At 37.9% G+C, this 57,671-nt stretch carries 43 protein-coding genes (2 of these 43 running past the window's edge); 31 read left to right on the plus strand and 12 right to left on the minus strand.

The genetic code is table 11. The annotated features are described in order from the left end of the window. The 5 genes in view from H7U17_RS05140 to H7U17_RS05160 are tightly spaced (each overlapping or abutting the next) and all read right to left on the minus strand, a layout consistent with a single transcriptional unit that may run on beyond the window. Positions 1-317: the 5' end (the start) of a M16 family metallopeptidase gene (locus tag H7U17_RS05140; protein WP_186755576.1), read on the minus strand. 958 nt of this gene lie to the left of the window's left edge; 317 of the gene's 1,275 nt are visible here — the first part of the coding sequence; its start codon is at positions 315-317; its stop codon lies beyond the left edge, outside the window. Then, on the minus strand, positions 317-1,531 hold the full coding sequence (porV, locus tag H7U17_RS05145) for a type IX secretion system outer membrane channel protein PorV (RefSeq protein WP_186755577.1): 1,215 nt from the start codon (positions 1,529-1,531) through the stop codon (positions 317-319). Before porV ends, H7U17_RS05140 begins: the two co-directional genes overlap by 1 nt. After that, positions 1,528-4,800: a type IX secretion system sortase PorU gene (gene porU, locus H7U17_RS05150; protein ID WP_186755578.1), complete on the minus strand. Its 3,273-nt coding sequence runs from the start codon at positions 4,798-4,800 to the stop codon at positions 1,528-1,530. Before porU ends, porV begins: the two co-directional genes overlap by 4 nt. Continuing rightward, positions 4,790-5,488 (minus strand): CDP-diacylglycerol--serine O-phosphatidyltransferase, encoded by a 699-nt coding sequence (pssA, locus tag H7U17_RS05155; protein ID WP_186755579.1) that lies wholly within the window; start codon positions 5,486-5,488, stop codon positions 4,790-4,792. The genes porU and pssA overlap by 11 nt, the downstream gene beginning before the upstream one ends. Beyond that, complete coding sequence (locus tag H7U17_RS05160; protein WP_186755580.1) at positions 5,485-6,138, minus strand: MBL fold metallo-hydrolase; 654 nt, start codon at positions 6,136-6,138, stop codon at positions 5,485-5,487. Before H7U17_RS05160 ends, pssA begins: the two co-directional genes overlap by 4 nt. Before the next feature lie 57 nt (positions 6,139-6,195). On the opposite strand from H7U17_RS05160, the gene H7U17_RS05165 reads away from it, so the two are divergent. From H7U17_RS05165 to H7U17_RS05180, 4 genes are all read left to right on the plus strand, one after another. Beyond that, a complete protein-coding gene (locus H7U17_RS05165; RefSeq protein WP_186755581.1) occupies positions 6,196-7,248 on the plus strand; it encodes an NAD(P)/FAD-dependent oxidoreductase in 1,053 nt (350 codons plus the stop codon). A 23-nt stretch (positions 7,249-7,271) separates the two neighbouring features. Beyond that, complete coding sequence (locus tag H7U17_RS05170; protein ID WP_186755582.1) at positions 7,272-10,559, plus strand: biopolymer transporter Tol; 3,288 nt, start codon at positions 7,272-7,274, stop codon at positions 10,557-10,559. A 34-nt stretch (positions 10,560-10,593) separates the two neighbouring features. Further along, positions 10,594-11,475, plus strand: coding sequence for a YicC/YloC family endoribonuclease (locus H7U17_RS05175; RefSeq protein WP_186755583.1), 882 nt, complete (start codon positions 10,594-10,596; stop codon positions 11,473-11,475). Between the two features lie 63 nt (positions 11,476-11,538). Further along, positions 11,539-12,333: a thymidylate synthase gene (locus H7U17_RS05180; protein WP_186755584.1), complete on the plus strand. Its 795-nt coding sequence runs from the start codon at positions 11,539-11,541 to the stop codon at positions 12,331-12,333. Positions 12,334-12,345: 12 nt separating this feature from the next. Here the strand turns inward: H7U17_RS05180 and H7U17_RS05185 are convergent, their stop codons facing one another. After that, positions 12,346-13,161: an aminotransferase class IV gene (locus tag H7U17_RS05185; RefSeq protein WP_186755585.1), complete on the minus strand. Its 816-nt coding sequence runs from the start codon at positions 13,159-13,161 to the stop codon at positions 12,346-12,348. Between the two features lie 166 nt (positions 13,162-13,327). Here H7U17_RS05185 and sdaAB point away from each other — a divergent pair, with 166 nt between their 5' ends. Genes sdaAB through H7U17_RS05200 form a run of 3 tightly spaced genes read left to right on the plus strand, consistent with a single transcriptional unit; the run spans position 13,328 to position 16,654 of the window. After that, the gene (gene sdaAB, locus H7U17_RS05190) at positions 13,328-14,005 is read left to right on the plus strand and encodes an L-serine ammonia-lyase, iron-sulfur-dependent subunit beta (RefSeq protein ID WP_186755586.1); all 678 of its coding nucleotides are present in this window, start codon (positions 13,328-13,330) and stop codon (positions 14,003-14,005) included. A gap of 7 nt (positions 14,006-14,012) precedes the next feature. Further along, complete coding sequence (locus H7U17_RS05195; RefSeq protein WP_186755587.1) at positions 14,013-15,350, plus strand: TolC family protein; 1,338 nt, start codon at positions 14,013-14,015, stop codon at positions 15,348-15,350. A gap of 11 nt (positions 15,351-15,361) precedes the next feature. Beyond that, a complete protein-coding gene (locus tag H7U17_RS05200; protein ID WP_186755588.1) occupies positions 15,362-16,654 on the plus strand; it encodes an efflux RND transporter periplasmic adaptor subunit in 1,293 nt (430 codons plus the stop codon). Between the two features lie 56 nt (positions 16,655-16,710). On the opposite strand, the gene H7U17_RS05205 is transcribed toward H7U17_RS05200, so the two are convergent. The 3 genes from H7U17_RS05205 to H7U17_RS05215 all read right to left on the minus strand — a co-directional run bounded on the left by H7U17_RS05205 (position 16,711) and on the right by H7U17_RS05215 (position 19,019). Further along, positions 16,711-17,580 (minus strand): type 2 periplasmic-binding domain-containing protein, encoded by an 870-nt coding sequence (locus H7U17_RS05205; RefSeq protein WP_186755589.1) that lies wholly within the window; start codon positions 17,578-17,580, stop codon positions 16,711-16,713. Positions 17,581-17,653: 73 nt separating this feature from the next. Next, complete coding sequence (locus tag H7U17_RS05210) at positions 17,654-18,442, minus strand: hypothetical protein (protein ID WP_230981275.1); 789 nt, start codon at positions 18,440-18,442, stop codon at positions 17,654-17,656. Positions 18,443-18,581: 139 nt separating this feature from the next. After that, positions 18,582-19,019 carry a nucleoside deaminase gene (locus H7U17_RS05215; protein ID WP_186755590.1) on the minus strand — a complete coding sequence of 146 codons (438 nt, stop codon included), beginning with the start codon at positions 19,017-19,019 and terminating at the stop codon, positions 18,582-18,584. Between the two features lie 548 nt (positions 19,020-19,567). Between H7U17_RS05215 and H7U17_RS05220 the strand changes: the two genes are divergently transcribed. The 19 genes from H7U17_RS05220 to H7U17_RS05310 all read left to right on the plus strand — a co-directional run bounded on the left by H7U17_RS05220 (position 19,568) and on the right by H7U17_RS05310 (position 46,628). Beyond that, positions 19,568-21,349, plus strand: a complete 1,782-nt coding sequence (locus H7U17_RS05220) for a sensor histidine kinase (RefSeq protein WP_186755591.1) — start codon at positions 19,568-19,570, stop codon at positions 21,347-21,349. Between the two features lie 227 nt (positions 21,350-21,576). Next, a complete protein-coding gene (fbaA, locus tag H7U17_RS05225; RefSeq protein ID WP_186755592.1) occupies positions 21,577-22,638 on the plus strand; it encodes a class II fructose-bisphosphate aldolase in 1,062 nt (353 codons plus the stop codon). A gap of 323 nt (positions 22,639-22,961) precedes the next feature. Next, positions 22,962-23,471: a helix-turn-helix domain-containing protein gene (locus H7U17_RS05230; RefSeq protein WP_186755593.1), complete on the plus strand. Its 510-nt coding sequence runs from the start codon at positions 22,962-22,964 to the stop codon at positions 23,469-23,471. A 322-nt stretch (positions 23,472-23,793) separates the two neighbouring features. After that, on the plus strand, positions 23,794-24,378 hold the full coding sequence (locus H7U17_RS05235; protein ID WP_186755594.1) for an RNA polymerase sigma-70 factor: 585 nt from the start codon (positions 23,794-23,796) through the stop codon (positions 24,376-24,378). Positions 24,379-24,537: 159 nt separating this feature from the next. After that, positions 24,538-25,503, plus strand: a complete 966-nt coding sequence (locus H7U17_RS05240; RefSeq protein ID WP_186755595.1) for a FecR family protein — start codon at positions 24,538-24,540, stop codon at positions 25,501-25,503. 256 nt (positions 25,504-25,759) lie between these two features. Continuing rightward, on the plus strand, positions 25,760-29,215 hold the full coding sequence (locus H7U17_RS05245; RefSeq protein WP_186755596.1) for a SusC/RagA family TonB-linked outer membrane protein: 3,456 nt from the start codon (positions 25,760-25,762) through the stop codon (positions 29,213-29,215). A 31-nt stretch (positions 29,216-29,246) separates the two neighbouring features. After that, a complete protein-coding gene (locus H7U17_RS05250) occupies positions 29,247-30,713 on the plus strand; it encodes a SusD/RagB family nutrient-binding outer membrane lipoprotein (protein ID WP_186755597.1) in 1,467 nt (488 codons plus the stop codon). A 44-nt stretch (positions 30,714-30,757) separates the two neighbouring features. After that, positions 30,758-31,201, plus strand: coding sequence for a hypothetical protein (locus H7U17_RS05255; protein WP_186755598.1), 444 nt, complete (start codon positions 30,758-30,760; stop codon positions 31,199-31,201). 430 nt (positions 31,202-31,631) lie between these two features. Further along, positions 31,632-32,813, plus strand: a complete 1,182-nt coding sequence (locus H7U17_RS05260) for a pyridoxal phosphate-dependent aminotransferase (RefSeq protein ID WP_186755599.1) — start codon at positions 31,632-31,634, stop codon at positions 32,811-32,813. Positions 32,814-32,829: 16 nt separating this feature from the next. After that, positions 32,830-33,948 (plus strand): AEC family transporter, encoded by a 1,119-nt coding sequence (locus tag H7U17_RS05265; RefSeq protein ID WP_186755600.1) that lies wholly within the window; start codon positions 32,830-32,832, stop codon positions 33,946-33,948. 674 nt (positions 33,949-34,622) lie between these two features. Then, positions 34,623-34,844, plus strand: a complete 222-nt coding sequence (locus H7U17_RS05270) for a bacteriocin (RefSeq protein ID WP_186755601.1) — start codon at positions 34,623-34,625, stop codon at positions 34,842-34,844. A gap of 69 nt (positions 34,845-34,913) precedes the next feature. Continuing rightward, entirely contained in the window at positions 34,914-36,077 is a 1,164-nt protein-coding gene (locus H7U17_RS05275; RefSeq protein ID WP_186755602.1) for an HlyD family secretion protein, read from the plus strand. Positions 36,078-36,122: 45 nt separating this feature from the next. Then, the gene (locus H7U17_RS05280) at positions 36,123-38,318 is read left to right on the plus strand and encodes a peptidase domain-containing ABC transporter (RefSeq protein WP_186755603.1); all 2,196 of its coding nucleotides are present in this window, start codon (positions 36,123-36,125) and stop codon (positions 38,316-38,318) included. 399 nt (positions 38,319-38,717) lie between these two features. After that, positions 38,718-39,200, plus strand: coding sequence for an RpiB/LacA/LacB family sugar-phosphate isomerase (locus H7U17_RS05285; protein ID WP_186755604.1), 483 nt, complete (start codon positions 38,718-38,720; stop codon positions 39,198-39,200). A 17-nt stretch (positions 39,201-39,217) separates the two neighbouring features. Next, a complete protein-coding gene (gndA, locus tag H7U17_RS05290; RefSeq protein ID WP_186755605.1) occupies positions 39,218-40,615 on the plus strand; it encodes an NADP-dependent phosphogluconate dehydrogenase in 1,398 nt (465 codons plus the stop codon). Positions 40,616-40,653: 38 nt separating this feature from the next. Next, on the plus strand, positions 40,654-42,159 hold the full coding sequence (gene zwf / locus H7U17_RS05295; RefSeq protein ID WP_186755606.1) for a glucose-6-phosphate dehydrogenase: 1,506 nt from the start codon (positions 40,654-40,656) through the stop codon (positions 42,157-42,159). A gap of 14 nt (positions 42,160-42,173) precedes the next feature. Then, positions 42,174-42,899, plus strand: coding sequence for a 6-phosphogluconolactonase (gene pgl / locus H7U17_RS05300; RefSeq protein WP_186755607.1), 726 nt, complete (start codon positions 42,174-42,176; stop codon positions 42,897-42,899). A 356-nt stretch (positions 42,900-43,255) separates the two neighbouring features. After that, positions 43,256-44,740 (plus strand): Gfo/Idh/MocA family oxidoreductase, encoded by a 1,485-nt coding sequence (locus H7U17_RS05305; protein ID WP_230981276.1) that lies wholly within the window; start codon positions 43,256-43,258, stop codon positions 44,738-44,740. Positions 44,741-44,897: 157 nt separating this feature from the next. Further along, positions 44,898-46,628 carry a DUF6044 family protein gene (locus H7U17_RS05310; protein WP_186755608.1) on the plus strand — a complete coding sequence of 577 codons (1,731 nt, stop codon included), beginning with the start codon at positions 44,898-44,900 and terminating at the stop codon, positions 46,626-46,628. Between the two features lie 66 nt (positions 46,629-46,694). Here the strand turns inward: H7U17_RS05310 and H7U17_RS05315 are convergent, their stop codons facing one another. After that, positions 46,695-47,459 carry an SDR family NAD(P)-dependent oxidoreductase gene (locus tag H7U17_RS05315; RefSeq protein WP_186755609.1) on the minus strand — a complete coding sequence of 255 codons (765 nt, stop codon included), beginning with the start codon at positions 47,457-47,459 and terminating at the stop codon, positions 46,695-46,697. Positions 47,460-47,553: 94 nt separating this feature from the next. After that, positions 47,554-47,748 (minus strand): hypothetical protein, encoded by a 195-nt coding sequence (locus H7U17_RS05320; RefSeq protein ID WP_186755610.1) that lies wholly within the window; start codon positions 47,746-47,748, stop codon positions 47,554-47,556. A gap of 702 nt (positions 47,749-48,450) precedes the next feature. Here H7U17_RS05320 and H7U17_RS05325 point away from each other — a divergent pair. Genes H7U17_RS05325 through H7U17_RS05335 form a run of 3 tightly spaced genes read left to right on the plus strand, consistent with a single transcriptional unit; the run spans position 48,451 to position 54,178 of the window. Next, complete coding sequence (locus tag H7U17_RS05325) at positions 48,451-49,602, plus strand: efflux RND transporter periplasmic adaptor subunit (RefSeq protein WP_186755611.1); 1,152 nt, start codon at positions 48,451-48,453, stop codon at positions 49,600-49,602. A 2-nt stretch (positions 49,603-49,604) separates the two neighbouring features. Continuing rightward, positions 49,605-52,757 (plus strand): efflux RND transporter permease subunit, encoded by a 3,153-nt coding sequence (locus H7U17_RS05330; RefSeq protein WP_186755612.1) that lies wholly within the window; start codon positions 49,605-49,607, stop codon positions 52,755-52,757. After that, entirely contained in the window at positions 52,757-54,178 is a 1,422-nt protein-coding gene (locus H7U17_RS05335; protein ID WP_186755613.1) for an efflux transporter outer membrane subunit, read from the plus strand. Before H7U17_RS05330 ends, H7U17_RS05335 begins: the two co-directional genes overlap by 1 nt. Positions 54,179-54,199: 21 nt before the next feature. Here H7U17_RS05335 and H7U17_RS05340 read toward each other — a convergent pair whose 3' ends face one another. Next, a complete protein-coding gene (locus H7U17_RS05340) occupies positions 54,200-54,583 on the minus strand; it encodes a VOC family protein (protein ID WP_186755614.1) in 384 nt (127 codons plus the stop codon). A gap of 568 nt (positions 54,584-55,151) precedes the next feature. Here H7U17_RS05340 and H7U17_RS05345 point away from each other — a divergent pair. Continuing rightward, on the plus strand, positions 55,152-56,201 hold the full coding sequence (locus H7U17_RS05345; protein ID WP_186755615.1) for a hypothetical protein: 1,050 nt from the start codon (positions 55,152-55,154) through the stop codon (positions 56,199-56,201). A 377-nt stretch (positions 56,202-56,578) separates the two neighbouring features. After that, positions 56,579-57,671, plus strand: partial view of an NAD(P)/FAD-dependent oxidoreductase gene (locus H7U17_RS05350; protein ID WP_186755616.1) — the 5' portion only. 128 nt of this gene lie beyond the right edge of the window; 1,093 of the gene's 1,221 nt are visible here — the first part of the coding sequence; the start codon lies at positions 56,579-56,581; its stop codon lies beyond the right edge, outside the window.

The following is a 57,671-nucleotide window of genomic DNA, read 5'->3' on the forward strand; positions in this document are numbered from 1 at the left end:
CCTTGCTGTTCGAAGGAATAGATGATGTCTACCTCAGAGGCATAATGGTCAAAGAAATGATCCAGTTCGGGCGAGCTCATTTCTTTGGTCCCTTCCAATAGCATGTGTAAGGCAAAAAACGGCACCAATGAATCTTCCTCTTTCATTTGAGAGTTATTTGAAAGCGTAATTACTTCCAATTTGATGGCATCGATTTCTGGGGTAGGAATAAAATACAAAGGGACTCCATTTTTTAGAGTCCGCTTTTCGGGTTTTATCAATTCTATATGCTCCGGAATTTTGAATTGTGGAGCTTTGGACCTATCGAGAGTTATCATTACTGCGGTATATTATAGGCTAGGGAGAAACGTAATGTTTCTGCCAAAGGGTGATTTTGTTTCTGTGGTACGAGGTAGGAAAAGTCAAAGCCAAAGCGTTTGATGTCAAAACCTACACCCATGGTGAAATACTGTCTTCCACCTTTGTTTTTGTTTTCATGGAAATAACCTGTCCTAACGGCAAATTTTTCAGCGTATTCATATTCCACACCAAAGGATATCATCAATTCCTGCATTTCCTCGCTGAAACCATTAGGTGCGTCAGTAAATGATCCGAACATCCCACCTAGTAAAGGCCTGTTAGGGTCTTTTCCTTTAAGGATGATTGGATTCCCATTAGCATCTGTTTTAAGAGAACCGTCCTCATTTCTGTCATAAATGGGTGGTGTTGGTATTAATAGCTTGTTGATATCAAAAGCAAATGTTAAATCATTATTGTCATCCAATGCTATTTCCAAGGCAGTACCTAAGCGTAAGTTGGTGGGGATATAATCTAAATCATCAGCACTGTTATAAGTGATTTTTGGACCAATATTGCTAATGTTGGCACCAAGGGACCAATTGGCTTCTTTTCCTCCAAACAATACTTCTTTGTTGTAATAAACACCTACGTCAACGCCGACACTGATTCCGGGTTTGCTGTCACTGCCTCCTCCTGAACTGATGTTTCCTGAGAGATTGGAGTGAATAAACCTTGCAGATATACCTAAAGAAAGGTTTTGGGATAATTTTCTGGCATAAGTACTTCCTATGGCAATATCCCTTGGATTAAACTGTCCAATATCTTGTCCGGATCCATTGGTAAGTTGAATATCACCCATGTTAAAATACCTGAGATCTAATCCAAAAGTGGACATTTCATCGATTCTCAGATAACCCGTTAGGTAATTTAAGGACATGTCAGGTACTAATTTTCCTAACCAGGGAGAATAGGACAAGGAAAAACCCATTTTGTCTTTTACAAAAGCCAGTTTTGCTGCATTCCAATGTGCTGAGTTGGCATCTGGTGAAGTGGCTACACCAGCATCACCCATTGCAGAGTGTCTGCTGTCTGGAGCAAAATTCAAGAAGGGAACAGCTGTAATGAGTACTCTTCGACCTTCATCTTGACCAGAAAGGACAACAGAATTGTTCTGAGCTTTAGCCGTTATAACAGTTAAGCAGAGTCCAATTAAAAAAATATAGCCTTTTAAATAACCACTTGATATCTTCATTGAATATTTATTTTTCCAATAGCCTGATCAGAAGATCCATCCTCTTCACTGAATAGCTGTAATTTGTAAATATAAGTTCCTTTTGCGGGAATTTTGGTGATGTCACGCAAAAATATCCATTCTAAATCTATGATTTCGGGATCAGCTTTTACTAAACGTTTACTTGTTGAATATATTTTGCTTCCCGTCATATTATATATGTTAAGCTGCAAATTTATGTTTTCATCTGGGCGATTATGTTTGATATAAAAGTGACTGATATTACTGGTTGGGTTAGGGTAGGTTAAATGTTCGAGTATCCTTAACCTGTTACTCCCCTCAACGCTTATTTCCAAGCTTTCAGTATTATGGTTACCAAGGTTGTCAAAAGCGGTCAGTTGTAAAATGTTTATACCTTCCTCGAGACCATTGATTTTGGTATCAATAAAGCCTTCCTTATAGGAACCATTTAGAGATCGATAAAACATACTGATATCTATTGGCGCATTATTGTTTACCTTCAATGAAATGTTTTGACCTTCTGGAATACTGGAAATCTGGATGCCGTTTTCGTCGTTAATTTTGGCCAGTAAACGGACTTGCTTAGATGATATGGTACGAATATTATTTAGGCTATCCTCTGCAAATAACCGAATGAGTGGACCTGTTTTGTCTTCAGGGATTTCTTCCGGTTTTCCCCCGATAAGTACTGATTGGGAGCCAAAAGCTTCCTGCTTACTTTGGGTGTCAATAGCGAAAACCCTGATTTTTCCTTTTTCAAAGCTTTCGTGAATTTGAGGGCTGATGAATATTTCTACTTCAAATTTACCTGCAATCACTTGACCTGTTCCTCGGAATAGGCTGTTTTCCTCTTTTGCGTATTTAATTGCTGGTCCCTCATCTCCCAAGGTTTCTACTTCAATAGCTTTATCCTGAAGATTTAACTTGAAATCTCCCTCGAAGTTTTGAATTTGCCCCCCCGTTAGAGGATCAATAATCCGTCCTTTGATAAGGAACTTTTTGCCTGCTTTGAGGGTGTCTACTTTGAGGTCTATTTCTGCCGTTTCAATTTCTGTCTGAATCCCCAAGTCTGGTAAAGCCAATCTCAGGCTTGGATCCCCTAAGAGTGAGAAGTTTCTATTATATGGGCCATTGAGGCTATTGTTTTTAGTCGCTTTGAATATATCACCAAGGCTTAAGTATTGCCCCTTGTTTTGGCTAAAAAGTGCCGCAATAAAAGCCTTGTTTAATTCAAAGTTGATACTGCTGAACACAGGTCTTCCAGTCGTCAATAAGGCTATCGCACCTTTTTTTTGTCCCATTAAAAGTTCCTCTGCACCTGAACGGATAAATGGGCTGTCATGTCTGCCAAATTCACAAGTAGCAGTGACAAAAATTGGATAATGATCGCTTTCAGGCCAGTTTTTTAAATCACTGATTTGAAAAATGCGCTCGGCCATTAATGTGTTTTCATTACCATGGCCAATATAATTTAGCAGAAATATACCTTCATCTAACTTATTATTTAATGCTGATTTAGCAGCCGGAGAGGATTGATAATCTCCTTCCTGAACTTGTTCATAATTGTCAAGATACAGTTGTTCTGTAAAAAATTCTGGATGATTATCTCTAATGGACTGTATATGTGTTTCGCTATGTTTTAAATGAATATTATTATCACCATCATCAGCCATAAAAAGTAATTTGGATTTCCAATCCCCCAATTGTTTCGCTGAGTTTTCATAATGGATGATTTTGTCCACTACATTTTTTGCTTCTTGAGAATTGATTACGGGTATCCTTCCTATACCAATATTTAACAGAAGGTCTCCTGATTTATTCTCTAGCCAATCTCCTTGGCCAAATTCAAGAAATCCAAAGTAGTCATCAGAGCTATATGAGGTCAATGGATTAAGGCTGTTTCTGGAACTGTAGGTAGGAACTAAATTAGGACGGCCATCAATGATGTATTTATAGTCAAAGGTGCCCTTACCCATAAAAAGGACGTTTTTTAAAAGACCGGATGAATGATATTGATCAGCCAAAAAGTTCCTGATAGCCGTAAGGTCTTTAGTGCCGTAATTATATGCGTCATATATTTCTTGAGGTGTAATGGTTTGGCACGTGATTCCCCTTTGCCTTTTATGATCAGCCAATCGGTTGGATTGATATAATAATGAAGGGGCGGAAATGATGATCAATTCCGCCTTTCCATTATTGTTTCTTGGACTTAAATCAATATTTTCTGGTGCTGGGATGTTCTTGACGATTTCAGGATTGAATACGACCAGGGCTTTTTCTTTAGGTAGGTCGAAATAGTCTCTATCACTTTGAATGATTAAGGGCTGGTCGAAATTAGTGATATCCCAATATTTTAGATTTTCCCTATGCCTAATAGATAGGGGAGAGTTTCTTAAAGTGTAGTATATTCCAGATTCAAGCTGCTGAACGTTATAAGGCAGTCCCAGTAGAAAATAATCCAGAAACCCAATTCCATTGCCATTTCCTTGCATTTCAAGATTAAAGCTAGATATAGCTCCCAGTTCGGTATGATTAATGAATCCATGATCGAAGCCTTCTCGCCCTTTAAGCCCATAGGTGGAATTAGGGACTGCTGAGATATCAATTTGTGAAAAAGTATTGGAGCCGGTTCTGATGCTTAAGGTGCTATTCGAAAAGGACTGGGCCATGACTTGGGTCTGGAAATAGATTTGTCCCTCGTCATAGGAGGGGATAGGGATATTAAAACTAGAAATTCCACCAGGGAATAGTCTATTACTGTACCATTTCCTTCCAGAAGACAATAAGTTTTGAGCTTCTTTCTTATAGGTATATACTTGATATAAAAAACCTTGATTGGATGCTGAACTTGAATAGTCAATTTTATCTATCCTTTTGGGCTGTTTTTCATTGATCTTTATCAAGTAATAGGCGGTGTCAGTATAGATATGGTGTTGATAGTGGATAGAATCTGCACTGATGGCTATAGAATGGGGGCCTTCCAAGAATACAAAAAGCTGGTTATTAAATACCTCTCCCGGGATTTCTTGAAGTTGCAGTTCTTGACTGTCCAGTTTTTGGGGAAGCATTCCTTTTCTACCATAAATACTTATTTGGTCTATGCTGGAAGCACCAATTTTTTGCAAATCTGCTTGGTCAATTTTATAAATTCCGGATTGGATTACAGGGAATTTAAAATAGTTGGATTGGGCATATAGGCTTATGGACTGACAAAAAATTATCAGACCAGTCAGAAGAGATAAAAATGTTATGTTAAGGCTAAATTTCATGCGGTTTTATCCAACTCTCTACCAAAGAAAGCAAAATATAACCTATAATAACAAATGGGACACCGGCAATGCCTAAAGAAATGATACTAATAAGACCTATTAGAATGGTCAAGTATCGAAATATATTATCTTTCAAGGCAAAGTTTTTAAATTTTAAAGCGATCAATGGCAATTCAATGGTTAACATCAATGCCATTATTATCGAGAATGTAAGCAGGATATAGCCATTGGATATGAGTTGGTCAGCCCATTCAAATTTATTGGACAGAAAAGGTAAAGTGCATAAAAGAAGTGCATTGGCAGGGGTAGGTACTCCTATAAAGCGATCTGATTGCCTAGTGTCAATATTGAATTTGGCCAGTCTCATTGCTGACTGAACTCCAATAAAAAAGGATAGAAACGGGGTGTGGCTGTCCGGAAAGGCTTCCGATAGCATTTTGAAGATGACAAATGAAGGTAAAACGCCGAAGGTTACCAGGTCTGCCAAAGAATCCAATTGTTTTCCGATCTCACTATGTACTTGAAGTAATCTGGCCACCATGCCATCCAAGAAATCAAAAATGGCAGCAGCTATGATAAAATAGGTGGCATAAAATAACTTTCCGTCCAATACAAAGAAGATGCCTGCCATACCGCTGACCAAGTTCAGACTAGTGATGGCATTAGGGATATGCTTTTTGATGTTCAAAATTGTGCGTTTTTACCTACGAATGGATTATGCGTTTTCTCAATGCCAATGGTAGTGGCAGGTCCATGCCCTGGATAAACCTTTACATCATCAGGTAAGGTGAATAACTTGTTTTTAATGGCATTGAGTAATGTTTGGTGGTCACCACCGGGAAGATCAGTTCTTCCTATACTGCCTTGGAATAATGTGTCTCCTCCTATGCAAGTTTTAGATGCTGGATGATAAAATACTACATGCCCAGGAGCATGCCCCGGTACCCATATGATTTCCAGTTCAGTATTACCGAAAGTGATTTTTTCACCCTCATCAAAGAAAATTTCAGGCTCACATTCCGCAAAGGCCGGAAAACCATAGTTAGCAGCATAACTACTTACAGACCTTAATACGACCTCTTCTTTTGGGTGGATTTCCAGTGGTAATTTGTAGCTGTAATTAATAAAATCATTCCCCAGAACATGGTCAATATGGCAATGCGTGTTGAGCAACCTTACTGGTTGAAGCTCATTCGATTCTATAAATTTTTTAAGTTGTTCCTTTTCATCTTTTTCATAGCAACCAGGATCTATGATGACCGCTTTTTTCGTATCATCATATAAAATATAGGTGTTTTCTTGGAAAGGATTAAAGGTAAAAGCTTTAATGTGGAGCATGTCCTAAACATTTTTGAATTCATGCCAAAATAACGAAGAAAGAATTTAATTTTGGGTATGGAAGTGGATTTTTTACTCATTGGTCAAGGTATTGCAGGGACGGTATTGTCCTATAAATTGCATCAGGCAGGGAAGTCTGTTTGTATTTTGGATAAGGCTACAGAAAATAAAAGTAGCCGGGTGGCTGCAGGCTTGTTTAATCCCATTACAGGGAGAAAAATGGTTAAGACTTGGAACGCAGATAATTTGTTTCCGGAAATAATTCCCTTATATTCTGAATTGGAGCGATTATTAGGCAAAAAGGTAATTTATTCTAAGCCCATTTACAGGCCTTTTAATTCTATTGAGGAGCAGAATGAATGGATGGGGAAAAGTATAGAAGCAGGCTTGCAAGCTTATTTATCCGATGTGCGGGTTAACTCCCTTTACCCGGAAGTTAATGATCCTTATGGTGGGATTATGCTTAAGAACTCGGGGTATGTGGATATAAATACTTTATTGGATGGGTATATGGAATGGTTCCAAGAATTTGGTGTCATCAAAAATGAGGTTTTTGATGAAAGTCTTTTGGTAGAAAAGGGCGGGGGATGGAAATATAAGGATATCGAAGCCAAGAAAATTGTCTATTGTAATGGACTAGGAGCGATGAAGAGTCGGTTTTTTGATTGGTTGCCTTTTGCCCCGGTGAAAGGAGAAATATTGGAAATGAAGGATGATTTTGTCCCAAATGAAATAATTAATCGTGGTGTGTTTCGAATTACCATGCCGGATAATACCATTAGAGTTGGGTCTACCTACAGTTGGCATGATTTGGACATTGGTCCGACTGAACGTGCGAAGAAGGAGATTTTTGAGCGGTTAAATAAAATTGTACCGACGGAGGAAAAAGGATTGATTAGTCACAGAACAGGGATTAGACCAGCCACAAAAGACAGAAAGCCGTTTTTGGGAAAACATCCTGAAAGCGAAAGCGTTTATATATTTAATGGCTTTGGAGCCAAAGGAGTTTCTTTAGTACCTTATTACAGTGATATAATGTTCGACTTATTGGAAGGGGGAGCCGAACCTGAAAAAGATGTTAACATAAGTCGATTTTTTAAGTATATTTAGAACAAAGACAACAAAAAAGTTAAATGAAAGTAAAATTAGTTGTTATTTATTTTACAATATTATGGCTTGGTTCTTTCAGTGTTTCAAAGGCCCAGTTTGATCAGGAAAGATTTGGGAAAAACCGCATCCAGCACCAAGAGTTTGATTGGTATTTTTTTACTTCCAATAATTTTGAGGTTTATTATTATGGTGGTGGTAGAGACAATGCTAGAATGGCCATAGACTATCTGGAAAATGAATTTGAAAGAATCACCCAATTAATAGGTTATGTAGCCTATACCAAACCAAAAATTTACATCTATAATAGCCATGAAGAATGGTTGCAAAGTAATGAAGATCTTTTTGAGAATAATTATACAGTAAACGGCCAGACTTATTTTTCAAAGCTATTGGCTGAAGTGCCTTACACTGGTGATATGGCATCGTTTAAGGAAGAGCTGTTATATCGTACGACAAAAGTGATTTTGGAAGAAATGCTGTTTGGCAGTACAATCGCAGATGCTTTTCAGTCTAATTTGATCACTAGTTTTCCAAATTGGTTCATCGATGGGGCAGCTCTTTATTTGGCGAAGGGATGGAGCTTGGAAATGGACGATTATGTGCGACATTATATAAATAACAATAAGCAGCCTAAATTATTCAAGTTGGATCATAAAGAAGCGGCCTTGGTAGGGCAGTCTATATGGAATTTTGTGGTACAACAATATGGTAAAAGGTATATTTCAAGCATTTTAAATCTTAGTAGGATTAATAGAAATGAAGAGAATAGTATATCCAATACTTTAGGGATAGGCTTTAAAAACTTTGTAGAGCAGTGGAAACAGTATTATGGTCGAATAAACGAACCTGTATTTTCTACTTTTAAAGATGTCAATGAAAAAAATACCATTGCAAGTACCAAAAAGAATGATGAAGGTTCTATTAATGATATTAAATTCAGTCCAGATGCAAAACACTTGGCTTATGTAATTAATAATGATGGGAAGTTTAAGGTCATCGTGAGAGAAATCAGTACAGATAATGAGGTTACAATCTATAAAGGTGGCTATGTGACCGATGATCAAGAACCCAATTTTACTACCCCGGTAATTGCTTGGAGAGATACTTTAAACCTAACCATTGCCACTTTTAAGAAGGGACTGACCACTCTTAGAATGCGAAGCATTGACGGAAGTAACCAGGATAAGATTTTTCTTAGGAATATCACCCAAATCAATAGCTTGGACTTTTCTCCCAATGGGAAAAATATGGTGCTTTCTGCCATGGCAGGTGGGCGAACAAATATTTATACGCTCAATTTAAGAGGTCAGGGAAGAAGATTAACGAATGACGTGTTCGATGATATCACTCCGGTATTTCTCAACGACTCAACTATAATTTATTCCTCAAATAAGACAGACCTTCCAGATAGCGTGATGAGTAAGGCGCCAGATGTGAGGAAACTGCCTGAATATTTTAACCTGTTTAAAATCGATTTGGGGGACAGTATGGTGGTGTCAAAGTTGACTAATATGAATTCCAAAAACTATATGCCAAGGGTGATGAATCAAAATTTTGTTTTGCACCTGAGCGACCAGAGTGGAATAAGAAATGTGATGAGGCTAGGTATTGGAAGTGATATATCCAGCCAAGTATCCGCTTTTAATACCAGTGTAGAAAGCTTTGATTATTCTCCTTCTACCAATAAATGGGCTTATGCGGTAAATGATGGAATCGGCAGCAGGATCGTTTTGGAATCCTATCCCAACTTGGATCAATTTACTCCAGGAACCCCAAGGGTACAGCTATCCCAGGCCAAGGCACTCAATGAAAGATTAGCTGCTAGGAGATTGGAGAATCAACAAGAGAACAATCAAGTAGCGGCAGAAGAGCCAGTGATAGAAAAACTTAAAGAGGCAGTACAGGATACAATTACATTACCCAATAGAGCGACTGGTGCGATCAATATTGATAGGCTACGCTTTGAAAGTAGAGGGGGAATCAATACTGATAATTATGTTTTTGATACTGTACCAAGTCCAGATCAAGAAGAGCCAAATACTACCAGAACTGGTAGAAGTAGTATTTTGGAGGCATTCAGAAAACAAAGCCTTAAAAATACGGTTAGGGGACCAAGGTCATATACTCCGCAGTTCATGGCGCACAGTTTGAGAACTACTTTTGTGGTAGATCCTTTACGGGGGTTTGGGATTAATATTGATGGTCAAATGACGGATCTATTGGACAACCATATTTTTAAAGGAGGGATAATGACTACCCTGGATTTTAGGTCCGGTAGTGATATTTTCTTTGAATATCAGTATTTGAAAAGTAGGATAGATTTTAGAGGTAGGTTTGACCGCAAGGCATTGGTGATTGCTGAGGGAGATGTTACCTACCAAAGATATGTATTGACCAAAACAGAATTAGGCTTTTCTTATCCATTTACCGTTCATAGTAGGTTTACGGCAGCTCCTTTCTTTGCAAAGACCCAATATTATAACCTCAATCCGGATTCTTTAATTAGAGGCGGGGATGGCCCTCAGAATAGATTTGATGTCAATTATATTGGAGGTAAGGCTGAATTTGTGGTGGATAAGACCAGACAGTTGGGTTTATATATGGAGCAAGGCTTTAAAGCTAAGGCTGGGTTTCAACATTATCAAGGAATTGGAAAGGCAGATCGGTCATTTAGTAATTTCTATTTTGATTTAAGGAACTATCAAAAGGTTCATAAGAATATTACTTTTGCCACCAGATTATATGCTGGGTCTTTTATGGGCAATAACCCACAGAGTTATTTGGTCGGCGGTATGAAAAACTGGTTATTTAATGAGTTTTATGAGCCACCTTCCAATAGGCCTGAATCTTCACCCATCAGGAACAGTGACGGTAGGGAAAACTCTAATATTCTTTTCGCAGAATTTGTGGATTTACGGGGGTATGATTATGATGAGATTAGGGGAAGAAATGTGATTACCTTTTCAGCAGAATTGAGGATTCCATTGTTTTCTTATCTCTCCAGAGGTAATATAGCCTCTAATTTTATCAAAAATTTCCAGTTAGTTGGTTTTTATGATGCTGGATCCTCTTGGGATAAATCTGCGCCTTGGGAGCGGGTAAATGACCAGAACACTGAGGTTATCAATACAGATGGTTCTCCATTTGAGATCACCCTTAATAACTTTAACAATCCTTGGTTGCAGAGTTTTGGAGGAGGTTTGAGAACGGTATTATTGAACTATTATGTGAAGTTTGATATAGCTAGGCCAATCAGGAATTATGATGTGGAGAAGACCAAGTTTTACGTGACCCTAGGCTATAATTTCTAGAATGATTGTTATTTTATTTGTTTAAGTTTGTGGCATGATTAAATCCATGACGGGCTATGGTATAGCCAATTTTGAAAATGAACACTATATTATTAGTGCAGAGATCAAAACACTCAACTCCAAGTTTCTGGACTTAAACCTCAGAAGTCCGCGTCAATTTTCCGATAGAGAAATTGAACTTAGGGCCTTGGTAGGAGATATTCTAGGAAGAGGGAAGGTGAGTTTGAATATAGAGTTTACAGCCAAATCAAGCAGTGATCTGCCTGTAAGTATCAATCAAGATCTATTTGAAAATTATTTCAATACTTATAAAAGTATGGCCGACAAAGTGGGTTTGGATGGAGGCATGGATTTGTTCAGAATGGCTGCACAAGCACCCAACGTGGTTACTTCATTAAGTGAGAAATCTGATGATCCAGAAGAATGGGAGGCAGTGAAAAAAGTGGTCATAGAAGCGGCTGAAAAATGCGATGAATTCAGAAAGGATGAGGGAGAAACTTTGTTCGGCAAATTCAAGGAAAATCTTGAAGTAATCACTTCAGGTCTGAACCAAATCCAAGAGGAAGAACCTAAGCGTAAAGACAGAATTAAATCGCGTATCCGAAACAATTTCAAAGATTGGATGGAAGAAAATAGTTTTGATGAAAACCGTTTTGAGCAGGAGTTGATCTACTATTTTGAAAAATTGGATATTACAGAGGAAATTGTCAGATTGGGAACGCATCTGAAATATTTCGATAAAACCATGTCCAATGGTGCCAATCAAGGCAAAAAACTTGGGTTTATTGGCCAGGAAATTGGTAGAGAAATCAATACTATAGGTTCCAAAGCCAATGATGCCAATATTCAAAGGCATGTAATTATCATGAAGGATGAATTAGAAAAAATAAAAGAGCAGGCACTGAATATCATCTAGTCAATGATAGCTTATATCCTTGACGAGAATACCCTCTAATAGATTTATTGAATACCCATAGAAATGAAACAATACCATCAATTATTACAGCATATTCTAGATAATGGAACCCAAAAAGGAGATCGAACAGGGACGGGAACATTAAGCGTTTTTGGCTATCAAATGAGGTTCGACTTACAGGATGGTTTCCCATTGGTAACAACCAAAAAATGCCACCTAAAGTCTATTATTCATGAGTTGTTGTGGTTTTTGAAAGGGGAAAGCAATATCAAGTATCTTAAAGATAATAAGGTGTCAATATGGGATGAATGGGCTGATGAAAATGGAGACTTAGGACCGGTATATGGGTATCAATGGAGACACTGGCCCGATGGAAAAGGTGGTGAAATAGATCAGATCAAAAATCTTATCCATCAGATAAAGACCAATCCCAATTCCAGAAGGTTATTGGTCAGTGCCTGGAATGTGGCGGACATTGATAATATGGCTTTGCCACCTTGTCATACTATGTTCCAGTTTTATGTAGCGGATGGTAAGCTTTCCTGTCAATTATATCAAAGAAGTGCAGACGTTTTTTTGGGTGTGCCTTTTAATATCGCATCCTATGCTTTGTTTACCATGATGATAGCACAGGTTTGCGGTTTGGAGCCTGGTGAATTTATTCACACTTTTGGAGATACTCATTTGTATTCCAACCATCTTGAGCAGGCCAAATTGCAACTTACAAGAGATTGCAGGCGACTGCCAAGTATGAAAATCAACCCTGAGGTAAATGACATCTTCGAATTCAAATATGATGATTTTGAACTATTGAATTATGATCCTCATCCGCATATTAAAGCACCTGTAGCGGTATAGTTTGGGGATAAATTAATCGAAAATCTTCTCAATAAAGGAAATAGGTTTGGTGTCAAATTCTATTTCCTTTATTTGTTTTATATAGGCAATGCCTGTAACGTTACTGGTAAAAACTTGCTCGGCGTCTAATAGGATTTCTGCTTTATATTCACCGATGTTTATTTTTTTTCCAGTTTTTTGAATGGCCTCAATAATTTGCTTTCTGCCCACTCCGGCGATACAGTTGCAATGAAGTGAAGGGGTGTAAAATTCCTGATCTTTTGTCCAAAAAATATTTGCAGCACCTGCTTCTGATACATTGCTTTTATTATCCAGAAGAATGACCTCATCCATTTTCTTTTCTATGCGTTCAATATTTGCCATAACATAATTGAGTGCATTTAAGGTTTTGCAATTGGCCCAAGGTGAAGAAGGGATGTTAATGGAGGAGCTTATATAAGCTTGGTTTTTTATAGTTATTGCCTCGGAATAGGCTTGTATCATGATCATTTCTTCAGCTGTAGACTTTGTGGGAGAGTATTTTCCTAATCCTGCTCTAAAAATGTTCCACCTGATTCTGAGCTTGCAGGTTTTTCCATATTTTTCAACTAGGAATTCTTCCAGCTGATTGATGGAAGAGCAGCCTGCAGCATTAATTTTCAATTTTTCCAAACCTAAATGTAATCTTTCTTTATGAGCGTTGGCAAACCTGATTTTTCCATCTACGAAAATCATTGTCTCAAATAGGCCATCTCCAAAAAAAGAAGCCCTATTTGCCAGCTGTTTGTCAATTTCTTTAAATTGTTTATCCTGATTTGGTGAAAGAAAAACGGTTTCAAATATGGACATTGTTGGTTAAGAATTGGCTGGGTATTTCCGATTTTTTATCAATATTGTTAAAATTAAGTTAAAATATTTCAAATTGAAGCCGATATTTTGATTTAAAATGGAGAATGAAAGATAATTGAATCTTTAATAGTAGATTAGCATATTAAAAATAGAATTTGGCTTAAACATGGCTAGAAAAAGTAGTGTATTTGATATGATCGGACCAGTAATGATAGGTCCTTCTTCTTCCCATACCGCAGGAGTGGTAAGGATTGCCCGGGCAGCAATTAAGGTTTTAGGTGGGGTTCCTGATGAGGCTTTAGTAACATTTTATAACTCTTTTGCCAGTACCTATGAGGGGCATGGTAGTGATAAAGCAGTCATTGGAGGATTACTGGATTTCAAAACGGATGATGTAAGGATCAAGCAGTCTTTGGATTTAGCTGAAGAAATGGGATTGGCCTATACTTTTAAATCCATCGGTAATGCTTCAGTCTACCATCCTAATACCATAAAGTTGAATCTGGTAAAAGGAGAAAGAAAAGTAGAAGTGATTGGAGAAAGTTTGGGAGGAGGCTTGATTAATATCAGTGGTGTTGATGGGTTTCATGCAGATTTTTCGGCGCAAGAACATACTTTGATCATCAAGGCTGATGATGTTTCTGGTGCCATAGCTTTTATTACAAGTATTTTGGCACAAGAAAAGGCCAATATAGCCACCATGTCTGTCTCCAGAAAAGGTAAGCGGGAGATTGCTTGCCATGTTATAGAAATGGACTCAGGATTGAATCCAATTACCATACAATATTTAGAAAGTATTGGATGGATACATGAATTAATTTATATTCCAAAAATAGACCTTTAGTTTTGCTATGAACAAAAGATTTTTTGTAACCTTATTTTTAATTGCTTTTAATGTTTCAAGAGGTTGGACCCAAGAAAATGTTTCTAATTTATCTTTGGAGGAATGTGTTCAAATTGGTCTTGAAAACAATCTTGAACTACAAAGGAGTATTCTTAACCAGGAAAATAATCATACCAATTTGATGGAATCAAAGGGGCAGCGCTATCCTTCCCTTTCAATGACCTCATCATATAATTATAGTTGGGGACGTGCACTTGATAATGTGACGAATGATTATTTACCTAGTAGTAGTTTTGGGAGTGCAGGCTTCAGTGTAAGGACCAATGTAAGTTTGTTCTCAGGAGGTAGAATTAATAATAGTATTAATCAAGCTATTGTTGATATTAAAGCGGGTGAGAAAAACTTAGAAGCAACCAAAAATTCGATTGTCCTTAATATTATAAACTTATTTGTCAATGTTGTTTTTGCCAAAGAACAGGTAAATGTGGCAGCTTCTCAATTGGAAGTGACAAGTAATCAGTTGGAAAGGACTAAAAAGTTGGTCGAGGCTGGGGCCCTTCCTATTTCGGATCAATATGATTTGGAGGCGCAAAATGCCACCAGTAATATGGAGTTGACCAATGCCGATAATAATCTGAGGTTGGCAAAACTTAACTTGATGCAGGCCATTCAAATTCCTTATGAGGAAGAATTTGATGTGTCTGTCCCTGATTTAGATGCCGAAAACTTTTTGATAGGAGGGGAAAGTGTAAATGAAGTTTATGCCATTGCTTTAGCCCTAATGCCAGAAGTAAAGGCAGCAAAGCTGGGTATTGAAAGTGCTGAGTACGGTGTGAAAATAGCTAAGGGAGCTTATTATCCTACTATTGGATTTGGAGCGAATGCAAGTACAAATTATAATGAACTTTATAAAGATGTGGTGCCTTTTTGGGAGCAGTTTGATGGGAATTTAAGTGAAGTGATTGGGGTGAACCTGAATATTCCAATATTTTCTAATCTAAGCAATAAGGCTAATTTACAAAGGGCCAGAGTCCAAAAGGAATTGAGTAAGATTAATGTTAAAGAAGTTCAAAACAGGCTAAGGCAAGATATTGAAACGGCCTATACCAATGCTATTGCGGCCAAACAGTCTTATGAATCCTCTAAGGTGAGGGTTTCTTCTTTGGAAGAGGCTTTTAGGATGGCCCAAAAAAGATTTGAGGTAGGCATGATCAATGCGGTGGACTTTCAGGTGGCACAAAATAACTTGTTTAATGCACAGGCAGATTTGCTTCAGGCAAAATACCAATACATTTTTAGTGTAAAAGTATTGGATTTTTATGTGGGCAATCCCTTAACACTTTAATTATATAAACCATGGCTAAAAAGAAATCAAACAAGCTTATTTACTGGCTTTCTGGGGTATTGGTGCTGTTGGTGGTAGTCATACTGATAGGGAAGTCTATGGGCTGGGTAGGAGGTCCATCTGAAACAGAGGTGGAAATCATTAAAGCATCTAAGAAAACCATTGTAGAAAAAGTAAGTTCTTCAGGCGTGATTCAGCCTGAAACAGAAATTAAGCTTAGTCCGGATGTAGCAGGGGAAATCATTGAATTAAATATAAAAGAGGGTGATTCTGTCAAGCAAAATGATCTTCTGGTAAAAATAAGACCTGATAACTTTATCTCTGTTCTTGATAGAAACAAAGCCAACCTCAGTCAACAGAAGGCTAATTTAGCTCAGTCTGAAGCAGCTTTGAATCGTTCAGAAGCACAATTTGAAAGAGCCCAACTGGAATATGATAGGAACAAGGAGCTTTATGAGAGTAAGGTGATTTCTGATTCGGAATTTGAACAGGCGAAGGCCAATTATATTTCAGCACAAAATGACCTTGCGGCAGCCAAGCAATCTGTAGAAGCCTCTAAATATGTTGTACAAAGTGCTCAGGCTAGCGTAAATGAAGCCTCTGAAAATTTAAGTTTGACCAATGTTTTTGCTCCAGTTAATGGAGTAGTTTCTAAACTGTTGGTGGAAAAGGGAGAGCGTGTCGTTGGGACCCAGCAGATGGCCGGTACGGAGATGTTACGGATAGCTGATATGAGCAAAATGGAGGTGAGAGTAGATGTGAATGAGAATGACATTGTTAGACTTTCATTGGGTGATACCACGATTATTGATGTAGATGCCTATTCTAGCACAGGGGATAAATTTAAGGGCGTTGTAACTTCCATTGCTAATTCTGCCAATGAAAAAGCCAGTCAAGATGCTGTCACAGAGTTTGAAGTGCGTATTAGAGTGATTAATGATTCCTATAAGCATTTGATAAATGAAGAGAACCGCTTCCCGTTCAGACCTGGTATGACAGCTAGCGTTGAAATAATTACTGACAAGAAGGAAAATGTACTTTCTGTTCCCCTCGCATCTGTAACTACAAGGGAAAATATGAGGCAGGACAGCACGGATCAATCTAGTGATTTAAAGGAATTAGTATTTAAAGCTCAAGGAGGTAAGGCCATTCTATCAGAAGTTAAGACTGGCATATCCGACTTTGAAAATATAGAAATATTAGATGGCTTGGAAGAAGGGGTTGAGATCGTAGCTGGACCTTACCATGTTGTAAGTAAAAAACTGAAAGATGGAGATTTGATTAAAAATACCAATGAAAAGTGAGCGTATAATGAATTCAATTTTAAAGAATAAAAAGCCCCAATTTTGGGGCTTTTTATTTATACAAGCTGGACAAGGCCTTCTGCAATTAGATTCTCTATTGCTGTTTTTTCTTTGATAAGTCCCAATTCAAATAGGATGTCCATGGTTTCATTTAAGCTTTTTGCGCTTACCTGATTATTGATTGCCCAAGTCGTTTGTTCCAACCAGGCCTTTATATCCATTTGCTGGATACCATAAGCTTCAGACAGTATTTGGGACAAGTTGTTCTTTTTTCGTATTTCAGCAGACTTTTGATAGATTAGGTCTTGAATGAGTTTTAATTCATTTTGGTGCTGCTCTATAAGCGTTTCTTGGGCTACTATGACAAAGCATGGCCAGGGTGTAGGGATTTCATCAACCCTATCAAATACACCTTCATCAACCAAGGGCTTGGTGGTATATTTTTCCCATAGGAATCCTTTTGCTTTTTGGTCTTCAAAAGAAGATTTAGCACCATCCATATTGCCCACCACCTCAAACTGCAATTCTTCAGCATTCCAACCTTTTTCTTTGGCTAAAAGGTAGGTCATTAGGTGGGAGCCTGAACCATATCGACTGATTAGAAACGGGGAGTTTTGAAGCTCACTTACTGATTTAACTCCTGATTTTGCTGGAACATGAATACCCCAAGTAAGTGGAGAAAGGACATGGTAACCTATTATTTTTCCAGGATTTCCTTCGATTTTATCTTTGATAAAGCTTTCAGTGAGAATGATGGCAATATCAGCTGTGTTTTCTCGGATGGCTTTGTTCATGGCACCCGAGCCTTTGGATTCATTATTCCAAGTCAATTTTATGCCTTGGTTTTCAAGAGGTTGCTCAGCGACCAATTGGGTCCAGGGATAATTAAAGTGTTCAGGGACCCCTATGATTTGGATTGTTTTCATGTTCAAAGATATGCACCCAAATGGGATTCTTAAAGCACTTAGGGGCATTTTAATGATAAAGCAAACAGGTGTTTCATGGTGTCATTTCTTCAAGAAACCAGTAAAGGGCATGTAAATGGTCTATATGGTCAGGTGCTGAATTCCCAGCGTAGGCTTTGATTCTAAGTGCTCCTTTATGATTTTCAGCAACTTGCTGCAAGCCAAGCGGCCCCTGTTTTAAAATGGGGTTTCTTTTAAGATCGAGTTGCTGAAGAAGGTAATCGGCACATTCGGTGGTGCTTGCAAAGGTGCCTGGAAAAATACTGCTATGGGTAAAAGTGAAGGATATCTCTTCTTTCATGGCATCTTGGGCTAATTTTAGAAATACTTCCAAATCCTCTTCATTGATTTTGCCCCCAGAGGCTAGGGGCTGTCCTTTTGGGATATACCCAGCATGCATACCATCTAGTAGGATTATTCCTTTTATGGGATGGTAATGATCAGATTTCATGATAGACCTGATTGCCCCATAACCAGCACTCCACCCAGAGAGGTAAATGGCTTTTATAGGTTGTTTGAGAGCGTTCTCTGTAGCTTTTAATAGATGTTCAAAAGCATTGGGCTGATCTAAGGGGCGTGAATAGGCAGAAGAACCACTGCCCAAGTTAATTGTAAGTGCCGCCCAGCCATTTTTTTCTTTTATGGCATGGTCTGCTACTTCATGTGTCCCATGAAAATGGATCAAGAGTGAAATAGGGTCATGCCCAATATTTTCGGGGATAAATAAATGAGCTGGAGAGTCGAATACATCTGTTATCTCTAGGTGTTTACCTGGAGCAATAGTTTTTGGTATACGTTCATGAGGCCGTATAAAATCACTCATTGGTGAGGGATTTTGGGGAGCCATTTGATTTTTTTGCTGTGCATTAAGGCTGTTTTCTGACAAAATGAAACAGCTAAAGAATAGGAGTAGGAAGTGTAGTTCCCTGTTAGGTGTTAAAGTGGGCATGCCAATGATTATGTTATTCGCCTATATCTTCATTCCATAATTCTGGATTCGTGGAGATAAAGGTGTTCATTAAATTTTTACAGGTTTCATTATTGCTTACAATCACTTCCACTCCCCTTGATTTTAATAATTCTTCTTCCCCCATAAAGGTCTCATTTTCTCCGATTACCACTTTGGGAATACCATAGAGGAGAATGGTTCCTGAACACATTGGGCAAGGAGATAGGGTGGTATATAGCACACTGTTTTGATATACTTTTGCCGCCTGTCTGCCTGCATTCTCAATGGCATCCATTTCTCCATGGAGAATGGAGCTGCCCTTTTGGACTCGTCGGTTATGCCCTCTACCAATGATTTTACCATTATGTACTAAGACGGCGCCAATGGGGATTCCCCCTTCATTTAGTCCCTTTTTTGCTTCTTCGATTGCTGCCTCAAGAAAATTATCCATAATTAATTTTTAATAATTGTATGCTGTAAACTACCAATGTATCTGTAAAAGAATACGTAATGGATGTACTATGAATATTTAATTTTAAAAAAAAATCCTTATGGTAAAGATAAAGCAAGAACTGATTATTCATTTACTTGATACAATAGACTTGTGATGAAGTGATTAGTGATTTTTTATGTTTTTAAATTTTATCATCCCTAAAAATTGGGATCAATATAAAATATTGGGTACTTTTTATGGTTGGTTTTTTTAGAATGTTATTACAATTTAAACAATGAAAAGTAAATAAAGTTATGTTGCATAGTTGTTGATAAAAACAATATGTCGCTATATTTGCATTTTAAATATTATATAATGTAATATGTTTTTGTTTGTCTCGAATTATTAAGTATTAGATGAAATGAGAAATAATTTTGGTGTTGATGATCACTTTTTTAGGTTGAAATCCTTTGAGATTATGTTAAGAAATGAATTGTGAAATACATACGAATTATAGGGGATTTATTTTATTTTAGAATTGTTTTTAAACACCAAGTAATTTTATAATGGAATTCACACTTAGTACATACTCACTTACTTTATTGATTTTTTCCGTTTTAACACTGTTTTTGTCTGTTGTGGTGTTTATTGGACTCAATAAAAATGTAAGATGGTTTGGGGCAATGATGGTTGCTGTGAGTGTTTGGGCGGCATCGGATGGGATTATGGTAGTAACAAATGATCTCGACCTTATGTTGTATATAGTTAATTTTGAGTATATAGGGATTGCTCTGGTGCCAGTTTTTTGGTTGCTTTTTGTGTTTCGATTTGCGGGAAAAGAACAATGGCTAAAGCCTCAAATGGTAGCTGCACAATTCATTTTTCCTTTTTTGACATTGTTTATGGTTTGGACCAATAATTATCATCATCTTCATTATCAGTCTGCAGAGATTAAGGAAGTGAATGGCTTATATGGACTGGTAACTTCTAAAGGGCCTTGGTATATAATCCATACTACCTATTTCTATTGCTGGATGATTTTTGGATTGTTCCTATTATTGCTTCAATACAAAAGGTCTGAAGGAATTTATCGCAAGCAAACACTGATAATCATTTTGGGCAGCCTAGTGCCATGGGTTGCGAATATTTTGGTTGTTTTCCAAGTGGGGCCATTTAATGGTTTTGACCCTACACCTTATGGTTTTGTGATTACGAGTTTTATAGTTGTCTTTGGTTTTTGGGAATTGAGCTTGTTTGATCTAAGGCCAATAGCCCGTAACAAAGTGGTGGATTCTATGAGAGAGGGAATGTTAGTGCTGGATGTAGAGAATAGAATCGTGGACTTCAATGATCAAATGTTAAGGATCATAGAAAAGGGAAAAGGAGAACTTACGGGAGTAAGTTTTGCTAATCTAGGATTTCAAGATAAGCGTTGGATGGATCTGTTGGAGCAAGATACTGAACAGGTTGTTTATTTGGATTTTCCGCACCAAGGGGAAAAGCGATATTATGAAATAAATTGTAAAATTATCAGCGGGGGCAAAAGAGATTTTCGGGGCAGGTTGTTGATGTTTAGAGATATAACTCAGTTCAGACTTGATCAAAGACGATTAGAGGAACAAGCTAGGGAGTTGAGTGAGTTGAATATGACAAAGGACAGGTTGCTGTCTATCATTTCCCATGATATGAGAAGCCCACTAAATTCCCTTACTCAGTTTTTGGAGATGAGTGAATCGGATTTTATTAGTGATGAGGAATTTAAGTCCTTGCTTCCAAGAATTTCAGAGAACCTAAGACAGGTTTCTGGCTTTATGGAAAACTTACTTGTTTGGGCAAAAAGCCAATTAATGGGAGAGAATATAGAGAAAGAGGTGTTTGATATAGATAAAGAGTTAAGCTCAGTAGTAAATCTGTTTAAGGCTTCTATAGAAAATAAGGGAATACAAGTTGATCATTTAAGTAAGGGAGAGGCACTGGTGTTTGCTGATCCAAACATGACTCGTCTTGTGCTGAGAAACTTACTAAGCAATGCCCTTAAATTTTCTGATAAAGGAGATAAGATCAGTGTCTACCTAGAGTTTGTTGGAAATCAAACAAAAGTTTTAGTGGAAGATACAGGAGTAGGTATTCCTGAGAAAAATTTGGATAGGATTTTTTCAGCAGAAGCATTTACTACTTTTGGAACCCAGAAAGAACAAGGTACAGGATTAGGCTTAATGTTGAGCAAGGATTTTGTGGAAAAAAATGAGGGTGAAATAGGTGTGGAAAGTGAGTTGGGAAAAGGTACAAGATTCTTTTTTACTTTGCCTAGAAAGGAAGAGAAGAGAGAAAAAGGTCTCCTAAAATAAGGTTGGAAAATAAAATTAACTGAGAAATCAGAATAAATTAGCTGATGAATTGCAGATATAGGGAGGAAATAGCGGTTTGAGGGGGTAAATTGCCAAAATGATAAGATTTTAGCCTTTCAATTAAAGGATATTAGAGCAGGTCTTTATATCTTTGAACTTTAAGACAATTGTCAGATGCTAATTAAGCAATTTATCAAAAAGTAATCAAACCATTAAACCATTCAATTATGAAGTTCAAACCAGGGATTAAGTTCGGTGAAGAATTGAAAGATTTGTTGGACTATGCCAAGGAGAGCGAATTTGCTTTACCAGCTGTAAATGTGATCAACACCAGTACTGCCAATGCGGTTTTGGAAACAGCTAAGAAGGTTAACTCACCAGTTATCGTTCAGTTCTCAAACGGTGGAGCACAATTCTTTGCCGGAAAAGGTCTGGCTAATGATAAGCAACAAGCTTCTATCGCAGGTGCTGTTTCAGGTGCTATGCACGTACATAAAATGGCTGAAGCATACGGAGTACCGGTAATATTACATACTGACCACGCTGCCAAGAAGTTGATCCCATGGGTAGACGGTATGCTAGCAGCGGGTAAAGAGCACTATGAGGCTTTCAAAAAGCCGTTGTTCAGTTCTCATATGTTAGATCTTTCAGAAGAAAGTATTGAGGAAAATATCGAGACTTCTGTAAAGTACCTTGCGGAATTCAAGAAATATGAAATGGCTCTTGAAATCGAATTAGGTGTTACAGGTGGTGAGGAAGATGGTGTTGATAACACTGATATTGACAGCTCTAAGCTTTATACTCAGCCTGAAGAAGTGGCCTATGCTTACGAAAAACTAAAAGAGCAAAGTGAATTGTTTACTATTGCTGCTGCCTTTGGTAATGTTCATGGTGTTTACAAGCCAGGTAATGTGAGCTTGCAGCCTAAGATTTTGAAAAACTCTCAGGATTTTATCTGTGAGAAATTCGGATTGAGCGGTAAGCCAGTAAGCTTCGTGTTCCACGGTGGTTCTGGGTCTTCAGTTGAAGAAATCAGAGAAGCCAATAGCTATGGTTCTATCAAAATGAATATCGATACAGATATGCAGTGGGCATTCTGGGAAGGTGTTCTTAATTATTATAAAGATAATGAAGGTTATCTTCAAACCCAGTTAGGTAACCCTGAAGGTGCAGACGTGCCTAATAAGAAAAAATATGACCCTAGAGTATGGTTGAGAAAAGGTGAAGAGAATTTCGTAAAACGTCTTGAAGTTGCCTTTGACATGCTTAATGCAGTGAATAGAAACTAGTTTTTCTATTGTCCGGAATAGGAGCCGTCTTAGTAGTCTATTATGATCTGGTTAATACTGAAATTTCAATTAGTTGAAGTTTATTTATAGTAGGTTGACCAACATAGTTATGAGGCTGCTTAGACGGCTTTGTTTTTTTTTGATTTATATGGTTTAATATAGGTAATAGTGTTGATGTCGTTACTTAACGGTTAGCCAATTTTTTATGCTTGACTTAGCGCTTTGTCTTTTCTTTCCTATAAATTGCTTTTTAGGGTAAAAAACTTAATTTTGTTTACGTGAGTAATATTTTTACTCATATTCCTTAGCCAGATCTTGATAGCATGTTAGATATATTAATTACTTCTAAAACCAGGGTTAAGCTTTTGATTAAGTTTTTTACTCAGGATTCCAATAAGGGGTATCTCCGTGGTTTGGCCGAAGAATTCCATGAATCTACCAATTCTGTTAGGGTTGAGTTGAACAGGTTGTCTGATGCAGGTATTCTTGTTTCGGAAAAGGAAGGTAATACCAAGTCCTATTCAGCTAACAAAAAACACCCACTTTTTAAGGAAATGAAGAATATGGTGGCCAAATATTTGGGCTTTGACCGTTTGGTGGAGGTTGTTATTCGAAATTTGGGCAATGTTACCAAGGCAGTGGTCGTAGGAGATTATGCACAGGGAATTGATTCAGGCCAAATCGATTTGGTTTTGGTGGCTAAGGATATTAATCAAGAATATCTAAATTTTTTAATTGAGAAGGCTGAAGAAAAAATCAAAAGAAAAGTGAATGTGCAAGTTTTTGATGAAGAGCCTGATTTTTTAGAAGGAATGGTGGTCTTCGACCTTTGAAATTACACTTTTTTGCCCCAAGTTTTACCAGAATAATTACATAGTCCTCAAAATTTTATTTTTGAATTGATAAATTATTGATTTTTAATTTTAAACCATTTTTTATGTTTAAAATGCAAAAATATTATATAGTAGTTATTTTTTAAACCTATGTAGTTTAAAAATGTTGAAAAAATATCAAAACAAGTTTTTAATTAAACCTAAAATTTATAATTTGACATAAAGTTGGCTTAATTAGGGTTTATTTTAAACCCTTATAGATAATTAATAATATTTTGTTCCAGCTTCTATTCGTTTGTACCGAAAACCGTACCACTAACCCATGAAAGAAATCGAACTAAGATTGCTTAAACAAATCAGAAAAGGAAATGAATTGGCTTTTGTTGAAGTGTATGATAAATATTGGAAATTACTTTTCAATAGTGGATACAAACGACTTCAAAAAAAAGAAATAGTTGAAGGATTGGTTCAAGAAGTCTTTGTAGAAATGTGGATGAAGAGAGAGAGCTTGGAAATTCATACCTCTTTCAATTCATATCTTTATACTGCCATGAAGTATAAGGTGATCAATCAAATGAAGTCACAGATGGTAAAGGAAAAATATGTGGCATTTGTTAATTCAAGGCGACCTTCTTTTGGAAGTGAAATAGAGGAACAGCTATTTTATAAGGAACTGGATGAAGCTTACAGAAAGGAGGTTTCTGAACTTCCCGAAAAAGCAAAAACAGTTTACACACTGAAGAACAATGAAGGAAAAAGCTATGCCGAAATAGCCCGAGAAATGGAGATTTCTATCAGTACAGTAGAAAAACATATGATAAAAGCCCTTAAAATTCTTAGGGCTAATTTAAAGAATTACTCATTTTCTGCATTTATCGTAGGGATATTGGGACAATTAAATTTCTAAGTAGTTATATACTTTGCCAACTTAAAGTTTGCTAAATTATTTGAGTACAGTACATTTTTTTATTTATTTATAATAGATGCTTAAGTTTTATTGATTTTTTTTGAATAGGAATGGAGGTGGTGGGCTATTAAGTTGACATAAGTATAGAAAGCAGTTAAAATGAACCTAGAGGAGATTAATAGTTTGTTAGATAAGTTTTTGTCTGGTAATATCAGTAAAGAAGAGAAAGAGGTGCTCGATAGATGGTATCAAGATTTCGATTCTCGAGATGATGTTACTGATGGGATGAGGCATGAGGAGCAGTTTGAGATGCGCAATAAGATGTTAAAGGCCATAAAAGAGCAAACCTTTGAAAGTGAGCTTGCTGAAAATGGTTCTCGTAACTCAAAAGGGCAATCATTTATTAAAATCATGGCTTTCGCGGCTTCTTTGGTACTTGTTGTGGTATTTGCTTATTCAGTGTATTATCCAAGTCAGGAGACTGTGGTATATCAAACTGATCTTGGGGAGGTGTTGATTTTGAAGCTGCCGGATAGTACACAGGTAACTCTTAATGGAAATTCACAGTTGAGCTATAAGCCAAATTGGTTGGGTAAGTTTGATAGGAAAGTGGATTTAAAAGGTGAGGCCTTTTTTGAAGTGTTTCATACCGTTGACAACGATAGATTTACTATAAATGAAGATTCGGGTATGGGGATTGAAGTTTATGGAACAGAATTCAATTATAATGTCAGAGAGGGCGTGAATGCTGTAGCATTGAAATCTGGAAGCGTAAAAGTAATGTTGCCTGAAGATAGTAAGGAGATCAAGAAGGAGCATTTTCTTAAGCCTGGAGAAATGGCAAAGTTTAATTCCCAAGCGAGAACTGTGAAAATTGGATCTCCCGGAAATTTGGAGAGTTATTATGCCTGGAAGGATGGAAAACTAATTATGGATTATTCCACTTTGCCAGAAATCATTGATAGGCTGAAAGGAACTTATGGGATTACAATAAGTTTGGACACTACTAGTTGGAGAGAAAGGAAAGTTTCAGGGACACTACCATTAACTAGGGATCCTGAGTCTTTGATACAGAATCTGGAGCAGCTGTTTGATGTCGATATTGAAATAACCGAACAGAAATAAAATAATTCTTAATCAGGTCAAACGAAAAGATCTGTAGAAGGGAGTTCGCCCTTCATTCTTAATTATTAATTCTTACAATCAGTACTGATTTGATATTGGTACTTTCCGGAAAATTGTGTTTTGATTTTCCCTGGAATGATATTGTCAAAAAAAACTGATAACCATATGAGGGGATAGGAAGGCTTGTTTAGCGCAATGGTCAATTGATACCTAAGCCCAAAATACGAGAGTATTTTAACCACTTAACCAAATACCTATGCTAAACAAATTTACTAAACGCGTGTTAGTGTTATTGGCGGCATTTGTTCTCTCAGAAGAAGCAAAGTCCCAGCTACTCGCAGAGTTTGCCCAGGTTCCTGATCGATTTACGATCTCCCGGGAACCATCTCTGCCAGATGTTTTTCGCAAGCTTGAGACCATTTATAATGTGTCTATTGCTTATCCTTCAGACCTCGCCGATCAAAAATGGTCCAAGGATTTTACCCCGAACCGTAATCTTAGTATTGAGGAAAACTTGAATAATTTGCTAAAGGATTCCCAGTTGATATATCGTCAGGGAGTGGGCGAATTTTACGTTGTCATGAAAAAAGATGCGGGAGAGACTGTTAAAGAATCACTTTCAGCCACCGTTGTTAAGCCAAAGAAAGTGGCTTTTGATGAAATCAAAGGAGTTGTTTTAGATGAGGAAGGAATGCCCATTCCTGGAGCCAGTGTTTTGGTAAAAGGTACCATGAAGGGGAGTGTGACGGATTTTGATGGGAATTTCACCTTAGATATTGAAGATGGGGCGGAGGAACAATTTTTGGTGGTTTCATTTATTGGTTTCGAGACCAAAGAAGTACCTGTAGGGTCAAAGTCTGAGTTTACTATAGTACTTACTTCAAGCACGATGGCTTTGAACGAGGTAGTAGTGACTGCTTTTGGTCTTGAAAGAGATAAGAAGGCACTCGGTTATACTGTGCAAAGTGTCAAAGGCGATGATTTGACAGAGGCCCAAACTCCCAATGTTGTAAACAGTCTTTCAGGCAGGGTAGCTGGGGTGCAGATCAACGGTAATTCAATGCCCGGAAGTGGAGCACACGTCGTTATTCGTGGTTCTTCCTCAGTAGCAGGTGGTAATCAACCTCTGGTGGTTGTAGATGGCGTTCCCTTGGAGCAAACATCATCCAGAAGATATGGTAATGGCCTTTCAGAAATTAACCCAGATAATATTAAAGAGATAAATGTTTTAAAAGGGGCTACAGCAGCTGCTTTATATGGTTCTAGGGCTGCCAATGGTGTTATTATGGTAACTACCAAAGATGGCTCCGGTACAAAAGGAATTGGTGTTGCCATCAATTCAAATATGACTTTCGATAATCCATTAGTTAAACCAAATTTCCAGAATACTTATGGTGGTGGTGCTGGTTATAGAACATGGTATGTGGATGGTAGAAATGGCTTTGATGCAGATGGTGTCCGGGGGACAGCGGGTGTGGATGAAAGCTGGGGAGCTCCTATGGATGGTAGAATGGTTCCTCTTTGGTTTTCAGCTCCAGAAACAGCAGCTTTGACTCCTCAGCCAAATAACTGGGAGGATTTCTGGGAAACCGGTAAAACCTTTAGTAATAATGTTGCTGTATCAGGAGGAAATGAAAAAGGTAATTTCAGGCTTTCCATTGGCCGACTGGATCAAAAAAGTATCATGTATAACAATGATTACTACAGGAATAATTTTAAGCTAAATACTGGATATAATTTTACTGATAAGCTCAAAGTTACGATCAGTGCCGAGTATGTAAAGTCAGGATCTGATAACAGAAGATATTCTGGTAGTTCGGATTTTATTTGGTCACACCGACATACTGATTTTACAAAATTAAAAAACTGGAGAGATTATTATGATATCCAGAAAGAGACCTTCCGAGAGGGAGATGATTATCCCTATGCTAACTGGCAGCATGAGTATTTTTCCAACCCTTATTTCCTACAGGAATTCTATACCAATGCCAATACCAAGGATAGATTGTTGGGGAATATAGCTGTCAACTATGACTTTACTGATGAGTTGAGTTTAATGGTAAGAACAGGAACTGATTTCTGGACAGATACCAGAATTAATGTAACTGGAGTGGAACGAACCAAGAACTTTGTAACTACAAAAGGATCTTATGAGGAGACAGTCTTGAGAAGCCAAGAGACCAACAGCGACTTTATCTTTACTTTCGATAAAGATTTTTCAAATACTTTCTCCTTAAAGGCCCAGGCCGGAGGAATCAACAGAACCAATTACTACAAAAGAAATAATGTAGATGTTAATGAGTTGACGATTGATGGCCTATATAATTTGGGTAACTATGCTAGCCCTGTTACTCCAGAAAGTACTATCAGAAAGCAAGAGGTGAATAGCTTGTTTGCTTCTGCTCAATTTGGGTTGAACAACTACTTGTTCTTGGATGTGACGGGTCGTAATGATTGGTCCAGTACTTTGCCAATTAAAAACAATTCGTTTTTCTATCCATCATTGGCCTTGAGTGCAGTATTGACCGATATGTTCAATTTCCAAAGTAATGTTTTGTCTTTTGCAAAACTTAGGGCGAGTTGGGCGCAAGTAGGTAGTGATGCCAATCCTTATATGCTTAACCAGGTTTATAATTCTCAAGGACTTTGGGCTGGTACTACACCTACATATGCAGAGTCAGATGAGATTGCTAATATCAATTTAAAGCCTGAGATCACAACAGGTCAAGAAATAGGTTTGGACTTGAGATTCCTAGAAGGAAGAATTGGTCTGGATTTTACCTATTATGCCCAGTCGACTACTAACCAAATTCTCGCTGTATCCATTTCCAGATCTTCAGGTTATGCTAGCCAAATCCTTAATGCCGGTGAAATAACTAACAAAGGAGTAGAATTAATGGTCTATGGTACTCCGATTAAATCCGACTTAGGGTTTGTTTGGGATATGTCCTTTAATTTCTCAAGAAACAGAAACCTGGTAGTTGAATTGGCGGAAGGTTTGGAGAACTATACGTTGGCAAGCCAAAACAGTTTGACTTCAGAAGCAAGGGTAGGAGAACCATACGGAACCCTATATGGTAGAAGGTACTTACGTTCTCCAGAAGGAGAAATTGTATATAGGGACGGTTTGCCTCAATTGGAGGAAGGTACCTACGCTTTAGGGAATATCCAGCCCGATTGGATGGGAGGATTCTCCAATAATTTCACCTATAAAAACTGGTCTTTAAGTTCTTTGATAGATATCAGAATGGGAGGAGACTTATTTGATGTGGGCACTGGCCTTGCACGTAAAACTGGCCAATATGCCGAGACTGCTATTGGACGTGAAGAAGGGGTAATCGGTGCCGGTGTGATGAATGTGGGTACTGAAGAATCTCCTGTCTATGTACAGAATGATGTGATTGTGAATGCTTCCACTTTCTGGAATGCCCAGAACCCTAGAAACTATCATGAAGCTGGTATTTTTGATGGAAGCTATGTGAAGCTTCGTCAATTGAGCCTAGGCTATAGTTTCCCTAAAAACTTTCTTGGAAACAATTTTATACAATCCATGAAATTGTCTGCAGTTGGTAGAAACTTGGCATTACTTTACAAAAATCATCCACACATGGATCCTCAAGTTGATATGAAAGGTGGAAATGGTCAAGGTTTTTCTTACGGACAACAGCCTGCCACGAGAAGCATAGGTTTTAACCTAAGCGTTACATTTTGATCTTAATTGAGGAGCCTAAAAACAACGATTTATGAAAAGTATTAAAAAACTATATAGCGTTCTTATGATTTCAGCTGCAGGCCTCTCCATGGGTGCTTGTACTGGAGATTTTGAAGAAATGAACACAGATCCCAACAATCCAGTGACTATTTCACCGGCTTTGTTGCTGCCCAATGCCATCCAAGTTTCAGTAGATAGATACTGGGGCCACAGTTCCAGGTTTGAAAGGTTGAATATTGATGCCGCGATGTGCTGGATGCAGCATTTGTCCAGAAATATATATATCAACGTGGAAGGAGATAGTTATGAAATTCCATTAACAGTTTCCTCTGGAACTTGGAATGCCCTTTATAATGATGCTCTGGTAAACTTTGAAAGTGTGTTAAGGCTTTCAGGCCCTGAGGGTGATTTTACCAATAGCAATTATTATGGTGTGGCCTTGGTGATGAAATCTTTCACTTTTTCCTATATGACGGATGTGTTTGGACCGATTCCCTATTCAGAGGCATTGAAGGGGACAGCAGAGGAGTCTATCAATAGCCCAAAGTATGATTCCATGGAGGAAATATATGCAGGCTTGATGGCTGATCTAAATACTGCAAATGAGAATTTAGAGGTGAATGGGCCTTCAATAAGTGGCGATATCCTTTTTGATGGAGATATCATGAAGTGGAAAATGTTTGCCAATTCACTTAGACTAAAATTAGCCAACCACCAGGCAGCAAAAAAGCCTGCTGAGTCCAAAGCTGTAATGTCTGAGATTTTGGGTGATCCATCTACTTATCCAGTTTTTTCCAGTAATGATGATTTTGCCCAATTGCATCATGTCAATGTCATTGGAAGTAGGAATAAAATGTTCGATGTTTTCTCGACCCGTTCTGACTGGAATATCAGTAGCACTTTGATCGATAAATTATTGGAGTTGGATGATGAGCGAATCACTGTTTATGCACAGCCTCTTGCAGATGGATCCTATGCGGGGCTTCCTAATGGTTTGACAGATGCAGCGGCAGGTACTTTCTCTGCTTCAACGATCGGTACCAAGTTTTTGGACCCAACAGCACCTAGTATCCTAATGAGTTATGCTGAATTATTATTTATCAAGGCTGAGGCAGCATTTGACGGTGATATTTCAGGTGATCCAGAAGCATTATTAGAAGAGGCAATAGCGGCTTCTTTTGATCAGCATGGTTTGGAAATGCCTGATGATTATATGACAAGAATAGGTTCAGTAGATAAAGAGACCATCATGACTCAGAAATGGTTGGCGCTTTTTGGTCAAGGCATAGAGGCTTGGACAGAGTATAGAAGAACTGGTTACCCGGTTTTGCCTCCAGCGCATCCAAGTGCAGTTTTCTATAATGAGGGAGTCTTGCCAACAAGAATTGAGTATCCTACTTCGGAATATTCGCTTAATAAGTCCGCTTTGGATGAAGGTGTCAGGATGCTTGGAGGAGAGGATAATATGCGCGTACCGCTTTGGTGGGTGGAAGATTAAGTCAGTTTATTCATTGTTTGCAGTATTCAACTAAAGTAAAAATCATGAAAAATATATCATATAAAATATTCGGAGCCTTATTGATAGTTGTGAGCTTCTTGAATTTCTCCTGTACCGATGCTGAGGATCTGGCTACTCCAAATGTTGCTTCACCAGTTTTGGTTATGGTAGAAGGTGGCTCCTTTCCTGCAGATGCTGAAATTGGTGTGACTGCCAAGTTTATGGAATTGGATAAATCTGGGATTTTGGATCATACGGTAGGAATTGACTCTATTCCTGTGATGGATTTACCCATCACTGTTTATGTCAATCAAACGGAGGAAGTATCCTCATTGGTGACTGATCAGGATGGTATGGTCATGCTGGAATTGAGTTGGGATGATCTTGGTCTGACAGATGCCAGTGCAGGTGATCAGGTTAAGTTGGAATTTACAGGGTCTTATAAAAATGTGGCATTTAGAAAATATCATACTGTGAGAGTGGATTAATGATTTTATCCGCCATAGGAATTTATAATGGGTAATTCTATAGGTCAAAAACCTGGACGGTACAGCTGTTCAGGTTTTTTTATTTCTCAGGATATTGTTCTTACTATTGATATCTAGAAGAAACTATTTTTCAATTTTTTGGGTCTATTTGTGTTTGAGATATGTTTTTAATTTGTAAAAAGTGTGTTTTTTGGTTAATAAAATAATGTGTATTTGTAGGTTTTATGTTTTTTTAATAAAAACAGGGTGAAATGATGCTTTTTTAATGGAGGTTGACTGCGCCTTGGTTGACTTATATATAGAAGCCCAAAATAAATGATGATTATTTAGATCCGGAATATTCCGCCCGGAAGAGCAATACGATAAGCCCATTATTAGTAAGCATTTAGATCATTTATATATCAATTTTCAAGTTTTAACCATTTCAACCATGACAACAAAGATCAACAGAAGAGCTTGGCTCAAGTCCAGTTTATTAGCAGCTGGAGGTATAGGATTGGCTCCATCTTTAGCAGGTGCAGCAGTTACCAGGGTTTCACCACATGTTGCACCGATCAATCCTCAAAGCCTGCTTTGGGAGCATGATCCAATGTATAAGGAGAAAGCTCCAGCGCTAAAGGCCAGACTTTTGGCCAATGAAAATCCATATGGCCCTGCTAAAAAGGTGATTTCCTCTATCTCAGAGGCCGTTTCCTTAGGCAATAGGTACGCACATAGCGATGCTGCTACCTTGATTGATATGATAGCTGAAAAAGAAGGCGTATCCAAAGAAAATGTAATGTTAGGACCAGGTTCTACAGATTTATTGGAGAAAACAGCTATTGTAAGCTTCCTTGACGGAGGGAATATTGTGTCGGCTGACCCTTCCTATATGTCATTGATCAATACGTCAAGGGGCATAGGGGCCGAATGGAAACCTATTCCGCTAAAAGCGGATTTCTCACATGACCTTGATGCTATGGCCAGTGCCATAGATAGCGAAACCAAGATGGTTTATGTTTGTAATCCTAATAATCCTACGGGGTCGATTACCAATGGTGCCAAACTAAAGAGTTTCTGTAAAACTGTTTCCAAGAAGACGCCAATTTTTGTGGATGAGGCCTATTTGGAGTTTATGGATGATGCAGAGAATAATACAATGGCAGGATTAGTAGCTGAAGGATATGATGTTATCATTGCCAGGACTTTTAGTAAAATCCACGGAATGGCTGGTTTGAGAATCGGTTATATCATAGCACAACCAGAAAGGATTGAAAGTATTACCAGTAAGGTGAGAAGTACAATGGGCTTGTCTGTAACTTCACTTAGAGGAGCTATTACCAGTATGAAAGAAGAGCAGTTCATTGCTGATTGTAAGAGTATGAACAAAGAATGTAGGGACTTTACCTACAGCGCACTTACAGGGATGGGCTATGATGTGATTCCTTCAAATACCAGTTTTATGATATTTCCAATTGAAATGGATGGTAAGGAATTCCTTAAAGCCATGTTTGCTGAAGGGGTAGGCGTTCGAGCTTATAATTTCTTGGATAAGCCTTGGTGTAGAGTAAGCATGGGTACCATGCCTGAGATGAAAATTTTCCTAGAAGCATTTAAGAAAGTTACCGCCTAATAAAAATTAGTCTATCATGAGCATAGCTATACAAAAAACCCTTTCTCTATTATTACTCATAGGTATAGGTTTTTTTCTAAAGAGTAAACTAAGTAAAGAAGAGCATAAAAAAGGACTGAAGATCATCATCCTCAATATTGCATTGCCTGCAATAATATTTGTGGCCTTGCTAAAGATTGATATTCAGCCAGATCTTTTGTTCTTGCCGGTGCTGGCATTGGTGTTTAATCTGGTAATGTTGGGTGTAAGTAAATATGTCCTTCCATTATACGGTATAGATAATGATAGCCCGACGATGAGGACCTTGATGATGTTATTGCCTTCCCTGGCTCCAGGACTTTCCTGTTTTCCATTTTTAGTGGAATACTTGGGAGATGAGGCTTTGGCGATGGGAGCTTTAGCAGATATTGGAAACAAGGTCTTTGTATTGATTTTGACCTATTTGTTGGCGATGAGTTGGTATTATAAAGCTAATAAATCCGTTAATCACAGTGGAAATCAAAAGATCAAAGGACTCTTGCTTTCCATGCTAAATGAGCCCATTAATATGGTAATGATTGTGGCGATAATATTATTGAGTTTTGGTTTTACCCTGGAAAGCTTGCCTTTGTTCCTAAGTGAGGCCATCATCCAAATGAAAAACCTGATGACTCCGCTTATCTTAATTTTCATTGGCGTTGCGGCAGTCCTCAAGTGGGATCAATTGAAGATGATTGTGGCATTACTTTCATTTAGGTCTGGGATCACCTTTATCATCAGTGGTTTACTCGTAATGCTTGTGCCCATGCCCAATGAAGCAGCCGTTTTATTAGCTGTAGTGTTTCCGCAGAGTGCCTGCAGCTTTTGGCCATATGCACATATGTCAGCTGTTTCAGGTATGGAAAAACTGGACAAAAAGGCAGCTCATGAGGAGACATTTGATATGGGACTAGGTCTTAATATACTAGCGGTATCCTTACCTTTCAGTACTTTGGTGATATTAGGGGTGTTTTCTTCCGGTAGTTATTTTGCAAATCCCTATCATATATTATTAGGAGGAGCAACATTAATGGTTTTGGCGGCTATCCCTGTTGTGGTGCAGCTGGTCAAAAAGACCCATGTCAGTTATGAACTCTCCGAAGAAGAAAGCGAATAAATTTGTGCTTATTTCAGAATTAGTTATATAGTTGAATGTTGTTATTTTGTGGGTTGGCAAAAGCCTCGCGTGTGCGGGGCTTTTACTTTTTTAACTAATTATATCAATGTATTCTAGTATCTTCAGAAAAGGAAGGATGAAGTTGTTGTTTAGGTGCCCATATTGAATCAGGAGTTTTAATAAACTGATTTTTTTATACATATCTGCTATTGTGCTAATTGAGATTATAAGAGGATCTAAAGGATTGTTTAATCTAAAATAATACCCCCTTCGGCCTTCAACTTCTGTTTTATTTGGCAGTTAGACAGGATTCCGAACACTTCACCAGAGGTTTCTGATTACTGGCATCATAGCTGATATTCAGATTTTTATTTATTCGATTAGCGTTTTAAAATTAGTTAGGAAGATTTTTTTACTCCATAGAATATTTTGAAATATTTTTAGTTAACATGTTCTGATAAAACTTACTTTTTCTAACGCTTCGATATCGGTGATTTAATTTGTTTTGTTGAGTTAAGTATTTGCTAAAGAGTTGGTTGGAATTGAATTTTTTTAGTTTTGCTAAATCCCAAATTAATGACCACTTCGTATATACCCCCGAATCGATTCAGCAGGTGGAATCCGAAAAACCTAATATTAACAGAGTAGGAAATTTTAACCAAAATAATTTTGACATGGAATTCAAAGAATTGAATCAGAATGAATTAAAAAACATCAACGGTGGATTTTTAGGTGGACTTTTTAGCGAAGAAGGCGGATCTCAAGGTTCTTTAATCGGTGGACTAAGTTTACATTTCTCAAATGCTTCTATGGATGAAGACGGTGAAATGTCTCAATCTAGTTTTGGAATTGAACTTTCAGATATTGGTTCTTTCCAAAATCTTTTCAATGACTAATTAATCATTGGAATTGTCATAAAGAAGGCAGCAATTTATTGCTGTCTTTTTTATGATTAATGCATGCTTATGAAAGATAAAATATTCCCTTCAGAGATTATTGAATATACCGCTGATTATCATTTTAGGCATTATCAAAATAATACTTTGATCATCTATAAAATTATTATTGGCATTGTCTTATTGAGCGTATTTGCACTTTTTATCATTAAAATAGATGTCTCTGTAAAAGGTACAGGCATATTAAGGTCAAAAAAAGCGAGAACAGATGTACGAGCTTTGGTAAGTGGTAGGGTGGACGAGGTTTTTGTAGAGGAAAATGATAGGGTGGAAAAAGGAGAAACCCTCTGGACTATACATTCAAGTATCATTAATGAACAATACAAGCTATCCAAAATCCAATTGGAGACTCTTGAGAATAAGCAAAGAGACCTTCAGTATCTTATTCGGCTTTGTAAACAAAATAGATGGGGGAAAGTGCCTATGCTCAGTTCTGCCGAGTATCAGGAAGAAGCCAATTTGTTTTATCAAAAACTGACGGAGATAAAATCCCAATATTCCATCATCAAGAAAGATTTTGAAAGAACCCAAACATTGTTTGAAGTAGGGGCCATTGCAGAAATGGAAATGGATAATGCGGAATTAAGTCATGACAAAGCCAGAGCGAATATTTTTATCAGTACAGATCAGCAAGCAGCTACATGGCAAGCTGCTTTAAATCGTGTCAATAAGGAGATTAGAAGTTTAGAATCTGAGCATTCACAGTTGGCAGATAAAAAAGACTTTTATATGGTTAAGGCGCCTGTTACTGGTTATATCCAAAATATAAAAGGAATAGCCCCTGGGGTGTCCATCAGCCCGAGTGACCGATTGGCAGAAATTTCACCTGAGGGAGGGATGATTGCAGAAATAATGGTGTCATCCCAAGATATAGGGCTTTTAAAAAAAGGTGGAGCTGTTTCTTTTCAGGTTGATTCTTATAATTATAATGAATGGGGGCTATTGGAAGGAGAAGTGATATCTATTTCCAATGATGCCTTTATGGATAAAGGAAGCATGCCTTATTTTAAAGTGCGTTGTCGTTTGGATAAAAATTATTTGTCCTTGAAAAATGGTTATAAGGGATATTTAAAGAAGGGAATGACTTTGCAAGCTAGGTTTGTTTTGACTGAAAGGACCTTAATTCAATTATTGTTTGATAAAGCGGACGATTGGGTGAATCCTAATCAATAAACAATTCTTTTTAGATTATTTAATAACTCCTGAACCATAGAAATAATGGATTTTAGCAAGTTTTTTGGCGTTAAGAGAAGGTACGGAAGATCCGAGATAAAGCAACATGATTATACAGACTGCGGTGCAGCATGCATGGCTTCGATTGCTGCCTATTATGATTTGAATATGCCGATTGCCAAAATTCGTCAAATGGCTTCAACAGATAAAAAAGGTACTAATGTTTTAGGATTGATTGAAGCTGCTCAGAAGTTGGGATTTGATGCAAAAGGAGTCAAAGTAGACTTAAATCAATTGAATAAAGTTCCAACACCTGTGATCGCACATATCGTGGTAAAGAAAATGCTACATCATTATGTGGTGGTTTTTGAGGTCAAAGAGGAGGATATTTTGCTCATGGATCCTGCAGAGGGAAAGTTGAAGAGGATTCCTCGAAAGGAATTTGAGTCGCTATGGACTGGAGTGATGTTGTTGATTCAGCCTGGGGAGACTTTTGAGGCAGGAAACCATAAGGCTAGTGTGCTTTCTAGGTTTTGGTTTTTATTGAAACCTCACAAAAGGATATTGGTTCAAGTATTAATGGGGTCCGTAGTAGCTACTCTTTTGGGATTAGCCTCCTCCTTTTATCTTCAAAAAATCATTGATAATGTAATCCCAGAAGGCAATCAAAATTTACTTAACCTGATGGGGATTTGTATGTTGGTGATTTTGATTTTTAGGATTATTGTAAGCATCACTAAATCTGTGCTCACCGTTCAAACAGGTCAAAAAATAGATGCTAGGCTTATCTTAGGCTACTACAAACACTTATTGAAATTACCTCAGCAGTTTTTTGATAATATGCGTACTGGAGAGATTATTTCCAGGATAAATGATGCCGTAAAGATCAGGACATTTATCAATGATGTAATTATTGGTTTTGTGATCAATGTTTTTGTGCTGGTATTTTCAATTTCCTTAATGTTTGCCTTTTACTGGAAACTAGCCTTGTTTGTATTGTTGATAATACCGGTTTATGGTGGTATATACTATTTTTCTAATCAAATCAATCGGGTAACTCAAAGAAGATTGATGGAGGATACTGCTGAACTTGAGGCCCAATTGGTAGAATCGGTTAATGCCATAAGTACCATTAAGCGGTTCGGTCTGGAAGATTTCACAAATTTCAGGACGGAGTCTAAATTTGTGTCATTATTGAAATCCGTTTATCAATCGAGTCTAAATGGTATATGGATTAATAATTCTAGTACATTTGGAAATTCTTTTTTCACCATTTTACTTTTATGGGTGGGTAGTACTTATGTTTTAAGGAATGAGTTGACTGCTGGGGAATTACTTTCCTTCTATGCGATTATGGGGTATTTTACAAAGCCAGTGTCCAGTTTTATCGGTATGAATAAAATGATTCAAGATGCCTTGATCGCTGCAGATCGTTTGTTTGAAATCATGGATGTAGAAACAGAGGATACCGACCAAAACATAATATTGACCTCGAAACAACTTGGACATATTAGGTTTATTGATGTGGGCTTTAGGTATGGGAGCAGAAAAGATGTTTTTGATGGCCTTAGTATGGAGATCCCCAAAGGTAAAATTACAGCTATTGTGGGTGAGTCAGGATCTGGTAAATCCACTTTACTTTCATTATTGCAAAAAATATATCCTATCCACAAAGGTAGGGTAATGATAGGGGAGTATGATTTGAAATATGTCGGTCAAGATTGTTTAAGGGACCTCATAGGAGTGGTGCCACAGGAAATACACCTTTTTGCCGGTTCTGTTTTGGACAATGTTGCCTTAGGAGAATTTCATCCGGATATGGAAAAGGTGATTAGGGTTTGCAAAAGATTAGGAATTTTGGATTTTATCGAAAACCTTCCCAAAGGGTTCAATACAGATATTGGAGAAAATGGCGTTTCTCTTTCAGGTGGTCAAAGACAAAGGCTAGCTATAGCAAGGGCTTTGTACAAAAATCCAGAGATTTTGGTCTTTGATGAAGCTACCTCCTCTTTGGATTCTAGATCTGAGTCCTTTGTTAATGAAACGATAAAGGCTTTTAGGGAAGAGGGAAAAACAGTCATAATGATTGCCCATAGATTGAGCACGGTAATGGATGCTGACAAAATTATGGTATTGGAAAAAGGACTGCTGGTAGAAGAAGGTGATCATGAATCTTTGATAAAGAAGAACGGGGTATACAGTGAAATGTGGAATAAACAGATTCCTGTACATTTGGTATAATTAATGTAGCCAAGGCTCAGTGATCATGCTGTACAATTACCACGAATGATATAAATCTTTTTATGGAACGAAGGATGCTCTTTTCTTACTGATTTTAACACAATTCTATGTTTTTGATTTTTTATTTTAGATCAGTTTAAGGCTGTTTTTTAATTATTTCATAAATGTTTGGCTAATTTATTGCGAATTTTCGGAGTTTACGGCTGTATTTTTTAGTTTTGTCATCATCTTTTATGTTCCTCTTTTTATTCAGTATTAGATAGCACAATAGAAAGGAGGATTACAACCAAAAAAGGATAAGATTATATTAAAAAAGCCTATTTTTGGGGCTTCTTTAGAATTAAGGAAAAATCGGGTGTCAGATTCGTATAAAGCGATGCATCCAAAAACACAATTGAGATGAAATTAGGAATAGCTGCCGATCATGGTGGATTTGACCAGAAACAACAAATCTTTCGATTTCTAAAAGATAATGGGCTTGAAGTGATTGATTTTGGCGCCCATGAATTTGATGAGACTGATGATTATCCAGATGTGGTGAAACCTTTGGCGCTGGCTATTGCAAATGGTGAGGTGCAAAAAGGAATTGCCATTTGTGGAAGTGGGGTAGGTGTATCGGTGGCTGCAAATAAAGTACCGGGAGTAAGGGCTGCCTTGATTACTGAGCCTTATTCTGCTCATCAAGGTGTAGAGCATGATAATATGAATCTGATGTGTTTGGGAGGCAGGGTAATCGGTCCGGCACTAATCAAGGAATTGGTGGCTGTGTTTATTCAGTCAGAGTATGTGGAAAAGGAAAGATTCCAAAGACGTCTCAACAAAGTGAATGAATTGGAAAAGGCTTACAGCCAAAAGACAAAAAAAGAAGAACCAAAAAAATAATAGTAAAGATTAAAGAAATGGGACAATACGACTTTGGTATAGTAGGCTTAGGTGTGATGGGCAGAAACTTACTGCTCAACATGGCAGATCATGGTTTTGCTGTAGCTGGACTTGATCTGGATGAAGAAAAAGCACTTTCGCTCGAAAAAGAAGCTGCCAAGGGACATAAGGTGAAGGGATTTACCGCTGCTGAAGATTTTATCAAATCATTGAAGAACCCGAAAGCCATTATGCTATTGGTGCCTGCAGGAAGACCTGTGGATGCTGCCATTGCTTCATTGTTGCCATTCATGGGACAAGGTGATATAATTGTGGATGGAGGAAATTCTTATTTCCCTGACACGGATAGAAGATTCAATGAATTGGCCGATAAGGGCATTCATTTCTTTGGAATGGGGATTTCAGGTGGAGAAAAAGGAGCGAGATTTGGTCCTAGTATGATGCCAGGCGGGGATGCTGAGGCTTATGAAAGATTAAGGCCTGTGTTTGAAGCCATTGCCGCAAAAGTAGATGGGGAACCATGTGTGACTTATCTGGGCCGTGGTTCTGCTGGAAATTATGTAAAGATGGTGCATAATGGTATTGAGTATGGTATTATGCAGTTGATAGCTGAGACCTATGATATCATGAAAAGGGGATTGGGCTTGGATGATGTCAAAATTCAGGAAACCTTTGAAGCTTGGAACCAATCTGAACTGCAATCTTTCTTGGTGGAGATTACGGCCAAATTGCTGAAGAAAGTGGATGAAACTACAGGAAAGCACTTGGTAAGCCTGATTTCTGACCGTGCGCGTTCAAAAGGTACGGGCAAATGGACTTCCCAAAATGCAATGGATTTACAGGCTCCTGTTCCTGTGATAGATGTGGCTGTATTGATGAGGGATATTTCCAAATTCAAGGAGGAAAGGGAGAGTGCCAGCAAAACTTTATTGTGGAATCCTGTAGTTGAAAAGGATGCTTCTTTGGATATGTTGAAAAATGCTTTTTACTTTGCCATGATTACAACCTATGCACAGGGGATGGCACAGTTGAGCATAGCTTCCAAGGAGTATGACTATGGCCTGAATTTGGAAGAAGTGGCCAAGATCTGGCGTGGAGGGTGTATCATCAGAGCTGTATGTTTGGAAGACTTCAGACAGGCTTACAGTAGGAATGCTGATTTGCCTAATTTGTTGTTGGATGAAAAAATCGGCCAGGATTTAGTTGATAAGCAAAAAGATATAAGAGAACTGGTGAAGATAGCTGTAGACCAGGGAGTTCCGGCTCCAGCATTTATGGCTTCACTGGGATATTTTGATTCTTACCGAAGTGAGATATTACCGACAAATGTAATCCAAGCTCAGAGAGATTTCTTTGGTGCTCATCAGTTTGAGCGCATAGACAAAGAAGGGATTTTCCACGCACAGTGGGAATAGGGAGATCGAGCTGAGGGATTTATCTAAAGAATTAAAAAATGAAAACAACGAAAAAGGCTGATCCTACCATTATTGTGATTTTCGGAGGTACAGGAGATCTGGCCAAGCGTAAGCTGGTGCCAGCCTTTTACAACCTGTTCCTTGATGGGTGGATGCCGAGCAAATTTGCCATTATCGGTTTGGGAAGAACCGAGCTGGATGATGAAGCCTATAAGCAAAGGCTTTTTGATGGTTTGACTGAGTTTTCCAGAAATGGAAAGCCAGAAAAAGAAAATTGGGAGAAATTCAATCCTACCATCAGTTATTTCCAGTCTAATATCAATGACCAGAGTTCCTATGAGGATTTGGCCAAGAAGATGGATCAAATCGATGAGGAATGGGGCGTCAGGGCAAATAGGCTTTTTTATCTTTCTGTGGCTCCTAGGTTTATAGAAAGTGTCACGACTAACCTTAGTGTTTCTGGTTTGGCCTCTGATGATCTTAAGGACAGGATCATTATAGAGAAACCATTTGGTACCAATAAGGAAACAGCCATTGAGCTGAACGAAATGCTCCGCAGGACTTTTAAGGAGGAGCAGATTTATAGAATAGATCATTATTTGGGTAAGGAAACCGTTCAGAATATTCTTGCCTTCAGGTTTGCCAATGCCTTGTTTGAGCCACTTTGGAATAGAAATTATATTGATTCTGTTCAAATAACCGTGGCTGAGCAAGTAGGGGTAGAGGACCGTGGAGGATACTATGAAGGCTCCGGTGCCCTTAGGGATATGATTCAGAACCACCTATTACAGATTTTGTGTATGGTGGCCATGGAAGCTCCTATTTCCTTTGAAGCTGAAGAGATTCGTAATAGAAAGGCTGATGTCTTACGTGCTGTTCGAAGGATCAACCCTGAAGATGTACATAAATTTGCAGTAAGAGGTCAATATGGGCCTGGATGGGTAGAAGGGAAAAAAGTACCTGGATATAAGGAAGAAACTGGAGTAGATCCAAAGTCCGGAACAGAGACTTATGCCGCGATCAAGTTTTATTTGGATAATTGGAGATGGCAGGGAGTTCCTTTCTATCTAAGAACGGGTAAGAGAATGCCTGTGAAGACTTCTTCAGTGACCATACAGTTTAGACCAGTGCCGCATTCCACTTTCTCGAAAGAGCAAGGGGACAGCGTTATGCCTAACAGGCTTACCATTAATTTGCAGCCCCAGATGGATATCAGGTTAAGGTTTACAGTCAAACAACACGGTTTGGAGATGAACCTTAATCAGGCAGATATGATCTATGATTATGATGCCTGCAGTACCCAAACTCCTGAGGCTTATGAGACCTTGTTATTGGATGCCATGAGGGGTGATCCTACTTTGTTTATGCGTTCTGATCAGGTTGAAGAGGCATGGGATGTGATCAGCTCTATTTTGGAGGTATGGGAAAAGCGACCTTCACTTGACTTCCCTAATTATGCAGCGGGAGCTTGGGGACCTGAAAATGCGGAAGCACTGATAGCAAAGGACGGCCATGTATGGGCGACCAGTCTTCAGAAAGATTAAAAACGATGCTTAAGATGATCAATATTCATAAAGATCCAGCAGCACTAGGAGAAGTAGCTGCAAAATTATTTGTTAATTCTGCCAAGGCGGCTATTGAAGAAAAAGGCAAGTTTACTGTTGCTCTTACTGGCGGGAGTTCGCCAGTTCAGCTTTACAAGTTGCTAGCTGAGGAAAAATACAAAAGCCAGGTGGACTGGGATAAGGTATTTGTTTTCTGGGGGGACGAAAGATGGGTGCCATTGGAGGATGAACAAAGCAATGCAGGTATGGCTTATGATACTTTGCTAAATCATGTGCCCGTTCCAAAAGAAAATATTTATCCAATGTGGGCGGCAGGTATCACTCCAGAAGCAAGGGCAGCAGAATATGAAGGGTATTTGCGAAAAGAACTTGGTGAAGCTGGCGTGTTTGATTTGATATTGTTGGGTATGGGAGATGATGGCCACACGGCCTCTCTATTCCCTGGCACTGAAGTATTGGAAGAAAAGGAGAAGTGGGTGGAAGGTTATTTTCTGAAAGCGAAAGATATCCATAGAATTACATTGACGGCGCCATTGATCAATAAAGCCAAGAAGATTGTTTTCTTTGTATTTGGTGAGAATAAATCAAATGCATTGTATGAAGTATTAGAGGGAGAGCCAAATTATCAACTTTATCCTTCACAATTGATCGAGCCTCTGGAGGGCGAATTGCTATGGTTGGCTGATGAGGCAGCTGCATCCAAATTGAAAGGGAATTAATTTTCAATTATATAGTTATTACTAAAGGAGGCTTTTGCCTCCTTTTTTGTTTTTTAACCATTTGTACATTTTGACATCAATTGGTATAAGTTTTTTGTAATTATTTCTAAAGAATCATTAGTTTTAGAATTGGTAAAAAATAAATAGGGTTCACCAATGGATGTTTTACCCTAAAGTGTCAATAGGTTTTATTATTGTGTTTTTACTTTTTATGGAAAATTTGATAAGGTAAAATAGTGATTGTGAAAACTATCGATTTTAGGACTATTTATGATGGCCACCAGGATTTTAAAACAATAAACCACTAAATAAATCTCCATTCAATATGAATGAATGGGATTGATCTTAAACCAAAAATGATGAAGAAAAATTTTAACGACCAAAGTTCAAGTAAAAAAAACGACAGAAGGAAATTTTTGAAAAAGGGAGCCTTGGCTTTTGGAGCGGCTACAATAGTCCCAAGTCATGTTCTTTTTGCTAAACCTGAAATAAGGAGCAAGTCTGGTGAATTGATCAGGAGGGCGTCTGTAGTGCCAAGCGATAAAGTAAACCTTGCCTGTATAGGTATTGGCAATAGAGGAGGTCAGGTCATGAATGCTATACAAAGCACAGGAATGGCCAATATTGTTGCCCTATGTGATGTGGATATGGGGGCAAAACATACTTTGGATCAAATGAAAAAGCATCCTAAAGCCCATAGGTTCCAAGATTTCCGGGATATGTTTGATAAAGTGGGCGGAGAGTTTGATGCGGTGACAGTAGGAACTCCTGATTTTTCTCATTTCCCAATAACTATGCATGCTATGGCAGAGGGAAAAGGTGTTTATGTAGAAAAACCATTGGCAAGGACTTTCAATGAAATTGAATTATTGATGAAGGCTGCTGATAAATATGGAGTGGTGACTCAGATGGGAAATCAAGGACATTCTGGGGCTAATTATTTCCAGTTTAAATCATGGGTGGATGCAGGAATTATAAAGGATGTGAAGAAAATCACTTGCCATATGAATAGTGCAAGAAGGTGGCATGGTTGGGATACCGGTATGAGCAGTTTTCCTCCAGCAGAGCCAATTCCTTCCACTATGGATTGGGATACTTGGTTGGGTACTGCGCAGCCTCATGATTATAATAAGGATTTCATCAATGGGCAATGGAGATGTTGGTATGATTTCGGAATGGGAGCTTTAGGAGACTGGGGAGCACATATTATGGATGCTTTTCATCAGTTCTTAGATTTGGGATTACCTTATGAAGTAGATCCGGTAAAAATAGAAGGATATAATAAGTTGTTCTATCCTCAATCTACTACCTTGGCCTTTAAATTCCCTAAGCGGGGTAAACATCCAAAGTTGACTGTTACTTGGTATGATGGGGTAGATAATGTCCCGGAAGTTCCAGAGGGATATGGAACATCTGAATTGGATGCCAATATTCCTGCAGCAAGTAATGGTAAGATTCAGCCATCTAAATTAAATCCAGGTAAAATTATTTATGGTAAGGATTTGACCTTTAAGGGAGGTTCGCATTCCAGCACACTATCAATTATTCCTGAAGAAGCTGCTAAAGACATGGCTGACAAACTTCCTGTGGTTCCAGAAAGCCCTTCAAATCACTTTGAAAATTTCTTACTGGCCTGCAAGGGAGAGGAGAAGACAAGATCTCCATTTGAGGTAGCTGGTCCATTAAGCCAGGTTTTTACATTGGGAACCTTGGCACAAAGGTTAGATACTAAATTGAAATTTGATAGAAAGAAAAAGGTGATCACAAATAATTCGCTAGCCAATGAGCTTTTGGTTGGCGAGCCACCAAGAAAAGGATGGGAAGATTATTATAAGGTATAATTGTTTTAAATCGAAAATTATGGCCGCAGTAATTTATAAATTATTGCGGCTTTTTTGTTCTTGCTTAAATTGGCCTTAAGCCATTTAAAGATTCAATTGTTATCTTTATATGCTGTGATTTTTATTTATCACATATTTTCCCCAAGTACATTATTATATGCTTAATGAATCTTCCCCTTTTTATTTAAAAGTCAACAATACTTTCTGGTTAGGAATTTTTGGAGTTTTGATTTTTATTTCTCCCTATTTTATCCTTGGGCAGGATAGCGTTTGGTATGCCAATGATTATTTGGAACTGGTGGTGCCTTGGTATAAGCTGCTGGTCGATCAGAAGGCTGTATTTAAACCAAATGATTTTGAGATTATGGGCATGATTGACCGCTTGCCAAGGGGAGTTTTTGCAAGCGAATGGTACCTTAAAACTTGGTTGTTTTATTTTTTAGATCCCTATAAAGCAATAATATTTAATAAACTGCTTATTCATTTGGTAGCCTTTGTCAGCGCTTATCATTTCTTGACAAAGGTGGCAGGAAAATGGCTTAATGGCCCCATTTATTTATATGCATTGATATGGGCTACCCTTCCATTTTGGCCTGAAGCGGGTATTGGTTCGGCTTTTTATCCGACTATCTTTTATGTGTTTTATCGGTTGGAAAAAGGCTGCTCCCTACGCTATATTGATATTGGTTTAATTCTGTTTTACTGCTTTTATTCTTTACTTCACCTGCATGGTTTTTTTGTTGGTCTAGCGATTTTCATTTGGGGTGTTTTTAACTTGCTAAAGCATAAAAAAATGAGGTGGGGATATTGGGCTGCTCTAGGCTTGTTTACCCTGATTTACTGCTTGTTCAATTATCGATTATTTTCGATTTACTTTTTTGGAAGAGATTGGTTTGTTCCTCACAGAGTGGAGTATAATATGTATGACTTTGCTTATTACCATCAGGATTTTTTTGGCGTAATTTGGCAGCATTTAGCAAAGGGAAATTTACATGGGGCATTGTTTAGTCCTTTACCTGTAATTGTCATTTTGGTGTTTTTAATTTTTAGGCTTTTTAAAGGGATCACTAAATGGGATAGGAGGTCCAAGTTGATATTCAATTTATTCCTAGTGAGCTTTTTCTTGGCAATTAGTGCCTCCCTAATAAAATTCACCCATTTTGTGGAGGAAGTATCTTTTCTGAAACAAATGAATACATTTAGCTATGATCGTTATGTGTTATTTATTGCGCCTATTTTAGTGCTGGCTTTTAATATGGTAGTGGATCAGATATATGCTAAGTATAAATGGTTGTTTTATGGGCTTGTGAGCTTGGTGTTTTGCTATCATATCTTAGTTTTAGATGATAACTATCGCAATAAGTTTTTAAAGCCTTTGACGGGGAAAGGGGAGCATTATCCCACTTATAGAGAATTTTATGCTGTTGATCAATTTCGAGAAATAAAGGCTTTCCTTGATGGACGAGAAGGAGGGACTTATAAAGTGGGCAGCCTAGGTTTGCATCCTGCTGTGGCTACATATAATGGATTATATAGTATTGATGGATATACAGGTAATTATCCTTTGACTTATAAACATCGCTTTTTTAAAGTGCTCCAAAACGAATTAATACCTGGGGATGAAGGAGGGCTCTATGGCCATTTTGTTGGTTGGGGAAATAAGTGCTATTTGTTTAATCATGTGCAGGGTGATAATTTCCTTCGGTGCAAATGGTTTGACAGAGTAGAACTTGAAAATATTAATTATGATTTTGTGGGCTTAAAAGAATTAGGTTGCAAATACTTACTGAGCACTGATCCATTCGTGAGAGAGGAAAAAGTGGATTTGCTCAAGGAATTTATGAATGAAAACTCAGCTTGGAATATATATTTATATGCAATTAAATGATTTTGTGGATAAGTGACTTAATGAGGATTCTATTCTATATTGGTAAGAATATTAATACTATTTGGATTACAAATTTTGACCTCCTGAAACCTCAATTCTCTGGGCATTTATCCATTTTGCTTCCTCAGTACAAAGGAAGGCTATCACACCCCCAATATCGCTTGGAATTCCTGTACGTCCCAAAGCGTTGGATTGGGATATAAACTGATTGACATCTTTATTGTCCCTTACTGCCCCACCTTCAAAATCCGTTTCAATTGGCCCTGGTGCAACCACATTGGATCTAATACCTCTAGCACCTAGTTCTAAAGCTTGGTATTTGTTTAATATTTCAATGGCTCCCTTCATGGATGCATAAAGAGAATATCCGGGAATGGCGAATCTTGTTAGCCCAGAAGAAATATATACGATCGCACCACCATTTTTCATATAGGGTAAGATCTTTTGTGTGAGGAAAAATACACCTTTCAAATGGACATTCATTAATTCATCAAAAACCTTTTCCTCAGTGTTTCCCTGTGGACTTTTAATTCCTATTCCTGCATTATTAACCAAGAAATCAATGGCTTCCTCTTCAAAATTTACCTTTAAAGTCTCTAATAATAGCGCAATAAATCCCTCAAAGGTAGCCGTATTGGATGTGTCCAGTTGTAAGGCTTCTGCACTTTGGCCCAGGGATTGTATTTCTTTGACCACTTCAAGGGCAGCAGCTTTATTGTTTTTATAAGTAATGATGATATCAAGACCTATTGATGCGGTTCTTAGAGCCATTTCTTTGCCTAGCCCTCTGCTGCCGCCTGTTATTAGGGCTATTTTTCTTGTAGTGCTCATAATCTAATATGTTTTAGGGTTGAGTTTGCTACCAGAAGTTACAAAATAATCTGCTCAATTCGGAGAAAGCGGTTTGTTGGGATTGCTCATCAGATTATTTGATGGCCCTGAATGGCAGCATAAAAATATTGCTGATCAAGGAAAGGCTTAAGTCTATTCCCCAACCCAATAGCCTAAAGGGCAATATTAGTAACCAAACAATAGGGTAAAGAAATATCAACAGAATGGCCAGTGGCCAGCAAAGCACGAAAAGTATGGTCCAAAGTACAAGATTCAAGAATATGTTCATTTTTTATAATTGATAGATTGCATTTGGGATTTCTAAAACTATGCCAATGGGCTTAAGGCATAATACCGGGCAAAAATTGAAATTTTGTGTTTTGAAACCGAACATGATTTGATCATTATTGGACAGTAATAAATTATTACATAGGCTGGTTTTTTATTGGGTAGATAAGTTATTTAAAAGTAGGTAGTGATAATATTTATTTATCGAACTTTATAATAATTAAAAAAATTTAATAACTAAGCTGTTATAAATTAAATATATGAGGTAAGTGTGTATGCGTAAAGGAAAAATGTCTATATTTATAATATAAGTTAGTTGAATGTGGGACCATAGGATTGGCGTCTTATCCTTTTACATATGGAAAGGGTGTTAGTTGAAGTCCCCTAACCATTTTGTTATGAGGAAAGTGGTCCCAACTTACAAATGGGTTTATTGTTTAATTGACTAAGGCTATGAGATTTTGTCTCGTAGCTTTTTTAGTTTTTTAAGGACAGGTGATTGATTTTATATTGTGGTTACGCGTAATGATTAATTATTATTCTTCAATGGTGAAATATTGCGCAATATTATAATTATTTACAAAGCTGCTCCATAATGTTTTGTTAAGTAGGAGGTAATTGACAAAGTTTGTTTGTACACCCTGCTTTTATATCGCCCAAAAATGTGGGAGTGTTTGAAGGCATATTTTAACCTCCTCTGACTATGGAAAAACAACTTTGCATAGCTTTATTGCTCTTTTTGATGGCCTGTTCTAAGGGGAATAAACAACAAGCCCAAATGGGACCTCAAGTTTTAAAGGTGGTGGAAGTGGAAAAGTCTAATGTCCCACTTGTAAATGAACATGTGGGGCAAGTGTATGGATTTTTTGATATTCCCGTAAGAACAAGGGTGGAAGGTTTTTTGGAAGAATTGGAATTTAAGGAAGGTAGCAGGGTGAAAAAAGGTCAGCATCTTTATACAGTTGATCCTCAGGTATACCAACAAAAAGTATTGGCACAAAAAAGCTTGGTAGCCGCTTCCGAAGTGGAAGTAATCAACGCAGAAAACAATTTGAAAAGGATAAAACCCTTAGCTGAAATCAATGCGGTTTCACAAAGAGAACTTGATGAATCAGAGGCGTATTACCAAGGTGCATTGGATAAATATAAGGCTGCTCAAGCAGAGTTGAGAATGGCTGAAATAGAATTGGGCTATACCAGAATTACCTCACCAATTGATGGCATAATAGGAAAGTCGGAGGCCAAAATTGGAGAATTTGTGGGACGATCTCCCAATCCGGTTATTCTTAATACTGTTTCAAAAATAGATTCTGTCCACGTTAGGTTTTTTATTTCTGAGAATGATTATCTTTTGCTGGCCAGGGCTGTTAATGATATGCAGAGCGGCCTGATTCTTCGGGATGGCTATGATTTGATTTTTAATCTTATTTTTTCAGATCAGACTATCTATGAATTACCTGGAAGCTTTGATTTTATAGACAGAAGCATTAACCCAGAAACAGGCGCTGTTTTGATCCAAACTACTTTTCCAAATCCGAAGCTTTTGATCAGGCCGGGACAATTTGCAAAAATAAGAACGACCCTAAAACGAAATGCGGCGAGCATATTGGTTCCCAAACGTTGTGTGTCTGAATTGCAAGGTGAGTTGTTTGTATATCTCCTAAATGATCAGAATACGCTTGAAAGGAAAATAATAACTGTGGATTTTTCCTATGGAGACCAATATGTCGTGTCATCTGGTCTTTTAGGTGGGGAAAAGGTGCTTCTGGAAGGATTAAAGACTGCGCGCTCAGGTATGACGATAGAGCCCGAACTTGTAAAATTTGAATCAAAATCTGGCTTTGAAACTGAGTGATTATGAAAATAGAAGCGCATCATTTTTTTGTTAGAAGGCCAATAGTTGCTTTTGTAATTTCAATTATAACCGTAATAGTAGGTTCAGTGTCTTTGTTGAGTTTGCCAGTAGAGCAATACCCTGATATTACACCTCCTGTAGTAAGGGTAAGTGCAGCCTATACTGGGGCTAATGCTGTTTCTGTTGAGCAATCTGTAGCGGCCCCATTGGAACAGGAAATTAATGGTGTGGAAAATATGATTTACATGAATTCCACCAATTCCAATGATGGTACGATGTCCTTATCTGTTTCTTTTGATGTGGGTTCCGATCCAGATTTAAGTACAGTGTTTACCCAAAATAGAGTTGCTGCTGCTACGGCCAAATTACCAGAAGAAGTTAAGCGCCTCGGCGTAAAAACCGAAAAGTCCTTACCAAATATATTGATGCTCATTACCTTGACATCAGATGGTGACAAATATGACCAGAATTTTTTGGGTAATTATGCCCTGATTAATATCAAAGATCAGTTAGCTAGGATAAAAGGGATCGGTCGGGTGGATGTGTTGGGAAGTAGTGACTATTCCATGAGGATTTGGGTGAAACCTGACTTACTATCTAAAATGGGAATTACCATTCCTGAAATGCTCAATGCTATTAGGTCTCAAAATGTGATAGTTCCTGGAGGAAAGTTTGGTGCGGAACCTGCTCCGGCTGGTACAGAATTTACCTATACCGTCCGGCTACCAGACAGGTTGCAGACAGAAGAGGAGTTTGGAGAGATTGTTATTCGTTCAGATTCAGATGGTTCTCAGGTGAAAATCAAAGATATCGCCAGGGTGGAGTTAGGCGTAGAGTCTTATTCAGCGGTCACTAGAATGAATGGGAAAAAGAGCAGTATATTAGCCATCTATCAAGCTCCAGGTTCTAATGCAGTTGAATTGGCAGGGAATATTGTCGAGACAATGGACCGTCTGAAAAGAAATTTTCCTGAAGGGATGCAGTATACTGTCTCTTTAGATTCTACTCAGCCCATCACTGCTGGAATTGAAGAAATCATTATCACTTTGGTGATAGCCTTACTATTGGTGATTTTAGTGGTCTTTATTTTTATCCAGGATTGGCGCGCGACACTTATTCCGACCCTGGCCATTCCTGTTTCTCTGGTGGGCGCATTTATGCTTTTTCCAATTTTGGGCTTCACCCTAAATGTCCTTTCCCTGCTTGGCTTAGTACTAGCAATTGGTATTGTAGTAGATGATGCCATTGTCGTGGTCGAGGCGGTACAGGTTAATATTGAAAAGGGAATGTCCCCGAAAGATGCGACTACATTGGCCATGAAGGAAGTGACGGCTCCTGTTATAGCAACAACTTTGGTTTTGGTGGCCGTTTTTATCCCTGTCGCCACGATGGCAGGAATTACAGGCCGATTATACCAACAATTTGCCATTACAGTGGCTGTTTCTGTAGTTTTTTCATCGATGAATGCACTTTCCTTAAGCCCTGCATTATGTTCGATTTTATTAAGGAAGCAAGAACCTTACGGGGGATTGATAGGGAAGTTTTTTACTGGTTTTAATAATAGTTTTGAAAAATCGACCATTGCCTACGCAAAATGGACCAGGGTGATTACCGGAAAGTTGAAAAGAGGTTTTTTGTTTTTGCTGATAGTTTGTCTTGCGGCGGTGTTTATTGGGGCTAAAGTTCCAGGAGGCTTTATTCCAGAAGAGGACATGGGGTATTTATTTGTTAATATTCAGTTGCCAGATGCTGCTTCTTTGCAGAGGACAGATGTAGTTGCGAAAAAAATAGAACAAATATTGGCTCAAGAGGAGCAGATTGAAATGGTGACTACTGCATCTGGATTTTCTCTTTTGACTGGAGCCTTGTCCACCAATGCGGGATTCATGTTCATCTCTTTAAAAAATTGGGAGGATAGGGAAAATACGGTAAAAGAATTAGCAAGAAAGATCAATGGTGCACTCGTCATGAACGTTAAGGAAGCTTCTGCATTTTCCTTTGGTCCTCCTGCAATCCCCGGTTTGGGCAGTGGATCTGGTTTTTCAATAGTAATCCAAGATCAGGCTGGCAATACTCCGGAATATTTGGCTGAAAATACCGCCAATTTTATTAGGGCAGCCATGGCCAAGCCTGAAATAGCTTCTGCATTTAGCCCCTATCAGGCTACAGTTCCCCAAAGATATATAGATATTAATAGAGATAAGGTATTAAAAACAGGGGTGCAGTTAAATGATCTTTATACCACCTTTGGGGCATTTTTGGGTGGTGCTTATGTGAATGATTTTAATCGTTTTGGCAGACTTTATAAAGCCTATATACAAGCAGAGCCTGAATACAGGCAAGATGAAGAAAACTTGAATTTGTTTTTTGTGAGAAATGCCAGCGGCGATCAGGTGCCTTTGAATACTTTAGTCGCCGTTAAAAATTCATATGGGCCTGAATATACCAATCGCTTTAATTTATACAGGTCTGCAGAGGTCACAGGCTCACCCGCTTCGGGATATAGCTCTCAGCAGGCTCTGGATGCTTTGGAAGAGGTGGCCAATGAGGTGTTGCCAGAGGATATGGGCTTTGCTTGGTCCAATATGTCCTTTCAGGAAAAACAATCCTCAGGGTCCACAGGTATTGTCTTTATCTTTTCTTTAGTATTTGTTTACTTGATTCTTGCGGCACAATATGAAAGTTGGACACTACCCTTCAGTATCTTATTGGGGACGCCTTTTGCTATTTTTGGAGCACTTTTATTCTTGTTTATTTTTAGACAGTTCAGTGAATCCTATGAGTTAAATGTATTTGCTCAAATTTCACTTGTTCTGTTAATAGCGATGGCAGCTAAAAATGCCATTCTTATTGTCGAATTTGCCAAGATAAAATTTGATGAGGGCATGGACCTGTATGAGGCTGCTTGTGAAGCTGCGAAATTGAGGTTTCGTCCCATATTAATGACTGTTTTTTCCTTCGTGTTGGGGATTTTGCCTTTGATTTTTGCTTCGGGAGCGGGAGCAGAGGCACGTAAAGTAATGGGCGTTGCTTTATTGGGTGGAATTGCCTTGGCTACTTTAATAGGTGTATTCATGTATCCCCAGTTTTTTCTATTGGTAGGTAAACTGGGTAAGTATGAGGAAAAGAAAGCAAAAGACAAAACCAATACCTGATGCATATAATAAGAGGTAAAATATATTGGATATTATTGCTTTCTTTACTCTTTTGCTGGGGGTGTAAGGTAGGGAAGAATTACCGTGGAACTGAAATCATTGTCCCTGAGAGTTTCTACATGGAGAACTCTGATTTACCAGTGGATACCCTTTTGTTAAATACAGATACCTTGGAGGTAGACTCCTTATCAGCGGTAAGATGGTGGGGGATTTTTGAGGACCCAATTTTGGATTCCCTGATTCAGCAAGGATTGCTTAATAACCAAGATTTGAATATTGCTTTGGAATCTATTATTCAGGCCAGTTATATGCTGCAAATCCAAAGGAGGGAATTGTTGCCAAAGTTAGATTTGCAGGCAGGGTACGCTAGAGGAAATTATCAGGGTTTTAGGGTGCCTGACCCTACGAATAATATTTTTCTTACCGGTAACTTAAAATGGGAATTGGACTTTTTTGGTAAACTCAGGAGATTGAATGAGGCGGCCATGGCCAGTTATATTGCTACGGTTGAGGGAACCAGAGCTTTGAAAATCAGTTTGGTAGCAGGAATAGCTCAAACCTATTTTAATATGCTGGAATTTAAGGCTCTTTGGGATATTTCAGAGAAAACATTGAAGTCTAGGGATTCTGTGCTTTATATTGTAGAAAGAAGGTTTGAAGAAGGGATAATTCCGGAATTGGATGTGGACCAATCTCAGATTCAGCAGGCCATTGCTGCTTCTGCTGTCCCATTTTATAAGCGACAGTATTATCAAAGCCAAAATGCCTTACATGTGCTCCTGGGCGACCGACCGGGAAACATCGAAATTGGTATGGAGTTGAAAGATCAGGGCATAGACATTGATATACCAATTGGCTTGCCAAGTGAACTGTTGTTCAGGAGGCCGGATTTGGTAGCTGCTGAGCAGGAACTGATTGCTGCAAATGCACTTGTTGGAGTGGCACAAGCACAAAGGCTACCTTCAATAAGTCTGACTGGTTTATTGGGGGTGGCCAGTGATGATCTGTCCGAACTTACAGGGAATGGCATGGCATGGAATATTGGCGGAGGATTGTTAGGTCCACTATTTTATTGGGGACAAAATGTCAAAAGGGTAAAAGTAGAGAAAAGCAGACGTAATCAGGCATTATTAAATTACCAGGCTTCTGCCATTAATGCTTTCAGAGAAGTCGAAGACGCCCTGATCCAAATAGAGACCTTAAAGGATGAACTCAGTGCCTCTGAGGTAAGGCTCAGAGCAGCGGACCATGCTGAGATGCTTTCTTTCCAAAGGTATGACAAAGGGGTTACTTCTTACCTTGAATACCTCGAGCAACAGCGGCAGGCTTTCGATGCAGCGCAGATACTTATATCTACAAAAAGCCAACTATTGTCTTCTTATGTGAATCTTTATAAGGTCCTCGGAGGTGGCTGGGATTGATAATTGAATCCTTCAGCTATTTTATTTTAAGCCAGCTGAAGGATCTTCTTGGAAAATACCAAAAACATTATTGTCAGCATCCATGAAATAACCTTGCCAGCCCTTTCCAGGTATTGAAAACATGGGCATGGCCAGTTGACCTCCATTTTTCATAATTAGTCTTTTTGTCAGTTCAAAGGAATCTACTACAATAGAGCAAGTAAATGCATTTGTACCATGTTTTTTTGGGGGAACTTTAGCTGGTCTTTTGAATAGTGCTGCATTTATTCCAGCATTATCCAATTGGTAAAATTCTATTGGTACATTTTCGTCTCTAATAAATTCCCAACCAAACACATTGTGGTAAAAATCAATTTCTCTTGCCGGTTCAGATGATTGAATTTCAAAATAACAAATGGTATTCATGGTTTGATGATTTTATATATAAAATTGAATACTAAACTAATAAAGTGACCTTATTAATACTATTAATCTTGATATAGACAAAATATTCAATACCCATATTGATGCGAGCCTCATCAATGCAATTGAAACAGATTCGTCTGGATAATATATAGCTAAACCTTGATGATAATTTTTTAGTTAAATATTGGTAATCAAGTATTAAATTGGATTTTAATTACCTTTTATTGGTTTTTTGTTAAAAGCGTATAGAGTATATGAATTTTTGTAGATTTTTTTGGTAGGGTTTTTGTTTAATTCTCATCGAAAAGACATTTCAATTAATGCAGGAATAATGACAGGCTAACTCTTTTTCCTTACGATTTTATGGAAATTGATTTTTCCTAAATCCAGTCGGGTAAATTTGTTGCGTATTTATCTGTAGAAATTGAAAAGGAACAACATTTGTGAAATAGTCAATTGTTGTGTTCATGATTTGATTTAGACTTATAAATATCCATATCAGGTATTTTTTTGTCGCCACTCATTTGAATTAAATATTGTTATACTGACTGATTTTAATGATTAGGCTATGTTTGTATTGTTTCAACGATTTAATGATTTCCTTTCTAAAAAGATAAATGGTGAAAAAACAGAAGCCAACCCTTTTACCATTCCTGATGGAATTAAGGCTGATGGAGATGTTTACCTTCTAGTTTTTCAATCCAATATGGTCAAGGCAAAAATTAAGCGGGTATTGGACCGTATTCCTAGTGCTTATCGACATATTGGCTTTTATGGTGATATCAAATATCATGAATCAAAACTTCAAGAATTGTTAAATGCAAAGTTTGGAGAATCACATGTGTTGTTTACAAAGAATGGAGCTGGTCAAGCTAAATTTATCTCAATAGAAGCCTTTGTCGCTCAAATGGAAAGTGTTTTAGAGCAGTTAAATGATTTATTGGGCGCTGCTGAATTATCTATTAGCTTGCTCAAGCAGAGTACATTTGATCATTATAATGATGGCTGGGGCCATTTGTCCAGGGAGCTAAAGCTAGCAATGCATGCCAAGGGCTTTCTTCCATCTCAAGTTAATGATGTTGAGGATTTGTGGATCGAAAAGTCTTATAAATTCAATAGTTTACATTACGATGTGTTTAAGGGGATTGGGGCTTTGGTAAATCTTCAGGTGTTGAAAATTAACAGCAAAATAGATTGTGAATATAATTTTAATAAACTTTCTCAACTGCCGATGTTAAAACAGTTAATTATAGAGGAGGGACCTAAAATAAAATGGCCTAATGATACTTTAAATATTGAAAAGGGCATTATGTTGGAAGATGTTACTGTATTGAATGCCCAAAAACCTGAAGCGTATCAATTTATATTTCATCTGGAAAACGTCAAGAAGATAAGCTTGATGAATTTCAATAAACAGAATATTTATCATATCCTTGATTTTTTGATCTATAGGGATTTAGAAGAAATAAATATTCACTTTAGCTCGAAGATCGGTGAGGCCAAGAATGAGTTTTTGGAGGAGATTATTCGACCTTATTGTGGAGAGGTTAGGGTCAATTTTTATCAACCTCTAGAAATTGGAAGTAAAAAGGTCTCAGGTGATAAATTATATTGGTAAAGGAAGCTGACTTGTTTTCGATTTTATATAATTATCACAAGTAGTTTCATAAGTGAATTTGGAGTGAATCTGATCCTCCTGTGCATTCATACTTCAAAGCTCGTATACTTCTTAGTGAAAGTTTGTTTTAGCGCATAATGGAAAGTTATTAGGGGTGCTATTACTATCTGTTTTTAGGTGTTTATTAGTTTTGCAGGAACCGTGACAGACTCTTTTTTTTGGTTATTAATCTTATCGCAATTTGTTTTTTTATTATCAAGTGAGGGATTTTTTTTGGGGCTGCAAACATGATGATTATCAGTTTTTTATGTATCAAAAGTTACACATTTTCAAGAGGTAATGATCTACATTTATTATAGACAAAAAATCGGAGCGTCATGAAAAATATAGTCATTTTAGGAAGTAATTTCGCGGGCTATACTGCAGCCATGCAAATTCAAAAGGGGCTTGGAAAGCATAACGCCGAATATAATGTTATAGTCGTTTCTCCGAGCCATGATTTTCTTTATGTTCCCTCATTAATATGGGTTCCCTTCGGAAGGAGGAAAGTGGAAGATATACGTTTTGACCTGAGGCCTATTTTCAGAAAAAAGCATATAGACTTTGTCCAACAAGCAGCTAAATCTGTTGATCCTGATAGTAATGAAGTACTGTTGGAGAATGGGGATAGCATTGCATATGAATATTTGGTGGTAGCGACAGGGGTGAAAATGAATTTTGACATCTTGGATGGACTTAAACCTGAGGACAATAAGATCAGTAATATTGTTATTCCAAAATTGGCATTGAAAACATATGATGCCTTTGAGAAATTGGTGAAAGATCCGGGCCCAGTGGTTGTTGGGGCTACCCAAGGGGCAAGTTGTATGGGGGCCGCATATGAATACCTATTCAATATGGATAAGGAGCTGAGAAGACGAAAAGTAAGGGATAAAGTCAAATTATACTGGATAACTCCTGAACCTTATTTGGGGAATTTTGGCATTGATGGTATGCCAGGAGGAGAGTCCATGCTTAAGGCATTTATGAAAATGTACAATATTGAGTGGATTACCGACGCCAGTATAGACAAAATAGAAGATCATAAGATCATTCTTAAAACTGGAGAAGAACTTCCCTATAAAATGGCCATGCTGATGCCACCTTTTGAAGGGGCAGATGTAATGAAAGCCAGCCCAAAATTGGTCGATCAAAAAGGCTTTGTAGAAACCACTGCTGCTTACCAACATTTAACCTATAAAAATGTCTTTGCTGCTGGTTTGGCGGTTAAGGTGGCCGTACCATTTGAAATTAAAAACACTCCATTTGGAGTGCCCAAAACCGGTTATCCCAGTGACGTAACCGGCAAAATAGTAGCCAAGAATATATTGAGGCTAATTAACGGCAAAAAAAAATTGATAGAAAAAGAATGGGGGAAAATTCCAGCAGTATGTGTGATGGATGCGGGTCATAAAGAAGTTTATCTTTTAG

The organism is Echinicola salinicaeni, from assembly GCF_014280965.1.
GTDB classification, from domain to species: Bacteria; Bacteroidota; Bacteroidia; order Cytophagales; family Cyclobacteriaceae; genus Echinicola; species Echinicola salinicaeni.

Excerpts from the sequence above, each read along its gene's own strand:
- porV (WP_186755577.1), bottom strand. The coding sequence starts at position 1,531 with ATGAAGATATCAAGTGGTTATTTAAAAGGCTATATTTTTTTAATTGGA.
- porU (WP_186755578.1), bottom strand. The coding sequence starts at position 4,800 with ATGAAATTTAGCCTTAACATAACATTTTTATCTCTTCTGACTGGTCTG.
- H7U17_RS05160 (WP_186755580.1), bottom strand. The coding sequence starts at position 6,138 with ATGCTCCACATTAAAGCTTTTACCTTTAATCCTTTCCAAGAAAACACC.
- H7U17_RS05165 (WP_186755581.1), top strand. The coding sequence starts at position 6,196 with ATGGAAGTGGATTTTTTACTCATTGGTCAAGGTATTGCAGGGACGGTA.
- H7U17_RS05170 (WP_186755582.1), top strand. The coding sequence starts at position 7,272 with ATGAAAGTAAAATTAGTTGTTATTTATTTTACAATATTATGGCTTGGT.
- H7U17_RS05175 (WP_186755583.1), top strand. The coding sequence starts at position 10,594 with ATGATTAAATCCATGACGGGCTATGGTATAGCCAATTTTGAAAATGAA.
- H7U17_RS05180 (WP_186755584.1), top strand. The coding sequence starts at position 11,539 with ATGAAACAATACCATCAATTATTACAGCATATTCTAGATAATGGAACC.
- H7U17_RS05185 (WP_186755585.1), bottom strand. The coding sequence starts at position 13,161 with ATGTCCATATTTGAAACCGTTTTTCTTTCACCAAATCAGGATAAACAA.
- sdaAB (WP_186755586.1), top strand. The coding sequence starts at position 13,328 with ATGGCTAGAAAAAGTAGTGTATTTGATATGATCGGACCAGTAATGATA.
- H7U17_RS05195 (WP_186755587.1), top strand. The coding sequence starts at position 14,013 with ATGAACAAAAGATTTTTTGTAACCTTATTTTTAATTGCTTTTAATGTT.
- H7U17_RS05200 (WP_186755588.1), top strand. The coding sequence starts at position 15,362 with ATGGCTAAAAAGAAATCAAACAAGCTTATTTACTGGCTTTCTGGGGTA.
- H7U17_RS05205 (WP_186755589.1), bottom strand. The coding sequence starts at position 17,580 with ATGAAAACAATCCAAATCATAGGGGTCCCTGAACACTTTAATTATCCC.
- H7U17_RS05210 (WP_230981275.1), bottom strand. The coding sequence starts at position 18,442 with ATGAGTGATTTTATACGGCCTCATGAACGTATACCAAAAACTATTGCT.
- H7U17_RS05215 (WP_186755590.1), bottom strand. The coding sequence starts at position 19,019 with ATGGATAATTTTCTTGAGGCAGCAATCGAAGAAGCAAAAAAGGGACTA.
- H7U17_RS05220 (WP_186755591.1), top strand. The coding sequence starts at position 19,568 with ATGGAATTCACACTTAGTACATACTCACTTACTTTATTGATTTTTTCC.
- fbaA (WP_186755592.1), top strand. The coding sequence starts at position 21,577 with ATGAAGTTCAAACCAGGGATTAAGTTCGGTGAAGAATTGAAAGATTTG.
- H7U17_RS05230 (WP_186755593.1), top strand. The coding sequence starts at position 22,962 with ATGTTAGATATATTAATTACTTCTAAAACCAGGGTTAAGCTTTTGATT.
- H7U17_RS05235 (WP_186755594.1), top strand. The coding sequence starts at position 23,794 with ATGAAAGAAATCGAACTAAGATTGCTTAAACAAATCAGAAAAGGAAAT.
- H7U17_RS05240 (WP_186755595.1), top strand. The coding sequence starts at position 24,538 with ATGAACCTAGAGGAGATTAATAGTTTGTTAGATAAGTTTTTGTCTGGT.
- H7U17_RS05245 (WP_186755596.1), top strand. The coding sequence starts at position 25,760 with ATGCTAAACAAATTTACTAAACGCGTGTTAGTGTTATTGGCGGCATTT.
- H7U17_RS05250 (WP_186755597.1), top strand. The coding sequence starts at position 29,247 with ATGAAAAGTATTAAAAAACTATATAGCGTTCTTATGATTTCAGCTGCA.
- H7U17_RS05255 (WP_186755598.1), top strand. The coding sequence starts at position 30,758 with ATGAAAAATATATCATATAAAATATTCGGAGCCTTATTGATAGTTGTG.
- H7U17_RS05260 (WP_186755599.1), top strand. The coding sequence starts at position 31,632 with ATGACAACAAAGATCAACAGAAGAGCTTGGCTCAAGTCCAGTTTATTA.
- H7U17_RS05265 (WP_186755600.1), top strand. The coding sequence starts at position 32,830 with ATGAGCATAGCTATACAAAAAACCCTTTCTCTATTATTACTCATAGGT.
- H7U17_RS05270 (WP_186755601.1), top strand. The coding sequence starts at position 34,623 with ATGGAATTCAAAGAATTGAATCAGAATGAATTAAAAAACATCAACGGT.
- H7U17_RS05275 (WP_186755602.1), top strand. The coding sequence starts at position 34,914 with ATGAAAGATAAAATATTCCCTTCAGAGATTATTGAATATACCGCTGAT.
- H7U17_RS05280 (WP_186755603.1), top strand. The coding sequence starts at position 36,123 with ATGGATTTTAGCAAGTTTTTTGGCGTTAAGAGAAGGTACGGAAGATCC.
- H7U17_RS05285 (WP_186755604.1), top strand. The coding sequence starts at position 38,718 with ATGAAATTAGGAATAGCTGCCGATCATGGTGGATTTGACCAGAAACAA.
- gndA (WP_186755605.1), top strand. The coding sequence starts at position 39,218 with ATGGGACAATACGACTTTGGTATAGTAGGCTTAGGTGTGATGGGCAGA.
- zwf (WP_186755606.1), top strand. The coding sequence starts at position 40,654 with ATGAAAACAACGAAAAAGGCTGATCCTACCATTATTGTGATTTTCGGA.
- pgl (WP_186755607.1), top strand. The coding sequence starts at position 42,174 with ATGATCAATATTCATAAAGATCCAGCAGCACTAGGAGAAGTAGCTGCA.
- H7U17_RS05305 (WP_230981276.1), top strand. The coding sequence starts at position 43,256 with ATGATGAAGAAAAATTTTAACGACCAAAGTTCAAGTAAAAAAAACGAC.
- H7U17_RS05310 (WP_186755608.1), top strand. The coding sequence starts at position 44,898 with ATGCTTAATGAATCTTCCCCTTTTTATTTAAAAGTCAACAATACTTTC.
- H7U17_RS05315 (WP_186755609.1), bottom strand. The coding sequence starts at position 47,459 with ATGAGCACTACAAGAAAAATAGCCCTAATAACAGGCGGCAGCAGAGGG.
- H7U17_RS05320 (WP_186755610.1), bottom strand. The coding sequence starts at position 47,748 with ATGAACATATTCTTGAATCTTGTACTTTGGACCATACTTTTCGTGCTT.
- H7U17_RS05325 (WP_186755611.1), top strand. The coding sequence starts at position 48,451 with ATGGAAAAACAACTTTGCATAGCTTTATTGCTCTTTTTGATGGCCTGT.
- H7U17_RS05330 (WP_186755612.1), top strand. The coding sequence starts at position 49,605 with ATGAAAATAGAAGCGCATCATTTTTTTGTTAGAAGGCCAATAGTTGCT.
- H7U17_RS05335 (WP_186755613.1), top strand. The coding sequence starts at position 52,757 with ATGCATATAATAAGAGGTAAAATATATTGGATATTATTGCTTTCTTTA.
- H7U17_RS05340 (WP_186755614.1), bottom strand. The coding sequence starts at position 54,583 with ATGAATACCATTTGTTATTTTGAAATTCAATCATCTGAACCGGCAAGA.
- H7U17_RS05345 (WP_186755615.1), top strand. The coding sequence starts at position 55,152 with ATGTTTGTATTGTTTCAACGATTTAATGATTTCCTTTCTAAAAAGATA.